The sequence below is a fragment of the Natrialba taiwanensis DSM 12281 genome, from assembly GCF_000337595.1.
Lineage (GTDB): Archaea > Halobacteriota > Halobacteria > Halobacteriales > Natrialbaceae > Natrialba > Natrialba taiwanensis.
This window is the reverse complement of sequence record NZ_AOIL01000009.1, coordinates 115,343-173,013: the sequence shown is the minus strand read 5'-3', so window position 1 is coordinate 173,013 and position 57,671 is coordinate 115,343. Positions and strand designations below refer to the sequence as shown.

Here is a 57,671-nt window from a genome sequence, read left to right as displayed (position 1 = left end):
AGCCAGGGGAATCTGGCGTTGGTTCTGACGCTGATGGACGTTGATCCAGATACGGCGCTCCAACTCGCACTCTTCTTCCAGCTCGGGACGACGGTTTCTGCAGCCAGTTATTATCGTGACGATCTCGAAACGGCGTTCCACTCACTCTCGGGTTGGCGTCCCGACGCCGCCTACCACGGGGACAATGCGATTACGTCCTATCTCGGTATTGCATGCCTGATGACTGGCATCGTCGGAATCCCGCTTTATCTCTTTGCCGTTGATCTCGCGGGCCAACTTACCGGCGGTGCCTTCATTACAATCATCGGTGTCCTTCTCCTCCTTACGGGGGGTATCCAGTACACTTCGGAGTCCGTCTCAATGGGAGTTCGCGAGACCCCGACACTACGTGACTCGCTGCTGGTCGGTGCCGTTCAGGGTGTTGCTATCCTTCCCGGAATTTCCCGCTCTGGGGTGACGACCAGTGCCCTTCTGTTTCGACGCTACAACCCCCCGGACGCGTTTCGGCTTTCCTTTCTCCTTTCGATTCCGGCCAGTCTCGGCGGGGCAGCACTCACCGTTGTCGGTGCCGGTGGTCTCCCGGGAATCAGTCCTGGCGCAGCGGCGACAGCGCTCCTCGTCAGCGCGGTCGTCGGATACGCCATGATCGATGCGCTCGTTCGCGTCGTCGATCGCATCTCCTTTTCGACCGTCTGCTTCGGATTGGGTGGACTCGCTATCGTCGGTGGCGGTGCCGTTTCGATACTCGTGTGACCTCCCATCCTCTCGCTCGTGCTCGCTCCTTGAGGGTAGCGTGAGATCTTCGTCTCACGGACCACGCGAACGGCGGCAAAACCGCCGGTGAGCAGCCGGCTTCTTGCTTCCACGACGTTGTCTGATTGCGTCTGATAGCCCACCAGACGACATCCGGCGAACGCGCTTTGCAGGAACCGACGTGGTTCCTGTAGGGAGCGCAGTCTCCACAGGCGTTCGAGACGCAACGATGATTTTCGCAGTCGCTTGGAGAGTTCTGTTCTCCATGATCGGCGACGCTGGATTCGCCCACCCTCAGAATCGGTGCTCCCGAGAGGGAACACTATTGTAAAATACTTTCAATACCGATGATGGTGGTGTGAAATTAGCATGGCTATTGGATTGATGGGATATCCGGAAGATAGCTCCTTTACCGGGATGATTTGGGGAATTATGTCTGGTTTTATTTTTCTCACATCGTCTAGGAGATCCCCGATACAAAACGCAGAATCATTCCCTTAAATGGTTTTTCACCGCATAGTAGCCGATATCAGCGCTCTATATTCACAACTCTTCTCTCTCCAGAGGACTTGTACATACTGTACTTTTCCACTGGTGGTGAACCAGTCGATGGGCCCTCACTGCGAGTTCATCTTTCTTACCGAATCGAAGCCGAGTTCGGCGTTCGTGAACTCGTCCTGAAGTGTATCGTCTTCTCGGCTAGCAAGCAGTATGCTATGGTAGTCACTGCAAGTCAGTACACACCTGATCGCACGATGGCGATGCGATCAGTCTGTAAATAGTTTCAGTTGTTACTAGCGTGAAATCCGGTGGTCATGACTTGTCCCGATCAACGAACGGGGGGTCGAGATCGCGGGTGCTGGGCGGTCGGCGTTCCGTCACACCCGAGTACCGGCCAGCCGTCGTCGTCCCACCTGATTCGATCGGCTAGCATGATCCGGTTCCACGTCCCGTCGACGTACTCCGGTTCCCGTCGATCGTAGGCGTGGTACAGGAGCCACAGGCCGTCGGTATCGTCGCGGATCGCCGTGTTGTGGCCGGTTCCCGGGAACCGACTGTTGCCGCTTACGATGGCCACTCCGCTGTTGTGATCGTTCAGATTTCGCAGGTCGGTGCCGTTCTGGTTGGTGTACGGCCCGAGGGCGTTCGCCGATCGGCCGACCTCGATCTCGTAGGTGCTGTCGTAGCCCTCACAGCAGTAGCCGGTCGAGTAAAACAGGTAGTAGTAGCCGTTCGCTTCGACGATCTTCGCCGCCTCGCGATTATCGCCCGCGAGGTGGACCGTCGTCCCGTTCACGTAATCCGTTCCGTCCGGCGTCAACTCGACGCCGTAGATTCCGTAGAAACTTCCCCAAACCATGTACGGCGTTCCGTCGACGACGAAAAAGTCCGAGTCGATGGCGTTCGTCATCGACAACTCGTCCTCCCGGAACACCGGTCCCTGATCGGTGAACGGACCCTCCGGTGTGTCCGCGGTCGCCAGGCCGATTCCCGGGTTATCGCTACTTCCCCACGTCGAGTAGGAGTAGTACAGGTGATACGTGTCGTTGTAGTAGTTGATGTCGGGTGCCCACAGCGACGCATCGTCGTCGCGCCAGTCCGGATAACTCTCGAAGGCTTCCCCGACGTACGTCCAGTCGTGGAGATTCGGCGATTTCACGATCGGAACCATCTCCTCCTGATCCTCGTCGTCTTTCTCCATGTTCGATGCGTACGCGTAGTACATATCATCGACGCGGACCACGGTCGGGTCAGGAAACACGCGATCAGCATAGACCGGGTTGTGATAGTGATCCCCGTCGTTGTCAGCCCTCGCTGTATGCGTTCCTCCGCCCGGATATCCGAGTGCGCCGACTGCTCCTGCACCGATTGCCGCGAGAACGTTGCGCCGCTTGTGGCTATTGCTATTAAGCACCATGCGGCCCTCATTATTCCAACTATTCATATAAATATGTGTGTCAGTCGGTTTTGCATCCGTAATCGATCCGACGAACGACGCCACTATCGCCATCAGCGGTGCCGGCTCGCGCTCGGTCGAGTTCAGTTGCGTTCGTTCGCCATCGGCCGGTGCACGATCGCGCGCTGCGCGGCGACGTATACCGAACGAGTTTCGGTATAACAGAATAGAGTTCTCTAAAGCAGAATGCAGAGTGAGACGACGTATTGAACTCGGCCGCGACCAGTCACTCGCTCGTTCCGCGGGGCGGTTCACCCGAGATACCGAGTCTCGACCCGATAGTGTCGCGTTTCAGTTGCAGCGCCCGTGCTCCAGAGTCGATGTTGCCGTCTCGTCCGGCCGCTATAGATTACGAGCGTACTGTTGTAATCTCTCCACTCTATTCGGGATGAACTCGCTGCGGATCCCGAGTTCCAGCCCCGCATAAGGACGGACCACCGTTCTTCATTCAGCTAGCTTTGTTCTTTCATATAGAATCTTGTTTTCGGAGAATGAACGCAGATGTCGCCGTGCGTCGCTTCGGTTTTCGTTTCCGACCTGACTTTCCGGGCCAGCTCCGAGCCGTCGTGAGTGAGACGGCAACGCCCGGCGGCGAGTCGCATCCGAATCGCGCAATCCCACAGAACTATAACGCCCGATGAACGTACTGGCAACTATGCGTGGACTAGCCAAAACCAGCCGACAGCAGGGAGCGATGGAACTCGTTGATCTCGAACGCCCTTCACCCGGACCGGACGAAGCACTGATCGAAGTCGACTATGCGGGTCTGTGCGGAAGCGACGCAGGGATCTACGAGTTCGAGTCGGCGTTCGAACGGATGGAGCTCCCGACCGTCATCGGACACGAGTACACCGGTCGGATTATCGAGACCGGCGACGACGTGACGAACTTTGCGGTCGGCGATCGGGTCGTCGAGCGCCCGATTCGGGGCTGCGGCGAGTGTTACCAGTGTAAGATCGGCGAGGAGAACGTCTGCCAAAACGCGGTTATCACGGGCGTCGACCACGACGGCGCGTACGCGGGCTACGTTTCCGTTCCCGAGACGGCGCTCCATCCCGTCCCTGACGACGTCGAACCGAAACACGCCGCGCTCGTCGAACCGACGAGCATCGGCGCGCGTGCGGTCATCGAGAACTCCCGCGTGAGCCCCGGCGACCGCGTTATGGTCGCTGGACCGGGTCCGATCGGGCAGCTCACGGCCCAGATCGCGCGGGCTCAGGGCGGCGAGGTCGTCCTCGCCGGCGTCGGCCAAGACGCCGAGTATCGCCTCCCACTGGCCGAGGAACTCGGCTTCGAGACGATCAACATCGAGGCCGACGATCTCGACGCGCGCCGAGACGAACTCACTGACGGCGTCGGCTACGACGTGGTCTTCGATACGACCGGCCACCCGTCTGGATTACCGATGGCGGTCGACGAAGTCCGCAAGGGCGGGCAGATCGTCCTCGTCGGCCAGACCGGCGAGACGACGATGCCGTACTCGCCGCTCGTCCGCGCGGAGATCGACCTGCAGTGCTCGTATGCGTCGATGTACGAGGACTTCGAGCGGTCGCTCCGGCTGATCGCGTCCGGCGACGTCGACCACGCGACCTTCCTCGACGATCGGTTCAGCCTGCTCGAAGCCGACGAGGCGTTCGAAACGTTCGTCGACGGCGGGACCTGCAAACCCGTCTTCGACGCGTCGGTGCTGCGGGATTGATTGCGGACTCTCCGTACCCGTCTTTTCGCCGTTGTCGTTGTCCCGCCGCTCTCGCCCGGTCACCAGCCATAGCGCCCCGCCGATTATCTCGGTGGACAGACGGAAGTTTTAGTAGCGGCTGTCGTAATCCACGAACGTCGATGGACTACAGACAGCTGTCAGACCCGAACGCAGAGTATACGATGCGCGACCTCTCCGCGGAGACGATGGGGCTTTCCGCCTCCCGCGGGCCGCGCGATGTCGAGATCACCGACGTCCAGACGACGGTCGTCGAGGGGAACTACCCCTGGACGCTGGTCCGCGTCTACACCGACGCCGGACTCGTCGGGAACGGCGAATCCTACTGGGGAGCCGGCGAACAGGAAATCATCGAGCGCGTCGCCCCGTTCATCGAGGGGGAGAACCCGCTCGATATCGACCGGCTCTACGAGCACCTGGTCCAGAAGCTTTCCGGAGAGGGATCGATCTCCGGGAAAGCGATCTCGGCCATCTCCGGAATCGAACTCGCCTTGCACGACGTTGCCGGAAAGATCCTTGAGGTGCCAGCCTACCAGTTACTCGGCGGCAAGTACCGCGACGAAATGCGGATCTACTGCGACTGCCACACCGAAGACGAGGCAGATCCCGATGCCTGCGCCGACGAAGCCGAGCGCGTCGTCGAGGAACTGGGCTACGACGCACTGAAGTTCGACCTCGACGTGCCAAGCGGTCACGAGAAAGACCGCGCGAACCGCCATCTCCGCGGCCCGGAGATCGAGCACAAGGCGGAAATCGTCGAGAAAGTCACCGAGCGGGTGGGCGACCGCGCCGACGCCGCGTTCGATTGTCACTGGTCGTTCAGCACCGGAAGCGCACACCGCCTGGCCGAACGACTCGAGGAGTACGACGTCTGGTGGCTCGAAGACCCGGTTCCGCCGGAGAACCACGACGTACAGCGCGAGGTCACCCAGCGGACGACGACGCCGATCACCGCCGGCGAGAACGTCTACCGCGATCACGGCAATCGCCGACTCCTCCAGGAGCAAGCCGTCGACATCATCGCCCCCGACGTTCCCCGCGTCGGCGGGATGCGCCAGTCGCGGAAGATCGCGGATCTGGCGGACCTCTACTATATCCCGGTCGCGATGCACAACGTCTCCTCGCCGATCGGCACGATGGCAAGTATTCACGTCGGTGCCGCCATCCCGAACGCGCTTGCCGTCGAGTACCATTCCTACGAACTCGGCTGGTGGAGCGACCTCGTCGAGGAGGACATCATCCACGAGGGCTACGCCGAGGTGCCCGAAAAACCGGGACTCGGCGTGACGCTCGACCTCGACGCCGTCTCCGATCACCTGGCGGAGGGCGAGACGCTGTTCGACGAGGCCTGACGGCCTTGCGACTCGAGAGCGGTATCCCGCGCGTTCCCGATCCGGCTCCGTTCCGATGCAGACCCGACTCCGGCGCGCCTGATACGGCCCGACTAGGCTGATCGACCCATAGCACGGGCAGTTCCGTCGGTAGTCTCTCGACCGAACCACAGACCGGTTTCGAGAGTCTCCGTCCCGCGTTCCTCGGAACTCTCCCACTCCGAACCCCTTCTTCGATGCGCCCGCACGTACGCTGACATCCATATCCCGATCCTCGACGCCACTTCGACTGACGGCCGTTCGTATTTGATCTCTAACCCCTACCGTCAGTTTTATAATTGTGTACTATTATTCATCAGGTAGTATGGTTACCAATGCCAAGCGGGATGCCGGTATGAAGCGACGAGCCTATCTCGCCGGGGCCGCTGCGAGCGCGACACTCGGTATCGCCGGCTGCGTCGGCGGTGGGAGTGGGAGCGATTCCGGTGAACTCGAGGTGCTTCACGGCTGGACCGGGGGGGACGGCGCGGACGCCGTCGACGCGCTTACCAGCGCGTTCGAGGAGGCACATTCGGACGTCGAGACGAACTTCCAGCCGGTCGGCGGCGACGGGAACGTCGAGTTGAACACGAAGATTCTGCAACGATTGGTGAACTCGAACCCGATGAGTTCGTTCGCCAACTGGCCGGGGAACAACCTCGAGCGATACAGCGGGAGCCTGATGGACCTCGAATCGGACGTCTGGGAGGCTGAAGGATACAAAGAGACCATGCAGGATCGGGTTGTTGACATCTGCACGTTTAACGACAAGATGCCGGCGGTTCCGATCGGATCCCACCGGATGAACAATCTCTTCTACAATACGGCTGCGTTCGATGAGGCCGGTGTCGATGCCGAGAGCCTCAACAGCGTTCCGGACTTTCTCGATGCGCTCGAAACGATCGATTCGGAGACCGACTACATTCCCTTCGCACACGGAATGCGCGCGCCGTTCCTCGGACTCCAGACGTGGGCGCAAATTCTGACGAGTCAGAGTGGCGTCGATGCGTACACGAACTTTATTGACGGCGACGGAGACAAGGATGCGATGATCGAAGCGTTAGAAACGCTTCAGGAGATCCAGGAGAACTACATCAACACTGATGCGTCTTCGATCGGCTACACGACGGCGGCACAGAAGATCATCGGCGACGAGGAGGATCCGAGCGAAGCCGCGTGTATCCACGGCGGCAACTGGCTCTATGGCATGTTCCGCTCCGACGACGAGTTCAACTACGGCGAGGAGTGGGACTGGGTGCCGTTCCCGGGGACCGAGGGGATTTACTTCTATCACGTTGACGCGTTCGTCGCGCCGGCCGAAAATCCGAGTCGGGAACAGACGATTGCCTGGCAGAAGTTCGTCGGGACGAAGGAGGCACAGATCGCGTTTAATAATCTCAAGGGGTCGGTCCCGCTGCGGACGGATATCGACCCCTCGGAGTTGTCGGACTTCCTGGCGATGAACTACGAGGATCTGACTGACTCCGAAGCGTACCCGCCGACGATTGCGCACGGACTCGCCGTCGAACCGGAGGCGATGAACGACTGTAAGAGTGCGATCGGAAACAACTTCTCTGGTCCGTACGACGCTGAGGCGGCGGCGGACGGGCTACTCGAGGCTGTCTCCGGTAACGAATAAATCGTCTGATGAAGCGTACTTCGAGACACTGGCGTGACCGTCATCGACACACTGGAAGTAATAAATTTTTTATTATGATAGCCCAGAATGGTGAGTTAGATGGCAACGCGTGACACAACAGAACCGACAAACCAATCGGTAGTATCGACCGATGAGGTCGTCGATTGGAAGACGAAACTCCGATATTTCCTCAACAGTGATTTCGTCCGGTCGTCGCCGTACTGGGGGATTCCGTTCATCCTCATGGGAATCGCCGTCTACGGCGGCATCGGCTACAATATCGCGATTTCGTTTACGGATTACAGCGGCCTTCAGCCGCCGTCGTTCTCCGGTCTCGACCTCGAGATGTATCGAACTGCCCTCGCGAGCGAGGCGTTTCGCGAAGCTGCGATCAACAACTTCGTGCTGCTCGTCTCGTTCACGTCGATATCGTTGATACTCGGGCTCTTCCTCGCTATTTTGCTCGACCACGGTATCCGGTACAAAAACAAGGTACAGACGATTTACCTCCTGCCGATGGCGCTGTCGTTCGTCGTGACGGCACAGCTTTGGCTGTGGATGTTCAACCCCGACAGCGGGGTCCTGACGGTCATCGTGACGACGTTCGGCTTCGATCCGATCGACTGGCTCGGCAATCCGCGACTCGCACTGCCGGCGGTTATCTTCGCGCTGGTCTGGCAGTTCAGCGGCTACGCGATGGTCGTCTACCTCGCCGGTCTCCAGTCGATCCCCGACGACCAGTTCGAGGCCGCGAAAGTCGACGGGGCGAGCACGATTCGAACGTACCTCCGCATCATCGTCCCGCAACTCAAGGAATCATCGGTCAGCGCGGCCGTCGTCTTGATGGTGTTCGCGCTCAAGGCCTTCACGTTCCTCTACTCGCTCGTCGGCCAGTACCGGCCGCCGAACGGAACCGACATTCTGGCGACGCTGATGGTCCGTCAGGCGTTCAAGTTCGGCAAATGGGCCTACGGGGCTGCCATCGCGACGATGCTCTTGTTGCTCGCGCTCAGCGTCATCGCACCGTACCTGGCATACCAGTACCGACAGGGGAGTCTCTAACATGTCACAGTCAACCTCCAGATCACCCATCGACGTCGAATCGCTCGTCGAGAACTTCAACTACAGGCGGGTCGGGAAGTACGCGCTGGTCGTGCTCTTCCTGGGCTTTTTCCTCGTCCCGCTCGAGACGGGGATCATGACCGCCCTCAAGACGAACTCCGCTATCGCTCGCTCGCTGCCGTTCGCACCGCCGGCCGGCGAAGGGTTCACGCTGTCGAATCTCGAGTACGCCTTCAGTCAGCTGACGAACTCGTTCGTGAACTCGTTGCTGATGGCGGTGCCGGCGACGCTCCTCAACGTCCTGCTGGCCAGTATGGCCGCCTACGGACTGACGATGGTTTCCTGGCGGGGACAGATCGCTGTCTTCGCACTGTTCCTGGTCGGTGTGTTCGTTCCCTACCAGGCCGTACTGGTCCCGTTGTCGCAGTTCTGGAACAACATGTTCCCGCTGGCGCAGATGTTGGAGCCGCTGTTCGCGGCGATCCCGTTCTTACAAGGGGGCCACTCACGGCTCGTTCCGCTGACCATCACTCACGTCGCCTACGGGATTCCGATCTGTACGGTCCTCTTTCGATCGTACTACAAGAGCCTCCCCAACTCCCTGGTGGAGGCCGCGAAGATCGACGGCGCGAGCATCACGAAGATCTACCGCCGCATCGTCCTCCCGCTCTCGCTCCCGATGTTCGGCGTCGTGTTCATCTACCAGTTCACGCAGATTTACAACGAGTTCTTGTTCTCGTTCACCCTCATTACGGGGTCGAATCATCCGGCAGCGCCGGTGACGTTGATCCTGCCGGCGATCGGCTCCTCGACCGAGGGTATCGACTTCGGCATCCGGATGTCGGCGGCGTTCCTCGCGGCACTGCCGACGATCATCCTGTACGTCGCGTTCGCCGAACAGTTTGCAAAGGGACTGCGCACGGAGAGTGGATAACCGATGGGACGAATTCAACTCGATCACCTGACGAAACGATTCGGAGAGACGGTCGCCGTCGAGGACGTGACCCTCGACACCGAGGACGGCGAGTTCCTCATACTCGTCGGTCCCTCGGGCTGTGGCAAGTCGACGACGCTGCGGATGATCGCCGGCCTGGAGCGGCCGACCGACGGGAACCTCTACATCGACGGGGATCACATGAACTATCGCGTGCCCCAGAACCGGGATATCGCGATGGTCTTCCAGGACTACGCGCTGTACCCGCACATGACCGTTCGGGAGAACATCCGGTTCGGTCTCGAAGAGGAAGCCGGCTACACCGCTGCGGAGATGGACGAGCAGGTCGAAGCAACCGCCGCTGACCTCGGTATCGTCGATCTGTTCGACCGCAAGCCGGGCGAACTCTCGGGCGGCCAGCAACAACGAGTCGCGCTCGGCCGCGCCATCGTCCGCGATCCAGAAGTCTTCCTGATGGACGAACCGCTCGCCAACTTAGATGCCAAGCTTCGGTCCCAGATGCGAACCGAACTCCAGCAACTCCAGGCGGATCTCGACGTGACGACCGTCTACGTCACGCACAACCAGACCGAGGCAATGACCATGGGCGACCGGCTCGCAGTGCTAAACGACGGCCGCCTCCAGCAGGTCGGCGAACCCCTGACCCTCTACCACGAGCCCGCAAACCAGTTCGTCGCGGGCTTTATCGGCGAACCGATGATGAACTTCCTCCACGGGCACGCCGACGACGAGACGTTCACCGGTTCCGGACTCGAGTACCCGCTCGACGACCGCCTCGCCGATGCCGTCGGCGACACCGATGAACTCGTCCTCGGCGTTCGCCCAGAGGCGATCGACGTGCGCCGGGCCGACGAGGCCACAGGAGAGCGCGAGCGCGGGCCTCACGAGTTCAGGTTGCAGGTGGCGGTCAGCGAGACGCACGGCGACCAGAACGTGGTATCGATGACGGTCGACGACGAGGAAACCGACCACGATTCCCTGCGAGCCGTGACCGATGGGATGCACGTCGTCACCCAGGGCGATTCCGTCGTCGTCACCATCGACCCGGATACGGTCCACGTCTTCGACGGCGAGACCGGTGAGACGCTGTGCAACCGGCTGCTCGAAACGGAACCCGAACTCGCGGCGGTATCATCAAACTAGTCGTACTATGGCGCGCTTAGAACTCGACGACGTAACCAAGGTGTATCGGGGCGATGACGATGAGGCGGGTGTTGTTGCGGTCGACGATGTCTCGGTCGAGGTTCCGGACGGGGACTTCCTCGTCCTGGTCGGTCCCTCGGGCTGTGGCAAGTCGACGACGCTGCGGATGATCGCCGGCCTCGAAACCGTGACTGCGGGCGAGGTTACACTCGGCGACCGAACGATCAACGATGTCTCGGCGCAGGAGCGCGATATCGCGATGGTGTTCCAATCCTACGCGCTCTACCCGCACAAGACTGTTCGAGACAATATTGCCTTCGGACTCGAAGAATCGACGGACCGCTCCGACGGCGAAATCGCTTCGGCCGTCGAAGAAGTCACTGAATTAATGGGAATTGACGACCTGCTCGACCGCAAGCCGGGTGAACTCTCGGGCGGCCAGCAACAGCGGGTCGCACTCGGCCGCGCGATCGTCCGCGATCCCGATGCCTTCCTGATGGACGAACCGCTGTCAAATTTGGACGCGAAACTCCGCGCGGAGATGCGCACGGAACTCCAGCACCTCCAGGAGCAGTTGGGCGTGACCACCGTCTACGTCACCCACGATCAGACGGAAGCGATGACGATGGGCGACCGAATCGCCGTGCTCGATCAGGGGGAACTCCAGCAGGTCGGCACGCCGCTCGAGTGTTATCACCAGCCGAATAACCTGTTCGTCGCCGGCTTCATCGGCGAGCCATCGATGAACGTCTTCGACGGTCACCTCCAGACAACTGAACTCGTGACGGATTCGTTCACCTACTCGTTCTCCGCCGAGTCAGTCAGCGATCTCGACCTCGAGGACGACAGTGAACTCGTCCTCGGTATCCGTCCGGAGGATATTGAACTCGGTGAACACTCGACGGACGAGAACCGGTTCGAGGCTGAAGTGGTGGTCGTCGAACCGATGGGGAACGAGAATATCGTCCATCTTCAGTTCGACGACACGCCGACTGACGACGAGTTCATCGCGACGACTGAGGGGGTTCCGAGTGTGAGTAGCGGCGATCGTGTCGGCGTTGTATTCCCCGAAGCGGCGATTCATCTCTTCGAGGCGGATACCGGTAAAGCGGTGAAGAACCGACAACTGTCGTTTACCGGGACGCCAGCAGAGATGCTGCAATAGGCTGCAGTAGGCTGCAGTAGCTTCAGTAGTCGAGCGGGGCTGTTTTTCGACCGGTAGTTGTCCAGCGTACAGGTACAGATCTTGTGTCTGGTGGGTGTGACACGGTCGTGGCTCCTCCAGTGGTGAGTGGTGAGTAGTGGGTGTCGAGTGGCGAGCGGTGAGTCGTGAGACCGCGACTGAGCGATGAGCCGCGAGTAACGCGTGAAGAGGGGGAGAGATACTAGACGTGATAGCGGATCGGCTGGACGAATAGAACTCGGACATGCGAAGGCACTCGCCAGTACTCGGAGTGACAGCAGAACGATAAACGGCGACTCCATAATGCCATCCTGTCTCTCTCAGACGGACAACGGTGAGTCTCTCATGCTGACGCGATTCATCCCGCCTTTCGATCACCGATCTCCGTTCGAGTTCACGTTGACGCTCGGATTCGACGGTTATACTTCGATGACCGGATTCGAGAGTTCGCCGATCTCGTCGATTGTAATACGGACTTCGTCGTCGGGCTGGAGTGTGAACCCGTCGTCGGGGACCAGCGAGGTGCCGGTGAGCAACACGCCGAGTTCGGGAATGGTGTCGTGGTTTCGCCAGAACTCGGCCAGTTCGTCGCAGGTGCGGGCCATGTTCCCGGTCGAGGTTTCGCCCTCGTATCGGAGTTCGCCGTCGCGGCTGATCTCCATGGACATCGTTAGCTCGTGGGGGTCTGTGACGCTGTTAGCGGAGACGATTGCGGGACCGATCGAACAGCAGCGGTCGTAGGTCTTGGCCTGGGGCAGATAGAGCGGGTTTTCGCCTTCGATTTCGCGGCTACTCACGTCGTTGCCGATCGTGTAGCCGACGATCGAGCCGTCGTAGAGGACGATCCCGAGTTCGGGTTCGGGCACGTCCCACGTCGAGTCCGCGCGGATACCGATCGCTTCGTTCGGACCGACCGTGCGGCTGGATGTCGCTTTGAAGAAGATTTCGGGGCGGTCGGCCTCGTAGGCATGCAGGTACATCTCCGGCATGCCGCTCTCGCTTTCGCGGGCTTCCTCGCTAATCTCGTAGGTGACTCCCGCCGCCCACACCTCGTCCGGGACGAGGGGGAGCGTGGCAGTGGCGAGGGAGTCGCGCGCGATCGTCGGGGCATCGGCTGCGATATCGCTCGCAATTTCGTCGACGGAGACGCCGGCGATGTCTGCCGTTGCTGCGAGGTCGCCAAAGCCGTTCAGACGGGGCTTGACGGCTGTAAGGTCGTATGCCGTTCCCGAATCGACGGCGATGAGTCTGTACTGGTCGCCACTGGATAGGCGCTGATACCGCATGGTGAGTGCAACACTCTACCCCACTATAAATGTCCCGTCCGCGAACCGGTCGAGCAAGCGAAAGCTGCCAAACGGCAAGAATTATGGGCGAACGGAACGTCCGAGAGAGTGTATGCCTGACCAGCAGTTGAACTACGTGAGCGGCGAGTGGACTGCATCGAACACCGGTGAGACCTTCGAGACGACCGATCCGGCGAATCCGGACGAGGTCGTCGCGACCTATCCCCAGTCCGATGCCGAGGATACCGAACGGGCGATCGAAGCGGCAAACGAGGCCAGCGACGAGTGGGCCGAGACGCCGGGCCCGGAACGCGGACGGATCCTCACCGCGGCCGGGTCGCTCCTCGATCAGCGAACGGACGAACTGACCGAACTGCTCGTCCGAGAGGAAGGCAAGACCTGGAGCGAGGCCGGCGGCGAGGTACAGCGGGCCATCGACATCTTCCACTACTTCGGCTCGAAGGCCAGCGACCTCGGCGGCACGGTCAAGAGTTCGAGCGCCCGAGATACGAATCTCTACACGACGGTCGAGCCGCTCGGCGTCGCCGGGTTAATCACGCCGTGGAACTACCCCATCGCGATTCCGGCTTGGAAGATCGCACCCGCACTCGCTGCGGGCAACACCGTCGTCATCAAACCCGCGACGCTCGCGCCGGGCGTCGTCCACGAGATGGCCGAGGCGCTCGACGAGGCCGGCCTCCCGGACGGCGTCCTCAACGTCGTCACCGGCCCCGGTAGCGAGGTCGGTAGTACGATCGCGGGCCACGAGGCCGTCGATGCCGTTTCCTTCACCGGGAGTACCGCGGTCGGCAACACCGTCTACGACACCGCAACCGAGGACGGCAAGCGCGTCCAGCTCGAGATGGGCGGCAAGAATCCGACGATCGTCAGCGATAGTGCAGATGTCGAACAGGCGGCCGACATCGTCGCCGACGGTGCGTTCGGCGTCACCGGCCAGGCGTGTACCGCCGCCTCCCGCGCGATCGTCCACGAGGACGTCTACGACGAGTTCGTCGACGCCGTTGTCGACCGCGCCGCGGCGATCGACCACGGCCACGGCCTCGACGATCCGGGGATGGGCCCGCACGTCAGCGAATCCGAACTCGAGAGCACGCTCGAGTACGTCGAGATCGCCCAGGACGAGGGGGCGACCCTCGAGTACGGCGGCTCGGAACTCGATCGCGAGGGATACTACGTCGAACCGGCGGTCTTCTCCGATGTCGACACCGAGATGCGCCTCGCCCAGGAAGAGGTCTTCGGGCCGGTACTTGCAGTAATTCCGGTGAGCGACTTCGACGAGGCGATCTACGTCGCAAACGATGTCGACTACGGGCTCTCGGCCAGTGTCGTCACCGACGACCACACCGAGGCGAACCGCTTCGTCGACGAGATCGAAGCCGGCGTCGTGAAGATCAACGAAAAGACGACCGGCCTTGAACTCCACGTTCCCTTCGGCGGCATGAAGGACTCCTCGAGCGAAACCTACCGCGAACAGGGCGACGCTGGCCTCGACTTCTACACGATCAGCAAGACGGTCTACGACAACTACTGACCGCTCCTCGCCGCTCGAGGTGGTTCGGAATTGACGCTATTTTTGGCCCCGATCCGACGAGACGCGATCACGTACCGGTCCGAATTATTAAGCGTCTCGGCGGTGAGGGATGGATAATGCAGCCGAGTTCAGACAGCGGCGTTAGCGAAGCGCCGGCCGAGCAGCGCATCGACTCTCTCATCCAGGAACTGACGCTCGCCGAGAAGGCGGCACAACTCGGGTCCGTCAACGCCGACGAACTCCTGGACGAGACAGGTGAACTCGACGAGGAAGCCGTCAGCGACCACCTCTCGAACGGTATCGGTCATCTGACCCGAATCGGCGGGGAGGGGAGCTTACCTCCGTCCGAGGCGGCCGAACGGACGAACGAACTGCAGACGTACCTCCGGGAGGAGACGCGCCTCGGCGTCCCCGCAATTCCCCACGAGGAGTGTCTGAGCGGATACATGGGTCCCGAGGGGACGACCTTCCCGCAAATGATCGGGATGGCGAGCACGTGGTCGCCCGCCCTCCTCGAAACGGTCACCGAGACGATCCGTGGTCAGTTGGCGGCCATCGGGACCGCACACGCGCTGTCTCCTGTCCTCGACGTCGCCCGCGATCTCCGGTGGGGACGCGTCGAGGAGACCTTCGGCGAAGACCCCTATCTGGTCGCGGCGATGGCGTGTGGATACGTCGACGGGCTCCAGGATGACGGCGACGGCGTCGCCGCGACGCTCAAGCACTTCGCCGGCCACGCGGCCGGAACGGGCGGAAAGAATCGGAGTTCGGTCTCCCTCGGGCGGCGCGAACTCCGCGAAACGCACATGTTTCCCTTCGAAGCGGCTGTCCGCACGGCGAACGCCGAGTCGGTCATGAACGCCTATCACGACATCGACGGAATCCCGTGTGCCAGCGACGAGTGGCTGTTGACTGACATCCTTCGAGGAGAGTGGGGATTCGACGGGACGGTGGTCTCGGACTACTACAGCGTCGAGTACCTCCGCAGCGAACACGGCGTCGCCGCAGACGAACGGGAAGCGGGCGTCATGGCCGTCGAAGCCGGCATCGACATCGAACTCCCCGCCACGGACTGCTACGGCGACCACCTCGTCGACGCCGTCGACGCCGGTGAACTCGCCGAGGAGACGATCGACGAAGCCGTTCGTCGCGTCCTCCGCGCGAAGGCTCGGAAGGGGTTGCTCGACGACCCGACGGTGGACCCCGACGCAGCGACGGAGCCGTTCGGCACCGACGAGGCGAGGGCACTCACCGAGCGCGCCGCCCGCGAATCGATGACCCTCCTGCAAAACGACGGCGACCTGCTTCCGCTCGTCGGCGAGGAAACGGGCTCCGTCGCGGTCGTCGGCCCGAAAGCCGACGACGCCCAGGAACTGCTCGGCGATTACGCCTATCCCGCCCACTACCCCGAAGAAGAGATCGAGTTCGACGCGACGACACCGCTCGATGCCGTCCGTACACGGGGAGAGGAGTACGGATTCGAAGTGCGCCACGAGCGGGGCTGTACAACGACCGGACCCGACACGGCAGGGTTCGACGCGGCCGCAAACGCCGCCGCGGACGCCGACGTCGCCCTCGCGTTCGTCGGCGCACGCTCCGCCGTCGATTTCTCGGACTCGGACAGAGACCGGATCAACAAGCCGAGTGTCGCCACGAGCGGCGAGGGGTGTGACGTGGTCGACCTGGGACTGCCCGGCATGCAGCGCGAACTCGTCGAACGAGTTCACGAGACCGGGACGCCGGTCGCAGTCGTCGTCGTCAGCGGCCGCCCCCACGCGATGGAGCGGATCGCGGCGACCGTTCCGGCGGTCGTGCAGGCGTGGCTTCCCGGCGAACGCGGCGGCGAGGGGATCGCCGCCGTCCTGTTCGGCGAGCACAACCCCGCCGGCCACCTTCCCGTCTCCGTTCCGCGTACCGTCGGGCAACTGCCCGTCCACTACAACCGAAAACCGAACACCGCGACCGAGGAGTACGTCTACACGGAGAGCGACCCGCTCTATCCCTTCGGACACGGGCTTTCCTACACCGAGTTCACCTATGGTGATCTCTCGCTGTCGACGGACTCCCTCCCCCCGGCTGGCACGATCGTCGCGGACGTGACCGTCGAAAACGTCGGCGACGCCGCGGGAGACGATGTAATCCAACTGTACGCGAGCGCCGAGAACCCCGATCTGGCCCGCCCGGTTCAGGAACTCGTCGGGTTCGAGCGCGTCTCCCTCGATCCGGGCGAGACGAAGCGCGTTAGTTTCGCGGTCGACGCTTCGCAACTCGCCTATCACGACCGGGATTTCAACTTGGTCGTCGAGGAGGGCCCCTACGAGTTCCGCGTCGGCCACTCGGCCGCCGACGTGGTCGCGACCGCACCGTTCGAGGTAACCGGGACGAAGGAAGTCCCGCGGACCGGTCGAACGTATTTCACCGAGACGGACGTGACGGGCGGAGACGAGTGAACGCTCCGGTCACAGTGTTGCTCGGCATCGCTCGAGGGCATCGGGCGGCTGTCGTCGAAGCCGGTCGCCCACGGTTCGCGAATGTGGGCAACAAACGCGGTAAACAATCCCTCACGTATTTACTTCTCGATACGTATCACTCAGCCATGCCGACGGATTCATCGGAGCCTCCCGACGGTCTTTCCCTCGACTCGAAATCGGTATCGCTTGGCGAAATCGACGACGCGGAGATTCGTGCCGCCCTCTCGTCGTCGGAGCCGCTGGTTCGACGGCGGGGTATCGCGGCCTGTGAGGCCCGAGTCGAAGCGAACGCCGACGCCGTCCGACCGCTCCTCGATGCGGTCGCGTCGGCCGCTGCCGACGACAACGCCCCGGTTGCGCTGCGTGCGATTTCCGTCCTCGACACCGTCGCCGAGAGCGATCCGGCGGCGCTCGAGGGACACACGGCGGCTCTCGTCGGTGCCGTCGACAGCGAGATCGCGGACGTGCAACTGACCGGCGCGACCGTCCTCGGGAAACTCGCCGTTTCCCGTCCCGCTCTCGTCGCACCGCATTCCCCGGCGATGATCGACGCCATTCGAGCTACTGAACTCGATACGGAACCGGAGGATTTCGGCGACGCGGTCGCCGATGCGGTGACCCGACGGACGCTCCGAGATCACGAGGAGGAGGAACGAAAACGACGAATCAGCGCCCGGCGCACGCTTGGGAACGTCGTGGTCGCCATCGCCGAGGCGAAGCCCCAGTCGATGGTCGACGCTGTCCCCGACCTCGTCGCGCTGCTGGACGACGAGGATCCGGCCGTTGTCGGCGGTGCCGTCGATGCGCTCGACGAACTGGCGGCGGCGAATCCGACTGCCGTCGCCCCCGCGACCGACCGCCTGGTCGATTGTCTCGACCGCGATAGCGCCGTCGTTCGTGCACGTACCGTTCGGGCGCTCGGACATCTCGGGGACGCCGCCACCGTCTCGCACCTTCGAACGGCGGCCGCGGACGACCCCGATGCGGACGTTCGCGAACTCGCGGCCGAGACCGCGAATTACATCGCGGACGCGTCGTAATTTACGAACCGCCGACATTGGGGTCAGTCGTCCATCGCGCGTTTCGTGCAGTACCAGTACGTTGTGCTGAAGAAGCCGAGCGACCCGACCACGAGAACAACATCGATGACGAGGATCGGAAAGGCCCTGTCACCCGGCTCGACGAACGGAATCGAGAGCGCGAGGAGGAGACCTGACGCGATCAACAGGGCGATAATGACCCGCAGCTGCGCGCGCTGCGCAGCGACGAGATCGAGCAGCGTCGACGATTTCGACATGGTATGTGGGTACACAACACACAGTAAAAATCTACCGATGGTTTCGATCGCCGTGCCACTACTCTTTCGACGGACTCTGCAGTCGCGATTCGGCGGTCGGCAACGGAGTTCGTCGCGGGCTGGGACTAGTCACGGCGAACGCGACCTCGTTCATCCGGGATGCCGGAGTACTCGCGGAAGTACGACGTGAGAACGTCCCGCCACCGCTCGGCCTGTGCAACCTGTTCGTCGAACCGCTCGGCGACGTGGCGGTATCGCCGCTCGTCTATCCTTCCTTCGAGCGTGTGCCACCGGTCTCGAAGGCGCTCGACTTCCTCGACGCCATCGAAGCAATTGTCGTAGAGTCGCTGGACGATGGTCGTCCCGTCGTCGAGTTCGTAGTCCCAGGGGAGGTGATGGAAGAACAGGAGGAGTTCGTCGGGGCACGTTTCGACGGACTCGTACCGCTCGGCGATCGGGGCCGGATACTGCGCGGTGTAGCCGCTGCCGCGTTCGGTTCGATCGACGCCGATTCCGTCCTCACTCGCGCCGTGATAGCCGGGCCATTCTTCGGGTGACGGGTAGTAGTGGTTCTCGAGAAACTCCTCGCCGTTGTGCATCATGTGCACGAGTCCGAGGCCGCCGGTTTCGTAGTTGATGCACGCCTCCCACGGGTCGCGGAGGAGTTCGGTGATCGTCTCGACGACGACCTCGTCAGCGCCGAACGTCTGTCGGACCCACTCCTCGGTGATCGTTTCGACGGACAGATCGGGATTCCAGGCCATACGCCCGAACGCGTAGAGGTTCGCCTGGGACAGGTAGTGGCCCGTCCAGGTATCGTCTTCGCCGATGTTGGCGACACCGGCGACGCCCTGTCCCGCTCCTCGCAGGAGCGACTTCACCGGCGTCGCCTCGCCGTCGGCGCGCGTCTCGAACTCGAAGACCTCCTTCCACAGCGGGAGGTGATAGGTCGCGTGGACGCCCTGCCCGGTGTACTCCTGGGTGAGTTGCACCTCCAATCCGAGGTCCGTCTCCGGCATCGCACCGAAGAGCGTCGACGCCGGCTCGCGGGGCTGGAAGTCGATCGGGCCGTTCTTGATCTGTACGGTGACGTTGTCGCTGAACTCGCCGTCCAGGGGTTCGAACGTGTCGTAGGCCTGTACCGCCCGATCTTCGTGTGAGCCGTAGACGAAGGCTCGCCACCAGACGCGCCCGCCGTGGGGTTCGAGCGCCCGTGCGATCGCGTTCGCGCCGTCCACGTGATTCCGGTCGTAGTCGTAGGGTCCGGGTTGTCCCTCCGAGTCCGCCTTGATCAGGAACCCGCCGAGATCCGGTACGAGGCCGTAGATCTCGTCGGCTTTCGCTGCCCACCACTCTCGAACGTCGTTATCGAGCGGGTCGGCGGTATCGAGATCGCCGACGAGCATCGGTGCTGCGAAGTTGACCGACAGGTACGGTCGGATCCCGTATCGGCGAAACAGCGACGCGAGTCCGGTGAAATCCTCGAGCCGTCGCGATTCGAGCAGTTGCCAGCCCTCGAACGCGTCGACGGCGTCGTTTGCGCTCTTTCGCGGCGGTTTCGTGGTGTTGACGTTGTTGAGAACGATCCCGTTGATCCCGACGGACGCCAATAGCCGCGCGTAATCCTCGTACCGCGGCCGGAGATCGGGCAACCGTTCCCAGTCGAAGATCGATTCGCCACCGTAGCCGCGCTCGACCGACCGGCGGAAGGGCGTATCCCACTGGTTGAGCAATCGATTCGCGTACGTCGGCTCCTCGCGGATCTCGAGTTCGTCGATCGGTTCGCGGAGTTGGAGGAGGCGAAGGAGGTGGAAGGTGCCGTACATCAGTCCCCGATCGGTGGGTGCGGTCACGACGAGACAGTCCGCTCCGTTCCAGGTGACCGCCCGGATGAGAAAGCCGCCGTCGTCGAGTGCAGCGACATCATCGACCGGGACCGACTCGGCGATCAGCGCCATATCGTCCGGCGTGCCGATGGCCAGGAACCCGTCGACAGTCGTCGGCGGGTGTTGCCAGAAGTGGGGCTTCGCGCCTAGCAGCTCGGGCAGTGCTTGCCGGAGTTCGTCTCGAATCGCGCTGCACTCCGGCGATTTTTCCGAGACGTACGCGTGTCTACACTGCCGGCGGTACGAGGCGCGTACGTCGTCCGCCGTGATGCGGTCGTACCGGAGCCAGCAATCGTCGTACGAGGTCATCGAGATACGGTAGTGCAGTCATTGGCGATCGGTAAAAATGGTACTGGTCGCCGCCACAGTCGGTTCGAGCGCCGATTGCACGTCACGGCTCATCCGTCCACCACTCCATCGCTGCACAGGGGAAATAATAATCATAATATTTATTACCGACTATGTGGTGTCATACCAATACATGGGATCTGATAGCATCCCGGACGATTACAGCGATGTAATCAGTCGTCGGGATATGTTAACGATAGCTGGGGTGTCGGGTGCGGCCGCGCTCGCCGGTTGCGTTGGTGGCAGTGGGTCGGATAGCGGCACGTTCGTCAATGCGTACACCGGCAATCCGGCCGACCTCCATTTCAACACGTCGGCGATCCAGAATTACAGGTGGCCCGCGGGGCGGGCGGTGTTCGCCCCGTTTATGAAGTATTCGTTCACTGAGAACGAGTTTCTGCTCGGAGCGCTCGACGACCTTGAAATCGACGGCGAGGAAGTGACGCTCACCTTCCGCGACGACCTGGCGTGGGACGACGGCGACGAGTGGACGACCGAGGATCTCGACGTGCAACTGCAACTGGCGGAGAAAAGCGGGAGTTCGCTCTGGGGGTATCTCGACGACTACGAGATCGTCGACGATAAGACCGCCCGCCTCTTGCTCTCCGGGCCGACGAACCCGCAGATCGTCCGGTTCGAACTCACGAACTTCCTCGTCGATACGAAAGCGGAAACTCACGAGCAGTGGTTGGATGCGGACGAGTCGGAGTTCCTTCGGTGGGAGTGGGAGGATCCCGTCGCCAGCGGGATGTTCTCGTTCGTGAGCAAGGATCGCCAGGCGTTCGAGTTCGAACCCAACCCCGAGTTCTACAACGCAGACAACGTCGATATCGACACGTTCCTGATCGATAGCTACGGCGGAAATACCGCACAGCACCAGGCATTGATGTCGGGGACGGAAGCCGATGCGGCGCTGAGTCTGTTCGCTCCGCCGGAGATCGTCGATCAGTTCCCGGATCACGTTGTCGAGATTCAGATCCCGGCCAAGTGGGGGTACGGAATCGTGTTTAATCACGACGATCCCCATTTCGGGCAGCGGGAAGTCCGGCAGGCGGTCGCACACGTTATCGATCGCGAGTCGATCGTCGAGAACGCGGGGCCGCGCTCGAAGTTCGTGACGCCGACTCCGTGCGGTATCGCGCCCCGTGATCAGGAGTACTGGCTGGACGACTGGTACGACGACTTCGAAACCTACGGTGCCGGTTCCAGTCAAACGGACCAAGCAACCCAGTTGCTCGAGGACGCCGGATACACTCGGGAGGGAGAGACGTGGGAAGATTCCGACGGGAACACGATCGGCGGGGAGTACTACTCGCCCGCGGGCTGGACGGACTGGACGACGATGTCCCAGACGGTCGTCAGTCAACTGAACGAGTTCGGGTTCGATTTCTCGGTCAGCACGAAGCCGACGAACGACTGGTTCAGCCAGTACTCCAACAGCAACTTTGCGATGGGGAGTCTCTACTGGCTGCCCGGCGGCTCGCGGTCGTCGTTCCCGTACTTCCCGCTGTACTACCAGTTGTGGGAGGAGGAGATCGGCGGCGGACACAACTACCGGGAGAAGGCGGACTCAGAACAGACGATCCCCGACAGGGACGGCGGCGAGATGACGCTCACTCCGCTCGAGGTAACCGAGGAAATAGCGCGACAATCCAGTGACGAGGAGGCGCGGCCGTACGTCCAGCAGGCGGCGTGGCACAACCATATCGAACTGCCGTTCCTCGGCTTGGTGTCCAAGTACGAGCAGTCCTGGGTGACCGACGACGAGTGGACGGTCGCCGCCGAGGACAGCCCCAACCGCCAGGTCAAGTGGCCGCAGTTCTGGTGGGTCCACGAGGGAGCGTTGCAGCCTCGAACCTAACGGTGACTCACCGTCCATCACTCAGCTACACGGAAACCCAACCATGAACTACTACCTCAAACGGACGGCGCAAATCCCGCTGACGATCCTCGCAGTGGCGACGCTCACGTTCGGTCTGATCCGACTGCTTCCCGGGGGTCCGTTCACGCAACTCCGGCTCGAACTGCTACAGCAGGGGGTTCCCGCCGAACAGGTCGACACGCGCATCGAAGCGCTGCAGAACATCAGACCGGACGCACCGCTTTGGCAACAGTACCTGGACTACCTGATCGGAGTCGCCCAGTTGGATCTCGGGCAGTCGATCTCCCTCAACGAACCCGTCATTGACGTTCTCGCTCGCTCGCTTCCCTGGACCGTCTTCCTGGTTGTGACATCGACGATACTGATGTTCGTCGTCGGCGTGGTGATCGGCGCGCTGCAGGCGTACTGGGAGGGCTCGCGATTCGACCGGCTCACGTCCGGCGGGTCGATCTTTCTGATGTCGGTTCCGTACTACATCTTCGCGGTGATCTTCCTGTTTATCCTGGCGTTCCAGCTCCAGCTGTTTCCGACCGGGAACGCGGTCGACCGAGGCGTCGACGCCTCGCTCAGCCTTGCGTATTTCTCGAGCGTCCTCCACCACGCCGCCTTACCCATTCTCGCGTTTACTATCAGCGGCATCGGATCGACGGCGCTCAACATGCGCGGCAACGGGATCCAGGTGCTCGGCAAGGAGTACGTCGAGGTCGCCAGACTGCGGGGACTCTCCAATAATCGTATCGCCACCCGATACGTCGCCAGAAACGCCATCCTGCCGATGTACACGGGACTGCTTCTCCTCATCGGGTTCCGCCTCGGGGGCACCGTCGTGCTCGAAGAGATCTTCTCGTATCCCGGCCTCGGATACTACATGATCCAGGCGGTGAACGCGAACGATTACCCGCTCATGATGGGCTGTTTCCTCGTCATCACGGTCACGCTCGTCGTCGGCGTCTACATCGCCGACCTGACCTACGGGCTCATCGACCCGCGCATCTCAGCAGGTGATTCCGATGAGTACTGAACCGGACTCCGCCGCCGAAGGGATCGACTGGCGTTCGGAGGCCTCGAACGTCGAAATGAGTCGTCGCGACCAACTGAGCGAACTGTACGAGCAGAAGATCCGCGTACCCGCCGCCGTCGCGTGGTCGGACAGCCGAACTCGTCTGGGTCTCCTCATCATCAGCGTGTACCTCTTCATGGCGTTGGTAGACGTGCTCGGTCTCTGGCGCGATCCCAGTCCGAACCAGGCGGAGCGCTTCCTCGGGCCGTTCGAGAACATGCAGTATCCACTCGGGACGACCAATTCGGGAGTCGATCTGCTCGCGCTGATCATCGACTCGACGCCGTTCATCCTGCTGATGGTGCTCGCGGGCGGCGTGTGGGCGACCACACTCGCGGTCGCTGTCGGCACTCTCTCGGGGTACAAGGGCGGAACGGTCGATACCGTCATCACGGCGATCTCGGACTTCTTCATGGCGATTCCGGGGCTGCCGCTCGTCATCGTCCTGGCAATCGCACTCAGTCCCGAGAACCCGATTCTCCTCGGCGTCGTCCTGACGATCAACTACTGGGCGGGTCTGGGCCGTTCGATACGGTCGCAGGTCCTCTCGATACGGGAAGCGAGCTACGTCGAGGCGTCCCGAACGATGGGAACGAGTACGCCCCGCATCATTACCAAGGACGTGCTGCCGAACATCATGCCGTACGTGATGGTCAACTTCGTGCTCGCCGCACGCTACACGATCTTCGCGGCCGTCGGGCTGTACTTCATCGGCGTGCTGCCGTACTCGGGGCAGAACTGGGGCGTGACGCTGAGCAACGCGTACTATCAGGGCGGCCTGTTCTCGATGCAGGCGCTCCACTGGCTCCTCGTTCCGATTATCGCCATCGTCGGGCTCGCCTTCGGGCTTATCCTGCTGAGCCAGGGCATGGACCGCATCTTCAACCCGCGAGTTCGAACGCGGCTCACCGGCGAATCCGAGTCCGTCACGGAGGATACCGACACGTCGACAACGGAGATGATATAATATGGCTACCGATAGTTCAAGCTCAGTCAGCGATCGCATCGTCTCGCGAGGAACCGTCGAAGATCCGATCTTCGAGATCACCGAAACGAGCGTCACGTACGACGACGGCGAAACCTGCGTCCTCGAGGACGTCACCGTCAGCATCGATCGGCACGAGATTCTCGGCATCGTCGGCGAGAGCGGCAGCGGGAAGTCGATGTTCGCCTCTGCATTGCTCGACGCTATCCCCGATCCCGGCGTCCTGAGTGGCGATATCCGATACCATCCACCGGACGGACCGCCGGTGGATCTCCTCGAGTTGACCGACGAGGAACGCAGACAGTTCCGCTGGGAGGAAGTGTCGATGGTGTTCCAGGGCGCGATGAGTTCGTTCAACCCGACGATGAAGATCGGCGCCCACTTCGAGGAGACGCTCAAGGCCCACGACAAGCACGTCTCGGAGGGACTCGAGTTCGCCCGCGAACTCCTCGAGAACCTGTATCTCGAACCCGAGCGGGTGCTCGACGCGTATCCGCACGAACTCTCGGGCGGGATGCAACAGCGGGCACTGATCGCGCTGAGTATGGTCCTCGATCCGGCAGTGCTGGTGATGGACGAACCGACGGCCGCACTCGATTTGCTGATGCAGCGATCGATCTTGACGCTGCTCGACCGCTTGCAGCGCACGTACGATTTGACGATCGTCTTCATCACCCACGACCTGCCGCTGGTCGCCTCGCTCGCCGATCGGATGGCCATCATCTACGCGTTCCAGTTCGCCGAGATCGGGCCGCGCGACGAGATCATCGGTAACGCCGCCCACCCGTACACCCGGGCGTTGTTGAACGCGACGCCGAACGTCGATGCGCCGCTGGACGAGATGCAACCCATCGAGGGCGAGGGTCCGGCCCCGGTGAGCGTTCCGTCGGGATGCCGGTTCGAACCGCGGTGTCCGCTCGCGACCGAGGAATGTCGGACAACCGATCCGCCGTTAGCTGCGGTCGATCGGGACCGAACCAGCCATCGATCCGCGTGCCACCATCCGGCGACCGCCCGCGAGGAGATCCGCCTCAATTTCGACGAGGCGAACGATGAACTCGAGTCGGCTTCCCCCGTCGAGCCGTCGGAATCGGCAGTCGAAACGCGGGCCGAACAGACGAGCGAGACGCCGCTACTCTCGCTCGACGACGTTGCGGTCCATTTCACCGAGGAACAGGGGCTGACCGAACGGTTCACGAAAGACCCGACGGTCGTCCGTGCGGTCGACGGCGTCTCGCTCGATATTCACGAGCAGGACCTCGTCTGTCTTCTCGGTGAGAGCGGCTGCGGCAAGACGACGCTGGGGAAGACGTTGATCGGACTTCAGCGACCGACCGACGGCTCGATCGAGTATCGCGGGCAGGATATCTGGGAGGCGAAGGACGGCGACGGTGAGATACCGTACGACGAAATACGGTCGGCGCTGCAGATCATCCATCAGGACCCGGGAAGCGCGCTCAATCCCAACCGACGTATCGCCGATATTCTCTCGGAGTCGCTCAGACACACTCATCCAAACATCGGTCGGAACGAGCGGCGGCGACGAATGCATTCGCTGCTCGAACGGATCGGTATGGCGCCGGCGGACGAGTTCCTTGATCGGTATCCCCACCAACTATCGGGCGGGGAGAAACAGCGCGTCGCGCTCGCTCGCGCCCTACTGATGAATCCGGATGCGATCCTCGCCGACGAGGCCATCAGTGCGGTCGATGTCTCGTTGCGTATCGAGATCATGGATCTGATGTTGGAGCTCCAGTCAGAGTTCGAAACTTCGTTCCTCTTCGTCTCCCACGATCTCTCGAACGCACGCTACTTCGCCGAACACGGCGACGGACGAATCGCCGTCATGTACCTCGGCGAGATCGTCGAGATCGGCTCCGCCGAGCGGCTCATCCACGATCCCCGGCATCCGTACACCGAAGTGCTCCGGTGGGCGACGCCGGATCTAGAACTCGATTCGATGGGTGCTGGTGACCCGCCGCTCAGGGAGGTCGACGTTCCCGATCCGATCGATCCGCCATCCGGCTGTCGGTTCCACACGAGATGTCCCGTCGCTCGCGAGGCGTGCCGTGAACAGCGTCCGAATCTCCGGCGGATCGATGAGGGTGACGGGAAAGCTGCGTGCTTCCGGGAGGATCCGAATCACGAGTATTGGGACAGCGATCCACTGGACGGAGCCGTCGAGCAGCCAGAAGAGTTCGCGGGAGATTGAGACGCGAACTCGTCTGCTGGATGATCGCTTCGTGCGCCTGCGGCCCGACACGGATAGATACTCGTCTACAGGTTGCTGACAGCTAAACCGGTTCGGACTCTCCGTTTCCGTTTCCTTCTCCTTCGGATCGGCACGATCCTCGGGCGTTCCGTCGCCAACCTACGGTCTCGAACGAGAGGCGTCCGATCCGTTCATTGCTAGTGAACTGGAATCCGATTTTGCTAAACGCTGTTCTCGCTTACCGAAAACGGGTGGACATTCGTCCGCTATTCCGTCGTTATGTGCAACAATCATGTTTGTGAGGCGAACAATAATAAACACATGGTTTTTTATGTCCGTCCTTGGTTGTGACGAATGCACATGGTAGCAACGGCACCACTGGTAGCCTTCGGTATTGGGATCGTCGCCGTCGTCCTGTTTCTGGTCGTCTGGGATGTCCCGACGTTCATCGGATTGACGCTCTCGGCACTGCTCGTTGGAACGGTTAATGCTCTGCTCTTTCCGGGGATCACTGCCGGTGAAATCCCCGACTCTGTCGCGACGGCGTTCGGTGACAACATGGCCAGTGTTGGGATTCCGATCCTGATGGCAGCGGTGATCGGGAAGTCGATGACCGACTCCGGCGCGGCAAACCGCATCGTCCGAACCTTCCAATCGTTCGTCAGCGACCGCAACGCCGACATTTCACTCTGGGTGAGCAGTTCGCTGCTTTCCATTCCTGTGTTTTTCGACAACGTATTCTATCTTATGGCCCCGCTGGCCCGTGCGATGCGCGCCCGGATTGGGGATAACTACACGCTGTACATCGTCGTCGTCGGCGGCGGTGGCGTCGCGATGCACGCGTTCGTCCCGCCGACCCCGGGTCCGCTTGCGGTCGCCCAAGAGATCGTCCCCGATCAGACGAGTTCGATTCTCGGGCCGACGATCCTCATCGGGCTGGCGGTTGCGATTCCGGCCGCGCTCATCAGCGGGATTCTTTTCGGTCGGTTCATCAATCAGTACATCGATATCCCGCTTCGCGACGCGATGGGAACGACCGTCGAGGATCTCGAGGAACAGGTGGCAAAATCGGATTCGAACCTGCCGTCGTTCGCGGAGTCGGTTCTGCCGGTCGTCGTCGCAGTCGCATTCATCGCCGCCAGTACTGCGGTCAACACGCTCACGGCGGCGTACTCGATATCCGCGTTAGAAACCGTGCAACCGGTCACCGACTACATGGGCAACGTCAATCTCTCGCTGACCCTCGCCGCGGTCATTGCCGCGCTCACCTACCTGCGCATGGACGACTTTCCGCGGTCGGTCTGGGAGGACGAGCTCACCGACGCCCTGCGAAACGGTGGCAACATCGCGGCGATCACCGCCGCAGGCGGTGCGTTCGGTGCCATGCTCGCGGAAGCCGGTATCGGTGATGTGGTCGCATCGACGCTGCAGAACTTCGGTATCGGCATACTCGTGACCGCCTGGCTCATCGCCGCGATCATCCGCGTCGCACAGGGGTCGGTCACGGTTGCAATGTTGACGACCGGGGGGATTATGGCACCGCAGGTCTCCTCGATGAGCGTTCATCCGGCGTATCTCGTGATGGCGATCGGCTCCGGAGCCGTCATCTGCTCGTGGTTCAACGATTCCGGATTCTGGATCGTCAAAGAAATCGGCGGACTGACGAAGGCGGAGACGTTGAAAACGTGGACGACGCTCACGACAGTGCTCTCGTTTTCGAGTCTCGTCATGATTCTCGTCTACTCGACGCTGCTCCCGGACCCGTTCGGGTTCGTGTAACCGTCGGTTCCGTTTTCCGACCCAGCACCCGCTCTCGGGACAGCTTATTTAATCCACCGTCCAGTAGGGCGCTGTATGGAAACCGGACTTGTCGTCGTTGAAGACACTGCCCATCACGCCGCGCTGCTCAGCGAAGCCGCCCAGTCCGCCCGCGGTGGCGACGAGGAGACGACCCTGATCGTCCTGGCCTTTGCAACCCCCGAAGAGATCGGTCCGGGCGTCCGCAAGCTCGACTCGATCGGCGAGATCGAGGGCGTCTCCGACAGCACCACCGACGAAGCAGCGATCATCGATGCCGCCGAAACTGAACTCGAACAATTCGTCCAGCGAACCCTCGACGACCCCGGAATCGACTACACCGCAACCGTCCGCGTTCTCTCGCAGGGATACGGCATGGGGACGCTCAACGCCGCCGACGAGTTCGACTGCGATACGATCTTTATCGCCGGCCGCAAGCGCTCGCCGACCGGCAAGGCGATCTTCGGCGACTGGATCCAGCGCGTCCTTTTGAATTTCGACGGCCTCGTCACCGTCTCCCTCGACGAGGACACCGAGACAGCAGCACAGCACTCGTAACCCCTGTTATTGGGACACACTGTCATCGATCGTTTTTTATCAACTGAGGAGATATCACGCTGTATGCGCGAGTGGATCGATACCTACGACGAGCGAACCTGGCAAACGACCGACGAAGAATCGGGGACCGTTCGATACGCCCTGATCGGCCTCGGGTGGTGGACCATCGACGTTGCGCTGCCGGCGATCGAATCCTCGGAACTCGGCGAGGTTACCGTCCTGGTCAGCAGTTCGAGCGAGAAGGCGGACCGTCTGGCCGCCGAGAACGACGTTTCACGCGGACTCAGCTACGACGAGTTCCACAACGGCGACGCAGCCGACCGGTACGACGCCGTCTACATCGGCACGCCGAACGCCTACCACCTGGAGTACGCTGCAACCGCGGCCAGCCTGGACAAGGCGGTGCTCTGTGAAAAGCCGATGGAGGCCACCGTCGAACGCGCCACTGAACTCGTCGAGACCTGCGAGCGAGCCGACGTACCGTTGATGATCGCGTATCGGATGCACACCGAGCCGGCCGTCCAGCGAGCGCGGGAGTTGATCGAAGACGGCTTCATCGGCGAGCCGGTGTCGGTCTACGGCCACAACAGTCAGCCGCTGCTCGAGATGATCCCCGATCCGGATCAGTGGCGACTCGATCCCGATCTGAGCGGGTACGGAACGTCGGTGATGGATCTGGGAATCTACTCGATCAATACGACGCGGTACCTCCTCCAGCGCGAGCCCGTGTCGGTCCGCTCGAATATGATCTCGGCGCACGAGGCGTTCGACGCCGTCCCGGACGAACGCGCCTCGTCGCTGTTCGTCTTCGAAGACGACATCCAGATGATCTCGACAGCCAGTCAGCACGCTCACGAGGATACGGAGCTCAAGATTACGGGAACGGAGGGCCAAATCACGCTCCAACCGGCGTTCCACGGGGAGTGTTCGATGGACCTCTCGCGGGGTGACGTCTCGGTTTCGGTCGAACACGAGACGTTCGACGCCGAAGCGGAGATGAGAGAGGAGTTCGACTACTTTGCCGACCGACTCCTGGGTGACCGCGAGATTTACCCGGACGGGCGTCACGGGTTGGGTGATATGCGGATCATCGAAGCGATTCACGAATCCGCCGACCGCGAGGATGTGGTCACTCTCGATCTGTAACACCGAAGTAGTCCGCTCCCGTCCAGCGTCGAACGATCCATCGCTTCGGCCCGTTTCGCCCGGCTGCCGGAGCGTATTCGATGGCATCCGGTCCTCCTGCGATTCTTTCCTGTCTCCTCCTGCCCGTCGACTGTCTCCAGTAGCCGCTGCGTCACTGCACACCCGATCGAACGACGACGGTGTGAGCAGTGTGAATCGTTGCAGTTGTTCCGATTGCACGTCATTGACCGACTGTCTTTCAGAATGCTATTCTTTCATACAGAACTCTATTCTGTAGCACTCACTCATTATCGACCGTCTCATTGAACGGTGGCCTCCCGGACGGAACTGGCCGACTGGTGCCGCGTTTGTGAACGAACCGCGCGATACAACGGGCCAAACGCCCGTTCTCTGTTTACAGTTGTACACTCGTAAGGCTCTGCCAGTGGTGCTTTCGGGACTCCCTGTCTTCGCACGGACATTCTATCTTTTCCCGGAAATCGCCGATATAGGGGATGAAGTCCCTCGATATCCGGTTTCTCTCGTCTCCTCGCGGTTGGTACCTTGTCACACATGAGTTCTCTGTGTGTCACTCTTCGTTCTTTATAACTGAATACTATTCACCTCTACAGGCCCACCCCCATCGAGAATGAACAGTACGGTGTTCGCGGTCGAACTCGAAAACGGAGGCTGGTGATTTGACGGCGTTCTCTCCACACCCGGGATCCGATCGTCTCGAGCGGGCGAAGACCCGCCGATCACACCCGGCTAATCGTTCTGTATCACTCTTTTTTCATTCTGTGCCTCGAAACCTCGTTTTGCGTATCAGAATAATTTATATGTTATCGTCGATCATGTGGCGCATATGGCGGACCCGAAATACCCCGTACGAACTGTCGGGCGGACGTTCGAAATCCTCGAGATCATTCAAGAACTCGACGGGGCCGGCGTCTCCGAGATCGCAGCCCGCGTCGACATCGGCAAGAGCGCCGTTCACAACCATCTGACGACGCTCGAGAACTACGAGTACGTCGACAAGGACGGCGACGAATACCACATCGGCCTCTCGTTTCTCGGCCTCGGCGCGTACGCCCGCAATCGGACGCCGATCTACGACACCGCCCAGTCGCAAGTCGACGAACTCGCCGACGAAACGGGAGAACTCGTCAACCTCCTCGTCGAAAAGAACGGCAAGGGTATCTACCTCTACCAGTCGAAAGGCGAAAACGCGGTCGAACTCGACACCCACGAAGGAAAACGCGTTCGCCTCCACTGTACGGGCCTCGGCAAAGCGATCCTCGCGTTCCGTTCCGACGAAACGGTCGACGAAATCATCGCCGACCAGGGACTCCCCGAACTTACCCCGCAGACGATCACCGACCGCGACGCGTTCGACGCTGAACTCGAGGAGATCCGCGACCAGCGATACGCGGTCGACCGAGAAGAGCGCCTCAACGGACTCCGCTGTATCGCCGCGCCGATCACCGACGATTCGGACCGCAGTATCGCCGCCATCAGCGTGGCCTGTCCGGTCCACCGTGTCGATGACGACCGATTCTACGAGGACTTGCCAGAGGCGGTACTCGGCGCTGCAAACGTGATCGAACTCGAGTACAATTACTCCTGACATCGCCTCTCTCCCTTTCCCACAGTCTTCCTCACCCTCCACTTCTCATCTTCTTTCTCACCCTCCACTTCTCATCTTCTTTCTCACCCTCCACTTCTCATCTTCTTTCTCACCCTCCACTTCTCACCTTCTTTCTCATCCTCTCTTCCCCAGCCCACTCTCCCTGACCACCCCTCGCCTCAGCGAGGTTTTGCGAGACCCTGCGATCGTGCCGATGAAAACGTTCATGATTCCCGACGAGAGTTCCCTTCGTATGGAGGACTATTCGCACACTCCGGTTACCGTTTCGGGAAAGCGCGCCGTCGTCGTCGGTGGCACCAGCGGTATTGGACAGGCACTCGCCCTCGGATTTGCCGCCGACGGTGCCGATGTCATTGCAACCAGCCGAAGCGAGGACAAAGTCGACGAAACTGCGACCCTCCTCGAAGATCGTGGTGCCGAAACCGCCCGCATCACCTGCGACGTCACTGACCGAGACTCACTTGAACTCGTCCGTGAACGCGCCGAAGAACTGTTCGGCGGCATCGACATCGTCGTCGCATCGCAAGGCGCAATCTCCCGCGAGACCGTTCTCGGCGTCGACGACGACGACTGGGAGTTCGTCACCGACGTCGCACTCGACGGCGTTCGGCGCGTGACACAGACGTTCGCACCTACGATGGCCGAAGACGGCGGCGGAAGCATCATCAACATCTCCTCGCTTTCGGCGCGACTCTCGATGGCGAATTTGCCGGCCTACTCTGCCGCGAAGGGCGGCGTCGAGGCGTTCACCCGCGCCTCCGCAAAAGAACTCGCTCCCGACGTTCGGGTCAATGCGATTGCTCCCGGATTCTTCATCACACCGCAGAACGCGGACACCTACGCCGAAGGAACCGAGAAGCGAAACCGGATCGACGAGCGAACCCCGCTCAGTCGCGTCGGCGAGCGCGAGGAGTTGATCGGCGCGGCGATCTACCTCTCCAGCAACGCTGCCTCGTTCGTGACCGGCGAAGTGCTGACCGTCGACGGCGGCTTCGCGACGAGCGCCCTCTGAATACCGCGCCGAGACGAACTCGAGTCATACCGGTATCTCGCCTCTTCCCGGTTCCGGCCGCACATTACTGCGTTCTGATCACTCGCTTGCAATCCGCGAGCGGAACTCGGGAACGCCACCGGTATCGATATCGGGAACGCGAAAGAGCGCTCCTGCCCCGTCGCCCTCGGTAGCGCGCTCGCCGTCGGTGAGCGCAGTCGTGAGATACAACTCGTCGTACGACGGGCCGCCCAGAGTAACCGAGGATACTTTTCGCGCGGGAAGATCGAGTTCATCGACCGCGGTTCCGTCCGGCGCGTATTTGACGACGCAGCCGCCGTTCCATCGGGCGGACCAGATGTATCCGTCTTCATCGACGGTCATACCGTCCGGAATTCCATCATCCGGCGGTGTCTCGAGGAGGATGCGGCGGTTCGAGAGTTCTCCGGTGGCTCTGTCGTAGTCGAACGCGTAGATCTGCTGTGCTTCGGATTCGGTGAAGTAGAAGGTCTCGCCGTCGGGGGCGAATCCCATTCCGTTGGCGATATCGACGTTTTCGACGACGACGGTCGTCGTGCCGTCCGGGTCAAGCCGGTAGAGATCCCCGAGTTCGTTCTCACCGGGCATCGTCCCGCAGAAGACGCGCCCTTCGGGGTCGGTGATGACGTCGTTGAATCGCGTCTCCGTTTCGAGTTCGGCGACCGTGGTTACGGCAGTTGTCGTCGGCTCGAATCGGAGAACGGTTCCGTGGGTGAACAGGAGCAACGCGCCGTCGGCTTCGACCGTGGTCCCGCCGAGCGGTCGCCCAGACGTTTCGTAGACGAGTTCGTAATCGCCGGCTGCCGGATCGTATCCGTATAGCCGTCCAGCCGGAATGTCGACCCAGTAGAGTCGGCGCTTGTCCGGGTGCCAGATCGGACCCTCGCCGGTGTGGGCGTGGATATCGACAATACGTTCTGGTCGTGCCATATGCTATGCTTGAACAATAGTACATTAAATCTATGGTGAATCCGTCCCTTTCATGTGCGGTTGTCCTACGAGTTGCTTCTCTCGAGAGTTCTATGTATCATATTTTTAGGATAGTATGTTATATTAGATATCTTCTCTATGCACACTCTACTCAGCAGAGATGGAACTACGTCAGTACTGTCTAACCAAATATAGATACTATAATGCGACTTCTGATAAGAATTCGCGAATAGCGTCGGTTACCTCGTCTGGTTGTTCCACCGGGGCGCTATGTCCCGCTGCAGATACTACCGTTTGACGCGCGTCAGGAAGAGTATTTAGCATTGATTCTGTACGTTTCAGAGCAAGAACGGTGTTTTCTTTTCCGTGGATAGATAATACTGGAATTTCGATATTTGGGAGTTTATGCGTGTAATCAGACCGATCAATCCACGAGTGCATAGCGTGATACACTGACTCGGGAGGATAGGTCGCCCATCGCTTTTCCCAATGATCAACAATAGTATGGTTATCTTCTAGTGTTGTCTCACCGAACATTTTGGTCCGAGCGATGTGGCGGACGCGTTCGGATTGTACGCCTTCGTCGAGAACTCGTTTTGCAAGGGCGCTGTATTCTTCTCGTTCGGCCTCCGTGTGCGGTTCGGCCATACTGTTGATGAGAACGAGGCCGTTTACTCGTTGCGGATAGTGTTCCGCAAAGCGTAGCGCCATAAACCCGCCCATGGAAATCCCGGCTAATACAACCGACTCGATGTGTAGCGCGTCGAGTAATGCGTTGAGATCGGCGGCGAGATCCTCAAGGTTGTAGGATTCATTGTACCGGTCGGTTCGTGCTCGCAAGTCGTAGGAGATCGTTCGATAGTTATCCGATAACGCTGCGAGCTGAGGGTTGAATAACGTCCGATCCATTAGCATGCCGTGAGCAAATACGATCGGCGGGCCATCGCCAGCGTCTGTTATCACGGTAGATGTCCGCTCTCGGTATCTCGCTACTGTGGGATTCTCTTTTTTCATATGTATCGTATCCAGAGTCAACAGTATACTATATATCAATCCACCCAAACATATTAAATAGATGGATAAATATATGGTGGGTCCATCGCTGAATTTTCCCCAATAGCTAATTTCACAGCCTAATGCTGAGTGTATTGCACTATATTTTTCGTTTCCTTATCCGTTTTCGAAAGGAAAGTGCCCTCTCACTCTCGTTCTACCCTTCTTTCGTATCTAACCAATCCGATTAGCGACGCGACTATCTCATCCTGTTGGTTGTGTATCTCGATACCAACGCTGACAACGCCGAAGCCATCGTCCCAGATTTCCTTCTCAACTATCTCCGTCTTCATCGAAAGCGTATCCCCGGGCCTAACGGGTTGTCGCCACCGCAAGTTATCGATACCGGGCGACCCTTTCGCACGAGTTCCCTGAATGAAATTCTTGACGAGCATTCGCTGCCCGATTCCCACCGTGAGGAGTCCACTTGCGATTAGTCCGCCGAAGGCTGACTCTTCGGCGGCATCCTCGTCCGTATGAAACGGTTGGGGGTCGTATTTCTCTCCATATTCGATAATCTCCTCTTTTTCGACGGTATAGTTACCAAACTCTTGCGTATCGCCGACGACAAAATCTTCGTAGAATTTTCCTTCCATATCCGATGGTCATTTCCATAAGGCATAAATCTAGGGGTAGTTTGACAGGTCATCAGTTGCGTCTTTCTTTTTTCATAAAACGGCGACCGAAACAGCACGTGAAATATTGTTCCACCACCCGCTCCTTCAGTAAGTTACGGTCGGCGGATGTGTTCGTCTACGCTCGCGGCGGTATCTTATTTTTCTGTTTGATTGGCACTCTCGATATGTGCCTCCAACGCGTCTATCGCGGCTGGTGTCCCGAAGTACGCCGGAACGTGCTGATGCAATCCGTCGGGTTGGATATCGAGCGGTGACCCGCGACCGGTCGACGACCGTCCGCCGGCGGTTTCGACGTGGTGGGCGATCGGATTCACCTCGTACTGGAGCCGAAGGTCCCCGCCCGGACTGGACGTTCGTTCGGGATATCCGAGCAGCCCGCCGTCGACGAGGAGGTGCGCGATATCGCCGACCATCGCACCGGTGTACCGCAGTTTGCACCCGTCGGTTAGCTCCCGCCAGAACGACCGGACCGGTGCCGACCACTCGCTCGTCGTTCCGGCGAATCCACACACCTGCTTCGCATCGGGAATAGTCACCGAACTGGAATCGACGATATCGCCGCAGTCGATCGTATACCGCGTTACAGTTCCGTCGACGGCGGCCGTCATCGTCGTTATCGGCCCGTACAGGAGGACGACGCTGGCGATCAGATTCCGTCCGCTGGCCGGAAGCGGTGCGTCGTATACGCCGATGACCGTTCCGACGGTATTGTTCGACTGCAGATTCGACGATCCGTCGAGCGGATCGATGGCGACACTGTATCCTTCGCCGGTTTCTTCGACGCTCTCACACTCTTCGCTGGCGAACGCACCGACGGCGTTGAGCGGGCTCAGTTGCTCGCGAAACAGGCGGTTGATGGCCAGATCCGCGACTGATTGGTCGTCGCCGCTCGAGTTCTCTGTCGCCGTTTTTCCCTGATTGGCGGCCGATCGTAACTCTGTCCTGACGGCGGGCGTGATCGCCGCGAGTTCATCGAGGAGTGTGCGTACGTCGGTTAGTGTCATCGGTTTCGTCGGGTGTTCGCGGGAGGTGTGGGTGTGGTGTCCGTGCTCCTCGTCGGATCGAGTCGAGCCCGTCCCATCAGGAGAATAACCGCTTGAGGCGGGCGAAGAGGCCTTTGGAGGGGTCGCCGCCGAGCTGTTCCGTGGATTCGGCGGTTGCCGAGGTAGCGCTTTCCTGTTCGGGTTCGGATTCGGCGGTCGCTCCGCCCTCGGACCCGACGGCGGTAACGCCTGTTTCGCCGGCTTCGGCTTGGTGCACCGCTTGATCGATGAGTCCGCCGGCGTCGTTGACGGCTTCTTTGACGGTGCTTTTGATCAGCACGATGTCCGTAAAGCGGTCCTGGCTGACCGCCGTATCTGCGGCGATGATCGCTGCGTCAGCGGTCTGGATGTCGGTCTCGGTCAGTTCGTTTTCGGCACCCATTGCGCCCTGGACCTCGACTTTGATGTCGTGGCCGCGGTCTTCGGCGGTTGTCTCGAGATTTTCCGCTGCCATCTGGCTGTGTGCGATACCGGTTGGACATGACGTGACTGCGATGAGTTTCATGGCTGTGTGGTGTTGTGTGGTTGCAGTAGGCGAGTTACTCGTCGAGCTGTGTACGTATCTGCTCTCTGGTGGCTGCGTCGAGTGCGTGTGTTGCGTGCGCGGACGCCTCGTCGGTGTGGACCGACTGGACGGCTGCTTTCACGTCCGGAATGGTGACGGCGCTCATGCTCAGTTCATCGAATCCGAGTCCGACGAGGAGTTCGGTTAGGTCGGGGTCGCCGGCCATTTCGCCGCACATGCCGACCCACGCATCGTTTTCGTGGGCTGCCTCGACGGTTCGTGCGATGGCACGAAGAACGGCCGGCTGTGTCGGATCTCTGAGCGCTTCGACGTTTTCGTTGCCGCGTGCGGCGGCCATCGTGTACTGGGTGAGATCGTTCGTACCGACGCTGAGGAAGTCGACCCGCTCGGCGAGTTCGGGCGCGGCGAACACGGCGCTCGGGGTTTCGATCATCACGCCGAGTTCGGGGACAGCGTGGGTGACGTTTTCCGCGTCCAGTTGCGTTGCAACTGCGTCGACGGTTTCGAGTGCGGCGTCGAGTTCATCGACTGTCGTGACGAGCGGGAACATGATGGCGAGTTCTCCGTCGCCATCGGCGGCTGCGCGGAGCAGCGCGCGCAGTTGGGTTTCGAAGAGTTCGGTGTCGGAGTCGAGCGAGCGACGGATCCCGCGTTCGCCGAGGAACGGATTCTCCTCGTCGGGAAGGTTGAGGTAGGGGATCGGCTTGTCGCCGCCGATGTCGAGCGTGCGGACGATTACGCGTCCATCCGGGAACGTATCGAGCGCGGTCGTGTACGCGTCGTACTGTTCGTCCTCGTCGGGTGGTGACTGGCGGTCGAGAAACAGAAACTCCGTGCGGTAGAGGCCGATTCCGTCCGCGCCCTGTGCTCGGACGCCGTCGAGTTCGGCGGGTTGGCCGACGTTTGCGGCCACCTCGACGGTCGTTCCGTCGACCGTGCTCACGGGGTCGGTTCGAACGTCGACCTCGCTGGCGGTGGCCGCCTCTTCGCGGCGCTCGTCGGTCGGATCGAGACAGAGTTCGCCGGTCTCTCCGTCGACGACGACGGTCGCGTCTTCCTCGACCTCGCGTAGTTCGTCGCCGATGCCGACGACGGCCGGGAGTGCCAGTGATCGAGCGAAGATCGCCGCGTGGGAGGTTCGGCCGCCGGTAACGGTCGCGAACCCGGCAACCCGGTCCGGATCGAGTTGTGCCGTATCGCTGGGAGTCAGTCGCTCGGCGAGGACGACGGCTCCGTTCGGGAGGTCGCCGAGATCGACCCGTTCGCTGCCGGTGAGCAGCCGAATCAGGCGGTCGCGAACGTCGCGGAGGTCGTCGGCCCGCTCGGCCATCCGACCGTCCATCTCCTGGAACTGCTCGATCGGGTCCGCAAAGGCTCGTTTGACGGCGTGTTCGGCTGGCAGGTCGTTCTCGACGGCACTTGTGACGCCGGATTCGATCTGCGGGTCGTCGAGGAACTGCAGGTGCGCGTCGAACACGCCGGCCTCCTGTTCGCCGACCCGCTCGGCGGTGCGCTCGCGCTCGGCTTCGAGTTCCGCGCGGGCGGCTTCGCGCGCGTCTTCGAATCGTTCGAGTTCAGTTGGCGGATCGACGCTCGTCTCGTCGGGGTCTCCGAGGTCGCTGTCTCGATCGTACCAGACGACCGTGCCGACGGCAGCGCGTGGCGTCGCACCGGTTCCGGTGAGTGTTCGGCGGGACATCTGCTCAGGCATTCGTGTCTGTGGTCGCGTCTGCGTCTGTGTCTGTGGCTGTTGCGTTCTCTCCGTCGAGTTCGTCTTCGGGAGTCGTAAGCACGCGTTCGAGTTCGTCGAGCGTCGCCTCCGCATTCGGGCCGTCGGCAACGATCCGGATCTCTTCGCCGTGTTCGACGCCGAGGCTCGTGACGGCGATCATGCTGGCTGCGGGCGTGAGGTCGGTATCGTCATCGTCGTCGGTCGCGTGCGCGATCTGGATATCGGAGTCCGAGTCATTGACCGTTTCGACGAACGCGGCGGCGGGACGAGCGTGCAGGCCCGCTTCGGGAACGACTGTAACGACCCGTTCGAGTTCGGAACTCATGCTACCGCCTCCTTGAGAACTGTCTGAACGTCGGCGGGCGTTTCCGCATCGTACAGCTCCTCGCGGACCTCGTCGTGCATGAGCGCACGCGACAGCGTACTCAGGATCGCGAGGTGGTCGTCGGCTCCTGACTCGGGGACGAGAATCATAAAGAGGAGCCGTGCGGGCTCGTCGTCCATCGCCCCGAAGTCGACGCCGTCGTCCGAGCGGGTAAACGCCACCGACGGTTCGGTTACCGCGTCGGTCTGGGCGTGGGGAATCCCGATACCCATGCCGACACCGGTCGTCGTCTCCTCCTCCCGTGCGAGCAATGCCTGCAGCGCGGTTTCACGGTCGTCGACACGCCCTGCGTCGACGAGCAGATCCAGGAGGAATTCGATGTAGCCCCGCTTGTCGGTGGTCGGCGGTTCGAGTGAGATGTGTTCGGTCGGCGCGAGCGTCTCGATTCGATTTTGAGTGAGTGTGTCAGTCATCGGTTGTAATCCGTGAGTATAGAGCGGTCGGTAACAAGCTTGTCTTAATCGTTAGTTTGTGCCGCTGGCTGTGAACTCGTTCCCCCGGTATTCGTTTCGACATCGGCGACCGTCTGTTCGAAGTCGGGTTTGATCGCCGTCGCAACGGCCGCGGTCACCGCGGTTCCGAGCGCGATACAGCCGAGGAACGCGAGCGCGCTATTCGAGAGGATGATCACGAAGACACCGCCGTGCGGGGCCGGCATCGTCACGCCGAGCCACATCGCCGTCGCCGCGGCCGTCGAACTCCCGATCACGGCGCTCGGAATAACCCGAAGCGGATCGGCCGCCGCGTAGGGGATTGCTCCCTCGGTGACGAACGCCAGCCCGAGCGGGATCGCGGCCTTGGCGTTCTCGTACATTTCGGCGGAGTATTTCTGGGGAGCGATGAAGTTCGAGAGCGCCAATCCGAGCGGCGGCGTCATGCCCGCGATCATTACCGCGGCCATCGGTCCGTGGATCTGGTCGCCGACGAGCGCGACCGCGAAGACGTACGCAACCTTGTTGACTGGGCCGCCCACGTCGAGGGCCATCATCGCGCCGAGGATCGCGCCCAGGAGCAGGGCGTTTGCGCCCTCCATGTTCTGGAGGAACGTCGTCAGCGCGTCGTCGACGATGGCGATCGGAACGCCGAGCCCGACGATCACGAGCGGGGTCAGCAGCGCCGTCGTGAAGACGGGGATAATCAACACCGGCATCATCGGCTTGATGAAGGATGGAACAGCCCATCCCTTCATCCACCGAGCGACGTAGCCGGCGAGCAGACCGGCCACGAGCGCGCCGAGGAACCCGGCAACGGCACCGTCGGCTTGGAACCCGACGATCGTCCCCGCAGCTTCGATGATCCGCTCTTGCTGGATCGTCCACGAGAGGATGAACCCCGGAGCCAATCCGGGTTTGTCCGCGATACCGTAGCTGATGTACGCCCCCAGAACGGGGATCATAATCGTCAGTCCCAGGTTACCGATCTCGGCCAGGTACCAGGCGAGCGTCCCGGTCGCTTCGAACACGTTCTCGGTGTTACCGGCTGTAAACGGGAGCTCGGCGACCATGTACGCCACTGCAAGGAAGATCCCCCCGATCGTGACGAACGGAATCATGAACGACACGCCGGTCATCACGTCCTCCTTTACGGACGTAACGTGCGACCGGAGCGCGTTCTCCGCACTGTCTGTCAATGCCATGCTTCGCTCTGAAGTTCCTACCTATTATTCAAAAGAATTTTCGAGTATGATTGTTACTGTCTATAATTTTCGAAATAAAAATCTAATCACGCAGATAGAACTCGCAAACCGATTCAAGTTCGCTAGCTGTTGCTGATTTGAGACACAATTGATCCCCGTCTTCTGTATCGGACAGCGACCGTTCAGGAATGAACACATGACGGTGAATGGATTCCAAATAGTCAGATGTAGTCACCGTGAGAAGGGCTCCGGCGATGAGACTGGTACAGATTCGAGTCGCGTTGGTACGTCGTCGAGCGGTGGGACGGTCGTCCCCGGTACCGAGACCACCTGTGCGGCAACCGCGACGCCCGACCGAAGCGCTTCTTCGTCCGTTGCACCGCGTTCGAGCGCGGCCAGTACCCCTGCGAGCAACGAGTCGCCAGCTCCAACCGTGTCGACGACAGTCGTCTCCAGCGCCGCTGCATGCAACAGACCGTCCGGTGTTGCCATGATTGCACCGTCGGCTCCAAGCGATGCAACAACGCGGTCGTAGCCCATCGTTTGCAGCCGTTCGACTGCGTCGTAACAGTCCTCGAGCGAGTCGATCGGGCGGTCCGTCGCTACTGCGAGTTCTTCTCGGTTCGGTTTACAGAGCGTATAGGAGGCGTCCAAGTCGCGGAGTACATCTCCACCGACGTCGACCGCCGTTTGCCAGTCGCCCGCCCGAGCGATTCGGTCGATAGCGTCGGGACCAAGTCCGGGCGGGAGACTGCCGCCGACGACGACGGTGTCCGGGTCGTTGCGCTCGATAGTTTCGAGGAGCGTTTCGATCGCGTGGCCGTTGACCGCGGGTCCGTCGTGATTGATCTTGTACTCCGAATCCGCGGTCAAAATCGTGGTATTGAGCCGCGTCCGACCCTCGATGTCGACGAAGTCGTTATCGATCCCTTTTTCAGTCAGACTGTCTCGAACGAACTGGCCGAGAAAGTCACCGGTGATTCCGGTTGCGGTCGTTTCGGTGCCGAGTTCGACGAGGTACTTCGAGACGTTGATGCCCTTTCCGCCGGGGTCGACGCGCGCGTCGTCGGTGCGTGCGATTTCGCCGTCCTCGGGAAGGTCGGGAATCGCGAGCGTGTGGTCGACTGCGGGGTTGAGCGTGACGGTGACGATCACTGGCCGACCCCCTCGGTGAGTTCGACGCCGGCGGCGTCAAACGGCTCGCGCTGACGCTCAGAGAGCGTTACGTCGGTGATGAACACGTCTACGTCTTCAACAGACGCGAATTTGACGAAGCTCTGCTTGTCTAGCTTGGTACCATCGGAAACGAGGACGACGCGCGCTGCGTTTTCGATCATGAGCGATTTCAGGCGGGCCTCGTCTTCGTTCGGCGTCATGAGCCCTTCTGACGGATCAATTGCGTTCGTCCCGAGAAACAGCAAGTCGAAGTTCGTTCGCTCCATGAACCGCTCTGCGCTTGGCCCGGTGAGCGCTCGCGTCTCGTGGCGAAGCGTGCCGCCGGTCAGTTTCACATCGTTGTCTTTCTCTCCGAGTTCTATCGCTACTACCGGCGAGTTCGTCACTGACAGGAACGATCGGTCAGTCGGGACGTTCTTGGCGACTTGCATCGTCGTCGAGCCCGAGTCGAAGAAGACGACTTGATTCTCGGCGATTTCCTCGACCGCTCGCTCGGCGATGACCATCTTGCTGTTGAGGTTTTGTACCTCCTTTTGGCCGTAGGTCTGTTCGCTTCCGACGGTCGTCGCCGGGACGGCACCGCCGTGTGACCGCTCGATCAACTGTCGTTCCTCGAGATCGCTGAGATCCCGACGGATCGTCGCCTTCGAGCAGTCCATCTCCTCGGCGAGTTCGGCGACGGAACACTCGCCACGCTCGGAGACCACCTCGACGATATCGCGCTTTCGCATTGCCGGTAACATAGCTGTGTGTTCGACGGATACTTGCACGGTGGCATTCATATTTGTATCTGGTATTGATTGTTTCTGCACGAAATTTATGTACTAATCAGCGGAGCCGGCAGGTCGACTGCACTCCGTTGCTGTCGCGTGCCGACCGAGTCGAGACTCGGGTCCCGAGGATCGTTACTCGGGGAGCGCCTCGTCTGCGGTTGCACCGTCGAAAACGACCGCTTCGAGTGCGTCGAGAATTCGTTCGGGATTGTCGCGTTGCCACACGTTTCGACCGACGGCCAGCCCACTCGCACCGGCGTTCATCGCTGTCTCGACTAGCGAGAGGAACTCGTAGTCCGAGGTTTTCGAGCCGCCGCTGAGCACGACGTTTACGTCACCCGCCGCGTCCACCGCCGTGGCCATTGCGTCGCCGCTGCGGGGATACTTTACCTTCGCAATGTCCGCGCCGAGTTCGAGCGCGATTCGGGTCGCATACGAGATCACGTCGGGCTTGCGGTGTTCTTTCAGCGCCTGCCCGCGCGGATACGACCACATCGCGACCGGAACGTCTTGCTTGCGTGCCTGCTCTTGTACGGTTCGGAACTCTTCGAACATCTCCGGTTCGCGGTTGGTGCCGGGGTATACCGTGTAGCCGACGGCGTCGGCACCGAGTTCGAGCGCGTACTCGACCGAGCACGTCTGGGGCGAGTACGGTTCACCCATCCAGAGGCTGCTGGTACCGTTGAGTTTCGCCAGCAGGTTCACGTCGTCTTCGTAGGAGGGATAGTATGTTTCTGCGAGCCCTTTCTGCACCGCGAATCCGGTTACGGCGTCGTGGGTTGCCATCTCGAAGACGGTCTCCGGATCGAGTCGTTCCGGCACTTCGGAGAAGGCGGTCGGCCCGTGTTCTAACCCGTGGTCGTGCGCAAGAATGATCGATTTGCCGTCTCGAACGAGGGGTGTCTCGAGTAGTGATCGCATTCCATCAGAAGTGCTCACGTATGGGAACTAAGTAGTACTGAACGTGTTTGTTTTCACCACAATCTGGGGATATTATCCTGTATACGACACAGGATCAGTACTGGTATTGTGATCACTATAGACCAATAGCTACAGCCCAAGAGATACCGATCCCTGGTACTATTGGTTTCGGACCCGCTAATATTTTCCTCGGACGCGAATCGAAGCGGTCGGGAGACACGAGTTCAGCCTCGCGTTCGAGGTTTCGCTTCTGTCTTGTCGGCGGGACGATTGATGGGTAGTCAACGACTGGGATTAACAGGTATCGCCGCAGCCAGTGGTCGAACGGACGTATCCGTGCCCGTCGTATCGAGCGGCGTCGAACAGCGGTCGGATCGGTCGGTCCGGTCGGGTCGACAGCGCAGCGAGGAGTTTGATTCGGGCCTTTTGTGCGGAGAGGTTCGACGCGAACATCGCACCAGCTTCCTCGAGCACTGCAGCACCGCCGTCGGCTCCGTACACTGGCGAGACGACCCCATCTCGACAGCGTGTCGTGATGACCACGTCAACTCCGTCGCCGACCGCAGTACGAATTGCGTCGGCGACAGCGCCGGGAACGTTTCCGAGTCCGAGTCCGTCGACGACGAGTCCATCGACGCCGCGATCGACGGCAGCAACGATCTGCGATCCGGTCGTGTCCGTCGATGTCGCGACGATTTCGACGGTCGCCGTCACGTCTCGGACGGGAATCATCGTCGACAGACTCTCGGGACGGCGATAGAACCAGAGTCCCTCCGGCGTCCGTTCGGCGACCGGGCCGTAATTACCCGAGTCGTACGCCGCGAGGTTGCTGCTGTGGCGCTTGGTCACCGGTCGCGCCGCGTGCAGTCGATCGTTAAAGAAAACGTAACTTCCCGATCGGACGTGCTCGTGGCTCGCCGCAGCGAGCGCGCCGCGAACGTTCGCCGGCCCGTCCGGACTGATCGCGTCGTGTGGCCGTTGTGCACCGGTACAGACGACCGGCGAGTTCACATCGAGGACGAGGTCCAGATAATAGGCGGTCTCTTCGATCGTATCGGTTCCGTGGAGGATTACGACGCCGTCGACGTCGGAAGCGACGGCGCGAACGCGTGCGGCCAGTTCCACTAAGTGATCGAACGCCAGTTCCGAACTCGGCGTCTGCGTGAGTTGCTCGAGTTCGATATCGACATCGATGCGCTCGACGCTCTCGGGATATGCCTCCAGCAGGTCGCGTCCGGATTCGGTCGGAACCGTGCCGGTCTCACTCGTCGTCCCCGCAATCGTCCCACCGGTCGCTATGACGTGGACCGTTGCCATACGTCGTACTGGACGAACGGACCGTATAGTAGTTGTGATCGGTCGCTCCTCCCAGTCCTCGCGTTCGATACCGATGGCTCGTCTCTCGTCGGCTACTGAAACTGAACTCGTAGAAGATTGGATACGGCCGGGAGGGAGTTACGTTCAGAGACCGATCATGACGAACGCGAAGACGAGGCCGAGATAGACGGCGACGACGCCGACCGCGGTCAGCGGAATCGATGCGATGTAGTCGTAGGTCCCGTTAAACCGGGTTGCGTCGGACCGGTTTCCGTTCTCGATCGCGTCGGTATCGATCGTGCCGTTCTCGATAGCCTTCGCGGTCGGCATGATTTCGGGGAGGTTCTTCCGGCGAGCGTCCAGTTTGTTCAGCGCAACGACGACGCCCGCGGTGAGGACGACCGAGAGCGGAAGCAAGACAAGCGCCGACGTGAGTCCGGCGGCGTACAACAACAGCGCAAACACCGTGACGCCGGCTGCGGTCATCGCGAACGGAATCTGCGTGGACACGTGGTCGATGTGATCCGAGCCGGCGAAGATCGATGACATGACGGTCGTATCGCTGATCGGCGAGACGTGGTCGCCCCAGATCGCACCGCCGAACAGCACGCCCATCAGCACCGGCAGGATCGACACGCCGACGAGTTCGTAGCCGAGCGGGATCGCGAGCGGCGTCAGGATCGCCATCGTTCCCCAGGAGGTCCCCGTCGTAAACGCGATGAACATCGCGGCGACGAAGATGAGCAGCGGCAGGAACGAACCGGGCACGCCGCTGTCGACCATGACATCGACGATGAACTCGGCGGTGCCGACCTGTTCGGCGGCGTGGCCGATGCTCCAGGCGAGCACGATGATCGCGGCGGCGATCATCATCGTCTTGAAGCCGCTGATGATGGTGTCACCCGCCTCGTCGAGGTCCATCGTCCGGAAGCCGACGGCACCGAGCATGCCGACGGCCATGAACGCGAACGAACCGTAAAGCAGGCCGAGTGCGACGTCGGTCTCCTGGAATGCGGTCGCGATGTCGACGCCGGGTTGGTGGCCGCCGCCGAGCCACCACATCGAGACGAGTCCGACGACCAGCAGCGTCAGAATCGGCGCGAAGAAGTTAACCAGCGTCGGGTTCTTCTCGCTCGGCTCGCCGACGTCGGTTTCGATGTCCGAGAGCGGGGTCGCGTCGTCCCGCTTGGTCTTTCTCTCCTTGCGCGACCGCCATTCGGCGTCCAGCATCGGGCCGTAGAACCGCTGGGTGATCGAGATGAAGCCGACCATGAAGAACGCGAGAAAGCAGTAGATGTTCCACGGAATGCTCTGCAGGAAGAGCCCGAAGGCGGTGAGACCGACTTCTTCGGCCGTGAACTCGGCGGCCTCGAAGCCGACGATGATCATCGACACCTGGTAGCCGATCCAGTTCGAAACGGGACCGAAGGTCGTCACCGGCGAGGTGGTCGAGTCGAGTACGTACGCGTGCATCTCGCGGGACGTGTGGTTCTCCTCGGAGAGTTCTCGCGTCGCGTTTCCGGTGACGATCGTGCTCGTATACGAATCGAAGAAGATGAAGATGCCGATGAGCCACGTCAGGATTTGCGAATCGCGGGCGGTGTTCACCCGGTGGCCGATCCAGTTCTGGAGCGCGATGATCCCGCCCGATTTGTGGATGAACGCGGCACCTGCCCCCATGAACATGATCAGGATGAGGAATTTCGTATCGAACGGCGATCTGACCACTTCGACGATCCAGTCCATCGATAACGCTGTTGCGGCAATCGGGTTCCAGTCGGCGATCAGCAACGCACCGGCCCAGACCCCGGCGAACAGCGACACTAGTACCTGCCGCGTGTACATCGCGAGTGCAATCGCGAGCAGCGGCGGCACCAGTGACAGCGCTCCGTACGGCAACGCCTCATATGACATACACTCACAACCGAGATCGGCAATACTACTTTAACCTTTTGGAAACCGGCTGGAAAGCGGTCATCCGTATTGGTCAGTGGGGTATCGCATCGAATATTTACGGGGATCGGGCCGAAATCGATGACGCGCCCGATTCCACCGCTCAGACGAGTCCCTGCGAGTCGAGTTCAGCTTCGAACTCGGGGACGACCCGCTGGAGGATGTCGGGAAACTCCCGGTAGAGGTCGGCGTCTTCGATCCGGTAGGCCGGTCCGGAGACGGTAAAGCCGCCGATGATACGTCCGGACGGGTCTTCGGCGACGACGCCGGCGACGCGCTTTCCGGGGATCGATTCCTGGTCGTTGATCGCGTAGCCTCGCTCTCGAATCCGTGCGAGTTCATCGTCCAGCACTTCTCGGGACGTGATCGTCCGGTCGGTGAGCTGGGGGAGTCCCCAACGGTCGATGATCTGGTCGATGCGAGACGGCGGAAGGCGAGCGAGGATCGCCTTTCCGATCGCCGTCGTGTGCATGAACTCGTAGTTGTTGAGTCGCGAACTCGGAGTCGCTGAGCTGCCGACCGAGTCGAACAGCGTGACGATGCGGCCGTTTTCTTCGATGCCGAAGTCGGATTCCTCGTTCGACTGCTCCGCGAGTTCGATCACGTACTTTCCCGCGAGTTCGTAGATCTTGCTGCGATTTCGGACGTACATCCCGAAATGATAGAACCGGCCGCCGAGTCGGTACGTATCGCCGTTCGCGACGACGTAGCCGTGTTTGCCGAGCGTATAGAGGTGTTTGTACACTGTACTCTCTGAGAGATCGAGCGTCGCCGCCAACTCCGCGGGCGTCGCCCCGTCTCGCTCTTGAATCGTTTCGATTACCGCCAGCGACGTTTCGGTCGTCGTCAGCAGTTGACTGTCGGTCATTGGTTGTCGTTCTTCTGCCGACCAAATAAATCTACGCATCATAGAACGCTTGCCGGGTCGCCGTCCGATCGAGGGGCGTGGTTTCCGAGGGATATTTTACCGGGGCCAGTCCGTTTACGGGGCGCTTAGGTCGGAAACGTCGTCGATGGAGGCGTTCGCAGTCGGGACTGGCGTCTATCGCGGGACCGATCGTTCGTGGTGCCAGTAATATCAGTAATATCGCGCTTGCAGAAGCACTTGCGGAACTATTTTCGAGTCGGAACGAATTCAGTAGTGGCCGTAGCTCGTCTTGTTTGGCCGCCACAAGATGGTTTCATAATCTATAGAACGAACGCCGATCGCGATCGACAATCTATTTACAACTGTACATTTGTAATTCATTGTGGTACTCGTCACGCACTCTCGACTCCGTGCTCGGCCTCGTTCGACAGTGTCGAACTGCTGCGATAGTTATATTATCGCGGGTGTTATTGCCACCCGCATGGGATCGACAGACCGAAAGCAGATCAAGTCGACGCGCACCGCGTTCACGATCATCGAACGGGTTTCGTCGACCGACGGTGCGACCGTCTCCGAACTCGCGGAGACGCTCGGCCGCTCCAAGAGTACGGTTCACGCTCACCTCCAGACGCTCACCGAAATGGGATATCTGTTCCGGATCGATGACGAGTATCACGTCGGCCTGCCGTTTCTGACGCTCGGTGGCGCAGCCCGAAGCACCGATCGCTACCAGAATCTCTACCGGGCGGCGAAGGCGGAAATCGACGACATCGTCGATCAAACCGGTGAGCGCGCCCAGGTCGTCGTCGAGTACCAGGGCGAGGGCATCTACTTCTACCAATCGCGCGGTCACCGATACGTCCAGACGGACTCACAACTCGGGACGAGCGTGTCGCTTCACTCTACGGCGGTCGGGAAAACCATCCTCTCGGTCCTCCCCGACGACCGCGTCGAGGAGATCCTGTCGAACAGCGAGTTACGGCCGCGAACGGAACACACCGTCGTCGACCGAGATGAACTCCGGGAGCGCATCGAGACGATCCGCGAGCGCGGGTACGCCTACGACAGGGAGGAACGGATCGAAGGCATCTGCTGTGTCGCCGCCCCGATCGAATGCGGTCCCGAGACGATTGCCAGTCTGAGCGTGACGGTCCCAACGAAACGCGCCAGCGGCGAGTACTTCGAAGAGGAACTCCCGACGCTCGTCACGAACGTCGCGAGAGTCATCGAACTCAACACGCAGTATTCGTAGCTGCGATCGCGTTCGATCATATCGATTCGCCGTTCGATGGCTCTCCGGTGAACCGGTGCGACGGATCTCCTACGACGGTTTCTGGGTTGCCCGAGCCACAAGCCATATTACGCTGGTCGTGACACGTCGTATGTGGATGAGTTACACAGGCCTGAAAGCCGGGCTCCGCAGCGTCGCCTTTACCACGGCCGTCCCGTTCAGCGACGACGGCCGAGCCGTACAGTCCGACGCGTACGAAACCAACCTCGAGGCGATCGAAGCCGCGAACGGCTCGCTGTTTATCCCCTGCGGGAATACCGGCGAGTACTACTCGCTGACTCGCGACGAACGCATCGGCGTCGTCGAATCGACGGTCGACGCCGTCGCCGGGGATAGCACCGTGGTCGCCGGTGCAGCCGGCAGCACGAAAAATATCGTCGATCTGGCACGCACCTACGACGAGCTCGGCGTCGACGGGATCATGATCATGCACCCGGATCACACGTACCTCCACGAGGAAGGGGTCAGGCGGTACTACCGCGATATCGCGGCGCGAACCGACCTCGGCGTGGTTATGTACAAGCGCGGCCCCGAACTCAGCGACGACGCCATCGCCTCCCTCTCGACGGTCGAGAACATCGTCGGCGTCAAGTATGCCATCAACGATATCCAGGCGTTTTCCCACCTCGTCGATCGCGTCGACGACGAGTTCGTCTGCATCAACGGCATCGCGGAGCGATTCGCTCCGTCGTTCGCGCTCGAGGGAGCCGAGGGATTCACGACCGGCATCGGAAACTTCGCGCCGGCCGCTTCGATGGCGCTGCACGAGGCGATCGAGGCTGAGGACTTCGAGCGGGCGCGACGTATCCGAAATCGCATCCGTCCTTACGAGAACCTGCGGGCGGAATCCGGCCCGAACAATCCGTTCGCGGCCGCCAACAACGTGCCCGCGGTCAAGTACGGCATGGACCTCGCCGGCCTCGTCGGCGGACCGGTTCGGGAACCGCTCGTCGATCTCTCCGACTCGGACAAGGAGCGGGCCGAAACGTACTACACGCGAATCGTCGACAGCGGGGACGCGTAAGATGACCGTGAACTCGTCCGCCGCCGTCCGGACCGATCCAGACGCCCTCGAAACGTTCGCCGCGCGGACGCTGGAAGCGGCCGGTCTCTCCGCGTCTCACGCTGCCACGGTTGCCGAGACACTCGTCGACGCGAATCTTCGCGGCATCGACACGCACGGCGTCGTTCGGCTGGACCCCTACGTCGAACGCATCGAATCCGGCGGGATCGAGACGGAACCCGACATGACGATCGAGGAGACGGCGGCTGGAACCGCGATCCTCGACGCCGACGGCGGGGCCGGACAGGTGAGTACCGTTCGAGCGACGGAGACGGCGATGGAGCTGGCGGCCGAGACCGGCTGCGCCTTCGTCGGCGTCCGCAATAGCAACCACTTCGGCACCGCCTCCTACTACACGAACGTCGCCGCAGAACACGAGTTCATCGGAATCGGGATGACCCATGCGGGGCCGAACGTCGCGCCGTTCGGCGGCACGGACCCGTACTTCGGGACGAATCCGATCTCCGTCGGACTCCCGTCGAACCTCGGCTATCCGGTCACGCTCGATATGGCCACGAGCGTCACCGCGAAAGGAAACGTCATCCTCGCGGCGGAGGAAGACGAGGAGATCCAGCCGGAGTGGGCCGTCGACGAAGCGGGCGAACCCATTACCGACCCCGAGGAGTTCCACGCGCTCCGACCGATGGCCGGGCCGAAGGGCTACGGCCTCGGCCTGGTGGTCGACGCGTTCTGCGGCCTCCTCCTGGATACGGCGTTCGGCGACGATGTGCCGACGATGTACGACGATATGACGACGCCGGCCGGCCTGGGACACATGATCGGGGTAATCGATGTCTCCGCATTTACCGACCCCGAGGCGTTCAAAGAGCGCTTGTCCGTCATGGCGACGGACCTCAAATCAACGCCGCCCCGCACCGAGTTCGACGAGGTGTTGCTTCCCGGCGAACCGGAAGCGCGGACGAAAGACCGGCGTGAACGGGACGGCGTTCCGATCGGCACCGGCGTCCGAGCGACGCTCGCCGAACTCGCCGACACGTACGGCGTCGACGAGCCGCCGTGGCAATCCGTCGAGGACGGTGGCTAGTGCAAGCGGCGACCGATCGAATCGCAGTACGCACGAGTGCTCGCTTGCCACCGGACGTAATCGCCAGCGCCGGTCCCTGGAGCCGCGCCGTCGACGCGAGCACCGCTGTCGATACAGTGTGACTCGGCGGAAGCTATTTGGTCCGATACGAGGACGAGTTCACCGTAGATGACAGCACCCACTCCTGCGACGACGGCCGACTTGCCGATGCGCGTCGGCGTACGGACGCGGACGCTCGCGGACGACCGGCTCGCGTACTGCAAACAGATCGGCGTCGACGACGTTTTCGTCGATCACCGACTGCCCCGCGGCGACATCTTCACCGACGAGGGCTCGGACGACGAGACGACGATCACGATCGACGAGGGCGTCGTCCCGTCGGTCTCTGAACTCGTCGAGGCGCGCGAGCGAGCCGCCGAACACGGCCTTCGGTTCATGGGCATCCAGTCGCTGAACTACAACGTCTACGGGAAGATCATGCTCGGCAAACCGGGGCAGGACGCCCAACTCGAGACGATTACTGAACTCGTTCGGAACCTCGGCGAGGCCGGCGTGCCGATCCTCGGCTACCAGTGGAACCCGCGGGGCGTCGTGCCGATGCGCACGTCCGAGTCGACGCCCGTTCGCGGCGGTGCGGCCTCGAGCGAGTTCGATATCGAGGCGCTCGCCGATCCGTACGAACCTGTCGAGAGCCTCGATCGGAAGTACACCGAGGCCGAACTTTGGGAGAACTACGAACGGTTCCTTGAGGAAGTCCTCCCGGTAGCCGAGGAGGCTGGCGTCACGATGGCGTTACATCCGGCCGACCCGCCGACGGTCGAACAGCTTGGCGGGATTCCGCGGCTCTTTCGTGACGTGTCGGCGTTCGAGCGCGCGATGGACGCCGTTCCGAGCGACAATCACGGCCTGAAGCTGTGTCTGGGCTGTTTTTCGGAGATGCCCGACACCGATATCGAGGCGGTCGTCCGAACCTTCGGCGAGCGCGACGACATCGTCTTCGTCCACTTCCGCGATGTCATCGGGACCTGGCCGTCGTTCAAAGAGACGTTTTTGGACGACGAACACAGTAATTACGACGAGCGATCGGTCATGCGGACGCTCCACGATGTCGGCTTCCAGGGCGTGGTCGTTCCCGACCACGTTCCCGATATGGTCGGCGACACCGACTGGGGCCACCGGGGCCGCGCACAGGCGGTCGGGTACCTCAACGGTCTCAATCGAAGCATCCGGTCCGGGTGATCGAATCGCGGAACCGTGAACGCAGAATCGCGGAATCGCGGTTCGACGGCGCTTCGATGAGCGCCGGTCCTCAGACGATCTGATTTTCGAACTCGTCGGTCTCGCCGCGCACGTACCGGTCGTAGTTCGATACGAAGATGTCCGCACAGCGATCGAGATAGTTCGGCGTCGACCCCGCCATGTGCGGCGTGATGATGACGTTCGAGAGGTCCCACAACGGCGAGTCCGCCGGCAGCGGCTCCCGGCGTTGCACGTCGAGTGCGGCACCGCCGATCCTCCCCTTCTGGAGGGCGGAGATGAGCGCCGGTTCGTCGATGACCTCGCCTCGGGCCACGTTTAGCACCACGCCGTGCTGGGGCATCGACTCGAACTCGCGAGCGCTCAGCAAGTTTCGAGTCCCGTCAGTGAGCGGGCAGGCCAGCGCCACGTAATCGGAGCGTGCGAGGAGCGCGTGCAACTCGTCCGGTCCGAACATCTCGTCGATAGCGTCGTGACCGCGATCCGGCGACTGCCGGAGGCCGAGGGTCGTCATCTCGAACGCCGACCCGAGTTCGGCGATGCGACTGCCGATTTCGCCGACGCCGACGACGCCGAGCGTTCCCTCGGCGAGTTCGCCGCCGCCGAAGTGACGCCACTCCCGCCGCGCCTGTTGGCGAAAGCCCTGTCGGAGGTTTCGCTCGAACTGCAGCATGTACCCGAAAACTTGCTCCGCAGCGGGATTTGCGTGGACGCCGGAGGCGTTCGTCAGGCGAATGTTCCGGTCGCGGAGCCGTTCGATGTCGTAGTGATCGACGCCGGCGCTAAGCGCCTGGATCCAGCGTATCGACGCCGCCTCGGCGAGGAGTTCATCTGGGAGCGCCCGCGTGATGACGATCTCCGTGTCTTCGTCCTGCAGCGCTCGTTTCGACTCCTCGTAACTGTAGGCCTTCGTGAGCGGGATCTCCGGATTTCGATCATGGACCGCGGCCGCGAGTTCGTCGACGGATCCCTGGTGTGGGGCTTCGTGCATCACGAGGGTAGTCGCTGTTTCGGCCATACAATGTGCTGTGATACCGGTCAGCAAAAACCTGCCGGCAGGGAGGGAATGACTGTCAGTGGCTACTGCAGGTCGTCGATGCTGTCGATTCCCTCCATCGATGGCTGCGTTCGCTGGAGGTCTCGTTCGAAGGCGCTCCGATCGGTGGCACGGACCAGACCGAGTTCGGCGTCGGTTCCGAGAGCGAAGTCGGCGTCGATCGAGCGGCGTTCCCGGTCGGCAACTGTCGGCATGACGACGACCAGTGCGTGAGCCACGATCGGGCTATAACGAGACCGACACGAACCGTTTTCGACGGTCTAGTTGCTCCTCGTGAGAAGCAACCAAAGTATTAACACGACCGATCGTGACCACCTTCGTATGGCTCATGGGAGCGATTACCATAGCAGACGGACTGTTCTCAAACGGACCGCCGTCGGTGCGAGCGGACTCGGTCTGACGGCGGTCGTGGGCTGTCTGGGCGGCGGCAGCGGAGGCAACGAGATCACGATCGCGAGCACCTACGAACCCGGTCACGTCGTCGTCGACGCGGCCGAGGAGTTCAAGTCGATCGTCGAGGCGGAAAGCGACGACGAACTCGAGGTGACTGTATCCGAGGGCGGAGCCTACGGCGGTGAGGAGGAAATTTCCGACCTCTGTCGGGAGGGGACGGTCGAGGCGCACGCCGACTCGCGGTGGCCGTACATGATGTACGCCGAGGACTACTCGTTCGTCAACATCCCCATCGTCTTCGAGGACTACGAGCATCTGACGCGGGTGACCGAACACGAGGACTTCCAACCCGCACACGAGGAGATGCGCTCGGACGGCAACCAGTTCATGATGGGCGAGTGGATCTACCGCGGTCTCAGACACTTCACGTCGAACGAGCCGGTTCGTGAGCCGAGCGACGTCGACGGTATCGAGTTGCGCCTCCCCGAAATCGACGAGTGGGTCGACATCTGGAGCGAAATCGGTGCCAACCCGACACCGGTCTCACTGGACGAACTGTACAGCGGCCTCCAGACCGGTGTCGTCGAGGCGTCCGAGGGCGACGTTCCGCAGATCCATTCGTTTAACCTCCAAGAGGTTCAGGACTACCTCAGCCTCACCGGCCACCACGTCCAGGTCGGTGCCCTGTACATGAACGACGAGTTCTATCAGGGACTCGACGACGCGCATCAAGAACTCGTCGACGAGGCATCGGTGGAGGCGACACAGCAGATTTCCGCCGATGCGCGGGAAAACGAAGAGACGCTGTTTCAGGAACTCGAGGACGCCGGCATGGAAATTATCGAGGATGTCGATCAGGATGCGTTCCGGAACGCCGCTGAGCCCGTCGTTGAGGAGATGTTCGGAGATTGGGCCGGCGAGTGGGACGATTGGCGACAGATCTGACGGTTCGTTTCCCGTGAGCGATTCCGGTGGCGGCTCTCGTCTCACCGCCCCAACCGCGCCTCGGCCACTGGTGCGACCGGCGATACAGTGCGTGACGTGACCCCGTACTTTCATAATATATGGTATGGTAACACGTGGTGTATGGAGATCGATCAGCGCCTCGGATTGAAACAGGATACGCTGTACGATACGCTCGTTCTTTACGCGGGTGGACTCATCTTCGCGACGACCATCCTCATGGCAACATTGCAGGTCGCCATTCGACTTCTGAACTTGCCACTGGACTGGTACTGGACGGAACCGGTCGGTCGGTTCGCGTTGATCGTCGGGACGTACTTCGGCGCGGCGATCGCCTCTCGCAACAACGAAAACATCAAGCTGGAATTCCTGCTCGATCGCGTCGGGAAGCGGTATCCGCGGGTCAAGTACGCCGCCGACGTGTTCGTCCTCCTCGTGGTCGTGTCGACGCTCGCGGTCGTCGTCTACCACCTCGTCCTCGGCGGGATCAGCAACCTGGATACCCAAATCGTCGGCCTCTCGTGGGCAACGCTCGGCATGATGTTTCTGCTGATCGCCGGCGGGCTCGGGCTGATGCTCGTCAACGAGTCGATCAAACTGTGGCACCTCGTCAGCGATGAGGTCCGCGGGACGACCATCTGGAAGCGCCTTCGGGAGGTCCGATCGGAATGAACGACCTCTTGCTCCTCGCAATCCTGTTTCTGGGGCCGCTGTTTCTCCTGTACGGCCTCGGCGTTCCGGTCGCCATCGCGATGCTCTCGACGAGCATCGTCGTCATGCTCGTCCCCGGCGTCGGCACCGGATTCGACCCGGGATTGATCAACAGCCGCCTCTTCAACGGGGTCAACAGTTTCGTCCTGCTCGCGATTCCGTTTTACGTCTTGCTTGGGCGGTTGATGAACGCGACCGGTATGACCAGAGATATTTTCGACGTCGCAAACGCTGCGGTTCGACAATTCCGCGGCGGCATCGCGTACGTCAACGTCGTCGCGAGCATCCTCTTTTCGGGGATGTCCGGGCTCGCACTAGCGGACGCAGCCGGTCTCGGCCGCGTCGAGTACAGCGCGATGCGCGACTACGGCTACGAACGAGACATCTCACTCGGCGTTACGGGCTCCTCGGCGCTTATCGGGCCGATCATCCCGCCGAGCGTTCCCGTCATCCTCTATGCCGTCCTCGCGGAGGAGTCGATCGGTCAGTTATTCCTCGGCGGCATCCTCCCCGGAATTCTCCTCGGACTCATGTTGCTCGCGTTTGTCTTTCTCATCGTCCGCAAACGCGGCTACGACAGCGGTGAGCCGTTCAGTCTCCGCTATCTCGTTCGAACGCTCAAATCATCCGTCATCGCGCTCTTCATCCCCGTTATCATCATCGGCGGCCTCCTCGGCGGCTGGTTTACCGCGACGGAGGCCGGCGCGGTCGCCGTCATGTACGTTATTGCCTACGGCTTCCTCTCCGGACAACTGAACGTCGGCAACCTCGCCGACGAAATCTCGGACGCGACCGTCGAAACCTTCTCGCTGACGTTCATCATCGCCTCTGCGACCGTCTACGGACTCGTCGCCCTGCAACTCGGCCTCCCGACGCTGATGGCCGAAGAGATCACCGCACTGACCGAGAACCCGACGCTGATCCTCGTCCTGTTCGTCCTCATGTTTCTTATCATCGGCACGTTCATGAGCGTCACCGCGTCGATTACGATCCTCACGCCGATTCTGATCCCCATCGTCGAACTCGTCGGCATCGATCCCGTCCACTTCGGCATCGTCATGATCCTCGCGCTGATGGTCGGCACGCTCACCCCGCCGTTCGGCGCACTCCTGTTCGTCCTCGAGAAAGTGACCGACGCTTCCCTCGAACAGGTCATCCGCTCCGTGATCCCGTTCTACATCCCAATCCTGCTGGCACTCGTCATCCTGATCTTCGTTCCTGAACTCGTCACGTACGTTCCCTATACCGTGATGGGGTAGCGGTCTCAGGAATTTTCGCGCGTCTTCTCCACCTTCTCGGGTGTACTCCCCGGCACCGAGATGTTGACGTCACCCGTGCGAGACGACGGTCTCGCTCCCGGATCGAGCTGCCAACCGGAGACCGATCGTTCCGAACGAAACTACTTTCATCATCATTGTCGTATTCGACGATCAATGGTCAAAACCGCAATTCAGCTATACACGCTCCGCGAACTCGACGAATCGCTTCCATCGCTGTTGCGCCGCGTCGGCCAAACGAGCTTCGACGGCGTCGAGTTCGCCGGCGCGGACGACCCCACACCGGAAACGGCTACAGTCCTTGCGGACACTGGCCTGACCGCCGCTGGGGCTCACATCGGCATCGAATCACTTGAGGGTGATCTCGACGCCGTCGTCTCGGATTACGCGGTGCTCGGAAGCGATCGGCTCACCGTTCCGTATCTGGACGCGGAACACTTCTCGACGGCGGACGCGGTTCGAGAGACCGGAACCCGACTCGAAACGCTCGCCGACAGGCTCGAGACGCGGGGCTTCGAACTCGGCTACCACAATCACGATCACGAGTTCGTCACGGTCGCGGGACAGGGCCGCGCGGACAACGGTCGAAGCGCCTTCGAACGCTTGATCGAGCACACCGACGAGTCACTCTCGATTGAACTCGACGTGGGGTGGGCGGTCGCCGCGGGGTACGACCCGGTCGCGTTGCTCGAGCGCCTTGCGGGACGTGTTCCGCTCGTTCATATCAAGGACGTCGCCGACGGACGG

General features: G+C 61.3%; 49 protein-coding genes (2 of these 49 running past the window's edge). 28 read left to right on the top strand and 21 right to left on the bottom strand.

Going from position 1 to position 57,671, the window contains the following annotated elements; genetic code table 11:
* Positions 1–753, top strand: partial view of an undecaprenyl-diphosphate phosphatase gene (locus C484_RS01690; RefSeq protein ID WP_006824250.1) — the 3' portion only. The gene continues 69 nt to the left of window position 1, outside the view; only the last 753 of its 822 coding nucleotides appear in the window; the start codon falls outside the window, past its left edge; its stop codon occupies positions 751–753.
* Positions 754–1,582: 829 nt separating this feature from the next.
* Here C484_RS01690 and C484_RS01685 read toward each other — a convergent pair.
* Positions 1,583–2,671 (bottom strand): family 43 glycosylhydrolase, encoded by a 1,089-nt coding sequence (locus C484_RS01685; protein ID WP_006824249.1) that lies wholly within the window; start codon positions 2,669–2,671, stop codon positions 1,583–1,585.
* A gap of 694 nt (positions 2,672–3,365) precedes the next feature.
* Here C484_RS01685 and C484_RS01680 point away from each other — a divergent pair.
* From C484_RS01680 to C484_RS01650, 7 genes are all read left to right on the top strand, one after another.
* Positions 3,366–4,409, top strand: coding sequence for a zinc-dependent alcohol dehydrogenase (locus tag C484_RS01680; RefSeq protein ID WP_006824248.1), 1,044 nt, complete (start codon positions 3,366–3,368; stop codon positions 4,407–4,409).
* A gap of 140 nt (positions 4,410–4,549) precedes the next feature.
* A complete protein-coding gene (locus tag C484_RS01675; RefSeq protein ID WP_006824247.1) occupies positions 4,550–5,779 on the top strand; it encodes a mandelate racemase/muconate lactonizing enzyme family protein in 1,230 nt (409 codons plus the stop codon).
* A 373-nt stretch (positions 5,780–6,152) separates the two neighbouring features.
* Positions 6,153–7,436 (top strand): ABC transporter substrate-binding protein, encoded by a 1,284-nt coding sequence (locus tag C484_RS01670; protein ID WP_006824246.1) that lies wholly within the window; start codon positions 6,153–6,155, stop codon positions 7,434–7,436.
* 99 nt (positions 7,437–7,535) lie between these two features.
* Positions 7,536–8,498 carry a carbohydrate ABC transporter permease gene (locus tag C484_RS01665; RefSeq protein WP_006824245.1) on the top strand — a complete coding sequence of 321 codons (963 nt, stop codon included), beginning with the start codon at positions 7,536–7,538 and terminating at the stop codon, positions 8,496–8,498.
* A gap of 1 nt (position 8,499) precedes the next feature.
* The gene (locus tag C484_RS01660) at positions 8,500–9,432 is read left to right on the top strand and encodes a carbohydrate ABC transporter permease (protein ID WP_006824244.1); all 933 of its coding nucleotides are present in this window, start codon (positions 8,500–8,502) and stop codon (positions 9,430–9,432) included.
* A gap of 3 nt (positions 9,433–9,435) precedes the next feature.
* Positions 9,436–10,596, top strand: coding sequence for an ABC transporter ATP-binding protein (locus C484_RS01655; protein WP_006824243.1), 1,161 nt, complete (start codon positions 9,436–9,438; stop codon positions 10,594–10,596).
* Positions 10,597–10,603: 7 nt separating this feature from the next.
* Positions 10,604–11,761 (top strand): ABC transporter ATP-binding protein, encoded by a 1,158-nt coding sequence (locus C484_RS01650; protein ID WP_006824242.1) that lies wholly within the window; start codon positions 10,604–10,606, stop codon positions 11,759–11,761.
* Between the two features lie 437 nt (positions 11,762–12,198).
* On the opposite strand, the gene C484_RS01645 is transcribed toward C484_RS01650, so the two are convergent.
* Positions 12,199–13,065 (bottom strand): fumarylacetoacetate hydrolase family protein, encoded by an 867-nt coding sequence (locus C484_RS01645; protein ID WP_006824241.1) that lies wholly within the window; start codon positions 13,063–13,065, stop codon positions 12,199–12,201.
* Between the two features lie 112 nt (positions 13,066–13,177).
* Here C484_RS01645 and xacF point away from each other — a divergent pair, with 112 nt between their 5' ends.
* The 3 genes from xacF (at position 13,178) to C484_RS01630 (ending at position 18,128) form a co-directional block, all read left to right on the top strand.
* Entirely contained in the window at positions 13,178–14,617 is a 1,440-nt protein-coding gene (gene xacF, locus C484_RS01640) for a 2,5-dioxovalerate dehydrogenase (protein ID WP_006824240.1), read from the top strand.
* Positions 14,618–14,733: 116 nt separating this feature from the next.
* A complete protein-coding gene (locus tag C484_RS01635) occupies positions 14,734–17,067 on the top strand; it encodes a glycoside hydrolase family 3 N-terminal domain-containing protein (RefSeq protein ID WP_006824239.1) in 2,334 nt (777 codons plus the stop codon).
* A 146-nt stretch (positions 17,068–17,213) separates the two neighbouring features.
* Positions 17,214–18,128 carry a HEAT repeat domain-containing protein gene (locus C484_RS01630; RefSeq protein WP_006824238.1) on the top strand — a complete coding sequence of 305 codons (915 nt, stop codon included), beginning with the start codon at positions 17,214–17,216 and terminating at the stop codon, positions 18,126–18,128.
* Between the two features lie 23 nt (positions 18,129–18,151).
* On the opposite strand, the gene C484_RS01625 is transcribed toward C484_RS01630, so the two are convergent.
* Together C484_RS01625 and C484_RS01620 are read right to left on the bottom strand one after the other, a co-directional pair.
* Complete coding sequence (locus tag C484_RS01625; RefSeq protein ID WP_006824237.1) at positions 18,152–18,385, bottom strand: hypothetical protein; 234 nt, start codon at positions 18,383–18,385, stop codon at positions 18,152–18,154.
* Between the two features lie 125 nt (positions 18,386–18,510).
* Positions 18,511–20,580: an alpha-glucuronidase family glycosyl hydrolase gene (locus tag C484_RS01620; RefSeq protein WP_006824236.1), complete on the bottom strand. Its 2,070-nt coding sequence runs from the start codon at positions 20,578–20,580 to the stop codon at positions 18,511–18,513.
* Positions 20,581–20,806: 226 nt separating this feature from the next.
* Between C484_RS01620 and C484_RS01615 the strand changes: the two genes are divergently transcribed.
* The 9 genes from C484_RS01615 to C484_RS01575 all read left to right on the top strand — a co-directional run bounded on the left by C484_RS01615 (position 20,807) and on the right by C484_RS01575 (position 32,898).
* Positions 20,807–22,480 (top strand): ABC transporter substrate-binding protein, encoded by a 1,674-nt coding sequence (locus tag C484_RS01615; RefSeq protein WP_049914978.1) that lies wholly within the window; start codon positions 20,807–20,809, stop codon positions 22,478–22,480.
* Positions 22,481–22,523: 43 nt separating this feature from the next.
* Positions 22,524–23,522, top strand: coding sequence for an ABC transporter permease (locus C484_RS01610; protein WP_006824234.1), 999 nt, complete (start codon positions 22,524–22,526; stop codon positions 23,520–23,522).
* Positions 23,512–24,528: an ABC transporter permease gene (locus tag C484_RS01605; protein ID WP_193364797.1), complete on the top strand. Its 1,017-nt coding sequence runs from the start codon at positions 23,512–23,514 to the stop codon at positions 24,526–24,528. Before C484_RS01610 ends, C484_RS01605 begins: the two co-directional genes overlap by 11 nt.
* A 1-nt stretch (position 24,529) precedes the next feature.
* Positions 24,530–26,758: an ABC transporter ATP-binding protein gene (locus C484_RS01600; RefSeq protein ID WP_006824232.1), complete on the top strand. Its 2,229-nt coding sequence runs from the start codon at positions 24,530–24,532 to the stop codon at positions 26,756–26,758.
* Positions 26,759–27,118: 360 nt separating this feature from the next.
* A complete protein-coding gene (locus C484_RS01595; RefSeq protein WP_006824231.1) occupies positions 27,119–28,537 on the top strand; it encodes a GntP family permease in 1,419 nt (472 codons plus the stop codon).
* 75 nt (positions 28,538–28,612) lie between these two features.
* Positions 28,613–29,113 carry a universal stress protein gene (locus tag C484_RS01590; protein WP_006824230.1) on the top strand — a complete coding sequence of 167 codons (501 nt, stop codon included), beginning with the start codon at positions 28,613–28,615 and terminating at the stop codon, positions 29,111–29,113.
* A 63-nt stretch (positions 29,114–29,176) separates the two neighbouring features.
* The gene (gene gfo6 / locus C484_RS01585) at positions 29,177–30,259 is read left to right on the top strand and encodes a D-xylose 1-dehydrogenase Gfo6 (protein WP_006824229.1); all 1,083 of its coding nucleotides are present in this window, start codon (positions 29,177–29,179) and stop codon (positions 30,257–30,259) included.
* Positions 30,260–31,103: 844 nt separating this feature from the next.
* The gene (locus C484_RS01580; protein WP_006824228.1) at positions 31,104–31,865 is read left to right on the top strand and encodes an IclR family transcriptional regulator; all 762 of its coding nucleotides are present in this window, start codon (positions 31,104–31,106) and stop codon (positions 31,863–31,865) included.
* Positions 31,866–32,118: 253 nt separating this feature from the next.
* Entirely contained in the window at positions 32,119–32,898 is a 780-nt protein-coding gene (locus C484_RS01575) for an SDR family NAD(P)-dependent oxidoreductase (protein WP_193364796.1), read from the top strand.
* A gap of 78 nt (positions 32,899–32,976) precedes the next feature.
* On the opposite strand, the gene C484_RS01570 is transcribed toward C484_RS01575, so the two are convergent.
* The 15 genes from C484_RS01570 to C484_RS01500 all read right to left on the bottom strand — a co-directional run bounded on the left by C484_RS01570 (position 32,977) and on the right by C484_RS01500 (position 47,867).
* The gene (locus tag C484_RS01570; protein WP_006824226.1) at positions 32,977–33,846 is read right to left on the bottom strand and encodes an SMP-30/gluconolactonase/LRE family protein; all 870 of its coding nucleotides are present in this window, start codon (positions 33,844–33,846) and stop codon (positions 32,977–32,979) included.
* Positions 33,847–34,044: 198 nt separating this feature from the next.
* A complete protein-coding gene (locus tag C484_RS01565; protein WP_049914963.1) occupies positions 34,045–34,860 on the bottom strand; it encodes an alpha/beta fold hydrolase in 816 nt (271 codons plus the stop codon).
* 185 nt (positions 34,861–35,045) lie between these two features.
* Positions 35,046–35,495, bottom strand: a complete 450-nt coding sequence (locus C484_RS01560) for a MaoC/PaaZ C-terminal domain-containing protein (protein ID WP_006824224.1) — start codon at positions 35,493–35,495, stop codon at positions 35,046–35,048.
* Positions 35,496–35,671: 176 nt separating this feature from the next.
* Positions 35,672–36,541 (bottom strand): class 1 fructose-bisphosphatase, encoded by an 870-nt coding sequence (locus C484_RS01555; protein ID WP_006824223.1) that lies wholly within the window; start codon positions 36,539–36,541, stop codon positions 35,672–35,674.
* A gap of 76 nt (positions 36,542–36,617) precedes the next feature.
* A complete protein-coding gene (locus C484_RS01550) occupies positions 36,618–37,085 on the bottom strand; it encodes a PTS fructose transporter subunit IIB (protein ID WP_049914962.1) in 468 nt (155 codons plus the stop codon).
* 34 nt (positions 37,086–37,119) lie between these two features.
* Positions 37,120–38,805, bottom strand: a complete 1,686-nt coding sequence (gene ptsP / locus C484_RS01545) for a phosphoenolpyruvate--protein phosphotransferase (RefSeq protein ID WP_006824221.1) — start codon at positions 38,803–38,805, stop codon at positions 37,120–37,122.
* Positions 38,806–38,809: 4 nt separating this feature from the next.
* Complete coding sequence (locus tag C484_RS01540; protein ID WP_006824220.1) at positions 38,810–39,163, bottom strand: HPr family phosphocarrier protein; 354 nt, start codon at positions 39,161–39,163, stop codon at positions 38,810–38,812.
* Positions 39,160–39,636 (bottom strand): PTS sugar transporter subunit IIA, encoded by a 477-nt coding sequence (locus C484_RS01535; protein WP_006824219.1) that lies wholly within the window; start codon positions 39,634–39,636, stop codon positions 39,160–39,162. The genes C484_RS01540 and C484_RS01535 overlap by 4 nt, the downstream gene beginning before the upstream one ends.
* A gap of 44 nt (positions 39,637–39,680) precedes the next feature.
* Positions 39,681–40,859: a PTS fructose transporter subunit IIC gene (locus tag C484_RS01530; protein ID WP_006824218.1), complete on the bottom strand. Its 1,179-nt coding sequence runs from the start codon at positions 40,857–40,859 to the stop codon at positions 39,681–39,683.
* 231 nt (positions 40,860–41,090) lie between these two features.
* On the bottom strand, positions 41,091–42,014 hold the full coding sequence (gene pfkB / locus C484_RS01525) for a 1-phosphofructokinase (RefSeq protein ID WP_006824217.1): 924 nt from the start codon (positions 42,012–42,014) through the stop codon (positions 41,091–41,093).
* Positions 42,011–42,778: an HTH-type transcriptional regulator GlpR gene (glpR, locus tag C484_RS01520; protein WP_049914961.1), complete on the bottom strand. Its 768-nt coding sequence runs from the start codon at positions 42,776–42,778 to the stop codon at positions 42,011–42,013. Before glpR ends, pfkB begins: the two co-directional genes overlap by 4 nt.
* A 162-nt stretch (positions 42,779–42,940) precedes the next feature.
* On the bottom strand, positions 42,941–43,729 hold the full coding sequence (locus C484_RS01515; protein WP_006824215.1) for a class I fructose-bisphosphate aldolase: 789 nt from the start codon (positions 43,727–43,729) through the stop codon (positions 42,941–42,943).
* Positions 43,730–44,023: 294 nt separating this feature from the next.
* Complete coding sequence (locus tag C484_RS01510; RefSeq protein ID WP_006824214.1) at positions 44,024–45,046, bottom strand: asparaginase; 1,023 nt, start codon at positions 45,044–45,046, stop codon at positions 44,024–44,026.
* Positions 45,047–45,190: 144 nt separating this feature from the next.
* Positions 45,191–46,960 carry a Na+/H+ antiporter NhaC family protein gene (locus C484_RS01505; protein WP_006824213.1) on the bottom strand — a complete coding sequence of 590 codons (1,770 nt, stop codon included), beginning with the start codon at positions 46,958–46,960 and terminating at the stop codon, positions 45,191–45,193.
* Between the two features lie 142 nt (positions 46,961–47,102).
* Positions 47,103–47,867 carry an IclR family transcriptional regulator gene (locus C484_RS01500; protein ID WP_006824212.1) on the bottom strand — a complete coding sequence of 255 codons (765 nt, stop codon included), beginning with the start codon at positions 47,865–47,867 and terminating at the stop codon, positions 47,103–47,105.
* A 481-nt stretch (positions 47,868–48,348) separates the two neighbouring features.
* Here C484_RS01500 and C484_RS01495 point away from each other — a divergent pair, with 481 nt between their 5' ends.
* The 4 genes from C484_RS01495 to C484_RS01475 all read left to right on the top strand — a co-directional run bounded on the left by C484_RS01495 (position 48,349) and on the right by C484_RS01475 (position 52,505).
* The gene (locus tag C484_RS01495; RefSeq protein ID WP_006824211.1) at positions 48,349–49,119 is read left to right on the top strand and encodes an IclR family transcriptional regulator; all 771 of its coding nucleotides are present in this window, start codon (positions 48,349–48,351) and stop codon (positions 49,117–49,119) included.
* A 136-nt stretch (positions 49,120–49,255) separates the two neighbouring features.
* The gene (locus C484_RS01490) at positions 49,256–50,182 is read left to right on the top strand and encodes a dihydrodipicolinate synthase family protein (RefSeq protein ID WP_049914976.1); all 927 of its coding nucleotides are present in this window, start codon (positions 49,256–49,258) and stop codon (positions 50,180–50,182) included.
* Between the two features lies 1 nt (position 50,183).
* A complete protein-coding gene (locus C484_RS01485; protein WP_006824209.1) occupies positions 50,184–51,266 on the top strand; it encodes an Ldh family oxidoreductase in 1,083 nt (360 codons plus the stop codon).
* A 207-nt stretch (positions 51,267–51,473) separates the two neighbouring features.
* A complete protein-coding gene (locus C484_RS01475; protein ID WP_006824207.1) occupies positions 51,474–52,505 on the top strand; it encodes a mannonate dehydratase in 1,032 nt (343 codons plus the stop codon).
* A gap of 70 nt (positions 52,506–52,575) precedes the next feature.
* Here C484_RS01475 and C484_RS01470 read toward each other — a convergent pair whose 3' ends face one another.
* Entirely contained in the window at positions 52,576–53,541 is a 966-nt protein-coding gene (locus C484_RS01470; protein WP_006824206.1) for a D-2-hydroxyacid dehydrogenase, read from the bottom strand.
* 62 nt (positions 53,542–53,603) lie between these two features.
* Positions 53,604–53,798: a hypothetical protein gene (locus tag C484_RS01465; RefSeq protein WP_006824205.1), complete on the bottom strand. Its 195-nt coding sequence runs from the start codon at positions 53,796–53,798 to the stop codon at positions 53,604–53,606.
* A 103-nt stretch (positions 53,799–53,901) separates the two neighbouring features.
* Here C484_RS01465 and C484_RS01460 point away from each other — a divergent pair, with 103 nt between their 5' ends.
* The 4 genes from C484_RS01460 to C484_RS01445 form a co-directional block, all read left to right on the top strand.
* On the top strand, positions 53,902–54,918 hold the full coding sequence (locus tag C484_RS01460) for a TRAP transporter substrate-binding protein (protein ID WP_006824204.1): 1,017 nt from the start codon (positions 53,902–53,904) through the stop codon (positions 54,916–54,918).
* A 141-nt stretch (positions 54,919–55,059) separates the two neighbouring features.
* Entirely contained in the window at positions 55,060–55,608 is a 549-nt protein-coding gene (locus C484_RS01455) for a TRAP transporter small permease subunit (protein ID WP_006824203.1), read from the top strand.
* Positions 55,605–56,906 (top strand): TRAP transporter large permease, encoded by a 1,302-nt coding sequence (locus C484_RS01450; RefSeq protein ID WP_006824202.1) that lies wholly within the window; start codon positions 55,605–55,607, stop codon positions 56,904–56,906. Before C484_RS01455 ends, C484_RS01450 begins: the two co-directional genes overlap by 4 nt.
* 174 nt (positions 56,907–57,080) lie before the next feature.
* Positions 57,081–57,671, top strand: the 5' portion of a protein-coding gene (locus tag C484_RS01445; protein ID WP_006824201.1) for a sugar phosphate isomerase/epimerase family protein. Its footprint extends 159 nt past the window's final position; the window shows 591 of its 750 coding nt (coding positions 1–591); the start codon lies at positions 57,081–57,083; the stop codon falls past the right edge of the window.

Coding starts and splice junctions, on each gene's coding strand:
- C484_RS01495 (WP_006824211.1), top strand. CDS start 48,349: ATGGGATCGACAGACCGAAAGCAGATCAAGTCGACGCGCACCGCGTTC.
- C484_RS01530 (WP_006824218.1), bottom strand. CDS start 40,859: ATGGCATTGACAGACAGTGCGGAGAACGCGCTCCGGTCGCACGTTACG.
- C484_RS01575 (WP_193364796.1), top strand. CDS start 32,119: ATGGAGGACTATTCGCACACTCCGGTTACCGTTTCGGGAAAGCGCGCC.
- C484_RS01565 (WP_049914963.1), bottom strand. CDS start 34,860: ATGAAAAAAGAGAATCCCACAGTAGCGAGATACCGAGAGCGGACATCT.
- C484_RS01570 (WP_006824226.1), bottom strand. CDS start 33,846: ATGGCACGACCAGAACGTATTGTCGATATCCACGCCCACACCGGCGAG.
- glpR (WP_049914961.1), bottom strand. CDS start 42,778: ATGTTACCGGCAATGCGAAAGCGCGATATCGTCGAGGTGGTCTCCGAG.
- C484_RS01630 (WP_006824238.1), top strand. CDS start 17,214: ATGCCGACGGATTCATCGGAGCCTCCCGACGGTCTTTCCCTCGACTCG.
- C484_RS01685 (WP_006824249.1), bottom strand. CDS start 2,671: ATGGTGCTTAATAGCAATAGCCACAAGCGGCGCAACGTTCTCGCGGCA.
- C484_RS01460 (WP_006824204.1), top strand. CDS start 53,902: ATGGCTCATGGGAGCGATTACCATAGCAGACGGACTGTTCTCAAACGG.
- ptsP (WP_006824221.1), bottom strand. CDS start 38,805: ATGTCCCGCCGAACACTCACCGGAACCGGTGCGACGCCACGCGCTGCC.
- C484_RS01470 (WP_006824206.1), bottom strand. CDS start 53,541: ATGGCCGAAACAGCGACTACCCTCGTGATGCACGAAGCCCCACACCAG.
- C484_RS01615 (WP_049914978.1), top strand. CDS start 20,807: ATGTTAACGATAGCTGGGGTGTCGGGTGCGGCCGCGCTCGCCGGTTGC.
- C484_RS01625 (WP_006824237.1), bottom strand. CDS start 18,385: ATGTCGAAATCGTCGACGCTGCTCGATCTCGTCGCTGCGCAGCGCGCG.
- C484_RS01515 (WP_006824215.1), bottom strand. CDS start 43,729: ATGCGATCACTACTCGAGACACCCCTCGTTCGAGACGGCAAATCGATC.
- C484_RS01595 (WP_006824231.1), top strand. CDS start 27,119: ATGGTAGCAACGGCACCACTGGTAGCCTTCGGTATTGGGATCGTCGCC.
- C484_RS01670 (WP_006824246.1), top strand. CDS start 6,153: ATGAAGCGACGAGCCTATCTCGCCGGGGCCGCTGCGAGCGCGACACTC.
- C484_RS01635 (WP_006824239.1), top strand. CDS start 14,734: ATGCAGCCGAGTTCAGACAGCGGCGTTAGCGAAGCGCCGGCCGAGCAG.
- xacF (WP_006824240.1), top strand. CDS start 13,178: ATGCCTGACCAGCAGTTGAACTACGTGAGCGGCGAGTGGACTGCATCG.
- C484_RS01500 (WP_006824212.1), bottom strand. CDS start 47,867: ATGACCGACAGTCAACTGCTGACGACGACCGAAACGTCGCTGGCGGTA.
- C484_RS01490 (WP_049914976.1), top strand. CDS start 49,256: ATGAGTTACACAGGCCTGAAAGCCGGGCTCCGCAGCGTCGCCTTTACC.
- C484_RS01540 (WP_006824220.1), bottom strand. CDS start 39,163: ATGAGTTCCGAACTCGAACGGGTCGTTACAGTCGTTCCCGAAGCGGGC.
- C484_RS01535 (WP_006824219.1), bottom strand. CDS start 39,636: ATGACTGACACACTCACTCAAAATCGAATCGAGACGCTCGCGCCGACC.
- C484_RS01620 (WP_006824236.1), bottom strand. CDS start 20,580: ATGACCTCGTACGACGATTGCTGGCTCCGGTACGACCGCATCACGGCG.
- C484_RS01610 (WP_006824234.1), top strand. CDS start 22,524: ATGAACTACTACCTCAAACGGACGGCGCAAATCCCGCTGACGATCCTC.
- C484_RS01675 (WP_006824247.1), top strand. CDS start 4,550: ATGGACTACAGACAGCTGTCAGACCCGAACGCAGAGTATACGATGCGC.
- C484_RS01450 (WP_006824202.1), top strand. CDS start 55,605: ATGAACGACCTCTTGCTCCTCGCAATCCTGTTTCTGGGGCCGCTGTTT.
- C484_RS01605 (WP_193364797.1), top strand. CDS start 23,512: ATGAGTACTGAACCGGACTCCGCCGCCGAAGGGATCGACTGGCGTTCG.
- C484_RS01560 (WP_006824224.1), bottom strand. CDS start 35,495: ATGGAAGGAAAATTCTACGAAGATTTTGTCGTCGGCGATACGCAAGAG.
- C484_RS01650 (WP_006824242.1), top strand. CDS start 10,604: ATGGCGCGCTTAGAACTCGACGACGTAACCAAGGTGTATCGGGGCGAT.
- C484_RS01680 (WP_006824248.1), top strand. CDS start 3,366: ATGCGTGGACTAGCCAAAACCAGCCGACAGCAGGGAGCGATGGAACTC.
- C484_RS01510 (WP_006824214.1), bottom strand. CDS start 45,046: ATGGCAACGGTCCACGTCATAGCGACCGGTGGGACGATTGCGGGGACG.
- C484_RS01660 (WP_006824244.1), top strand. CDS start 8,500: ATGTCACAGTCAACCTCCAGATCACCCATCGACGTCGAATCGCTCGTC.
- C484_RS01665 (WP_006824245.1), top strand. CDS start 7,536: ATGGCAACGCGTGACACAACAGAACCGACAAACCAATCGGTAGTATCG.
- C484_RS01580 (WP_006824228.1), top strand. CDS start 31,104: ATGGCGGACCCGAAATACCCCGTACGAACTGTCGGGCGGACGTTCGAA.
- C484_RS01555 (WP_006824223.1), bottom strand. CDS start 36,541: ATGACACTAACCGACGTACGCACACTCCTCGATGAACTCGCGGCGATC.
- C484_RS01455 (WP_006824203.1), top strand. CDS start 55,060: ATGGAGATCGATCAGCGCCTCGGATTGAAACAGGATACGCTGTACGAT.
- C484_RS01475 (WP_006824207.1), top strand. CDS start 51,474: ATGCGCGTCGGCGTACGGACGCGGACGCTCGCGGACGACCGGCTCGCG.
- C484_RS01655 (WP_006824243.1), top strand. CDS start 9,436: ATGGGACGAATTCAACTCGATCACCTGACGAAACGATTCGGAGAGACG.
- C484_RS01505 (WP_006824213.1), bottom strand. CDS start 46,960: ATGTCATATGAGGCGTTGCCGTACGGAGCGCTGTCACTGGTGCCGCCG.
- C484_RS01645 (WP_006824241.1), bottom strand. CDS start 13,065: ATGCGGTATCAGCGCCTATCCAGTGGCGACCAGTACAGACTCATCGCC.
- C484_RS01600 (WP_006824232.1), top strand. CDS start 24,530: ATGGCTACCGATAGTTCAAGCTCAGTCAGCGATCGCATCGTCTCGCGA.
- C484_RS01590 (WP_006824230.1), top strand. CDS start 28,613: ATGGAAACCGGACTTGTCGTCGTTGAAGACACTGCCCATCACGCCGCG.
- gfo6 (WP_006824229.1), top strand. CDS start 29,177: ATGCGCGAGTGGATCGATACCTACGACGAGCGAACCTGGCAAACGACC.
- C484_RS01485 (WP_006824209.1), top strand. CDS start 50,184: ATGACCGTGAACTCGTCCGCCGCCGTCCGGACCGATCCAGACGCCCTC.
- C484_RS01550 (WP_049914962.1), bottom strand. CDS start 37,085: ATGAAACTCATCGCAGTCACGTCATGTCCAACCGGTATCGCACACAGC.